This window comes from Mycobacterium simiae (genome assembly GCF_008370645.1).
Taxonomy (GTDB): domain Bacteria; phylum Actinomycetota; class Actinomycetes; order Mycobacteriales; family Mycobacteriaceae; genus Mycobacterium; species Mycobacterium simiae_A.
In genome coordinates, this window is record NZ_VTZN01000031.1 from 1 (window position 1) to 40,600 (window position 40,600).

At 66.0% G+C, this 40,600-nt stretch carries 39 protein-coding genes and 5 pseudogenes; 15 read left to right on the forward strand and 29 right to left on the reverse strand.

Translation table 11 applies throughout. The features are described 5' to 3' along the window. Nucleotides 1-199 (reverse strand): annotated as a pseudogene (locus F0Q45_RS07495) (hypothetical protein); the annotation flags it as partial. Between the two features lie 209 nt (nt 200-408). Between F0Q45_RS07495 and F0Q45_RS07500 the strand changes: the two are divergent. Beyond that, on the forward strand, nt 409-792 hold the full coding sequence (locus tag F0Q45_RS07500; RefSeq protein WP_149653341.1) for a hypothetical protein: 384 nt from the start codon (nt 409-411) through the stop codon (nt 790-792). 260 nt (nt 793-1,052) lie between these two features. On the opposite strand, the gene F0Q45_RS07510 is transcribed toward F0Q45_RS07500, so the two are convergent. Continuing rightward, nucleotides 1,053-1,928, reverse strand: a complete 876-nt coding sequence (locus F0Q45_RS07510) for an alpha/beta fold hydrolase (RefSeq protein WP_188112832.1) — start codon at nt 1,926-1,928, stop codon at nt 1,053-1,055. Between the two features lie 20 nt (nt 1,929-1,948). Continuing rightward, on the reverse strand, nt 1,949-2,212 hold the full coding sequence (locus tag F0Q45_RS07515) for a hypothetical protein (protein WP_149653342.1): 264 nt from the start codon (nt 2,210-2,212) through the stop codon (nt 1,949-1,951). A 90-nt stretch (nt 2,213-2,302) separates the two neighbouring features. Between F0Q45_RS07515 and F0Q45_RS07520 the strand changes: the two genes are divergently transcribed. Continuing rightward, complete coding sequence (locus F0Q45_RS07520; protein ID WP_149653343.1) at nt 2,303-5,431, forward strand: patatin-like protein; 3,129 nt, start codon at nt 2,303-2,305, stop codon at nt 5,429-5,431. A 7-nt stretch (nt 5,432-5,438) separates the two neighbouring features. Here F0Q45_RS07520 and F0Q45_RS07525 read toward each other — a convergent pair whose 3' ends face one another. Next, nucleotides 5,439-6,110 carry a GAP family protein gene (locus F0Q45_RS07525; protein ID WP_262490907.1) on the reverse strand — a complete coding sequence of 224 codons (672 nt, stop codon included), beginning with the start codon at nt 6,108-6,110 and terminating at the stop codon, nt 5,439-5,441. Nucleotides 6,111-6,246: 136 nt separating this feature from the next. Between F0Q45_RS07525 and F0Q45_RS07530 the strand changes: the two genes are divergently transcribed. Beyond that, nucleotides 6,247-7,485, forward strand: a complete 1,239-nt coding sequence (locus F0Q45_RS07530; RefSeq protein ID WP_262490908.1) for a multidrug effflux MFS transporter — start codon at nt 6,247-6,249, stop codon at nt 7,483-7,485. Nucleotides 7,486-7,617: 132 nt separating this feature from the next. After that, a pseudogene (locus F0Q45_RS29120) lies at nt 7,618-7,800 on the forward strand (hypothetical protein); the annotation flags it as partial. Between the two features lie 25 nt (nt 7,801-7,825). Here F0Q45_RS29120 and F0Q45_RS07540 read toward each other — a convergent pair. The 3 genes and pseudogenes from F0Q45_RS07540 to F0Q45_RS07545 all read right to left on the reverse strand — a co-directional run bounded on the left by F0Q45_RS07540 (nt 7,826) and on the right by F0Q45_RS07545 (nt 9,303). Further along, nucleotides 7,826-8,386 carry a DUF2510 domain-containing protein gene (locus tag F0Q45_RS07540; protein WP_262490910.1) on the reverse strand — a complete coding sequence of 187 codons (561 nt, stop codon included), beginning with the start codon at nt 8,384-8,386 and terminating at the stop codon, nt 7,826-7,828. Nucleotides 8,387-8,467: 81 nt separating this feature from the next. Beyond that, a pseudogene (locus F0Q45_RS29125) lies at nt 8,468-8,626 on the reverse strand (DUF2510 domain-containing protein); the annotation flags it as partial. After that, nucleotides 8,623-9,303 carry an LppP/LprE family lipoprotein gene (locus tag F0Q45_RS07545; protein WP_149653345.1) on the reverse strand — a complete coding sequence of 227 codons (681 nt, stop codon included), beginning with the start codon at nt 9,301-9,303 and terminating at the stop codon, nt 8,623-8,625. The pseudogene F0Q45_RS29125 and the gene F0Q45_RS07545, both read right to left, overlap by 4 nt. Before the next feature lie 239 nt (nt 9,304-9,542). On the opposite strand from F0Q45_RS07545, the gene F0Q45_RS07550 reads away from it, so the two are divergent. Further along, the gene (locus F0Q45_RS07550) at nt 9,543-11,090 is read left to right on the forward strand and encodes an LCP family protein (protein WP_149653346.1); all 1,548 of its coding nucleotides are present in this window, start codon (nt 9,543-9,545) and stop codon (nt 11,088-11,090) included. Here the strand turns inward: F0Q45_RS07550 and F0Q45_RS07555 are convergent. Together F0Q45_RS07555 and F0Q45_RS29130 are read right to left on the reverse strand one after the other, a co-directional pair. Then, a pseudogene (locus F0Q45_RS07555) lies at nt 11,087-11,305 on the reverse strand (short-chain dehydrogenase); the annotation flags it as partial. The gene F0Q45_RS07550 and the pseudogene F0Q45_RS07555 overlap by 4 nt on opposite strands. Further along, nucleotides 11,295-11,417, reverse strand: coding sequence for an SDR family NAD(P)-dependent oxidoreductase (locus F0Q45_RS29130; protein ID WP_262490909.1), 123 nt, complete (start codon nt 11,415-11,417; stop codon nt 11,295-11,297). The pseudogene F0Q45_RS07555 and the gene F0Q45_RS29130, both read right to left, overlap by 11 nt. A 63-nt stretch (nt 11,418-11,480) precedes the next feature. Here F0Q45_RS29130 and F0Q45_RS07560 point away from each other — a divergent pair. Continuing rightward, a pseudogene (locus tag F0Q45_RS07560) lies at nt 11,481-12,386 on the forward strand (NAD(P)-dependent oxidoreductase). Here F0Q45_RS07560 and F0Q45_RS07565 read toward each other — a convergent pair. Both F0Q45_RS07565 and F0Q45_RS07570 read right to left on the reverse strand, forming a co-directional pair. Beyond that, nucleotides 12,369-13,202, reverse strand: a complete 834-nt coding sequence (locus tag F0Q45_RS07565) for an SDR family oxidoreductase (RefSeq protein WP_149653347.1) — start codon at nt 13,200-13,202, stop codon at nt 12,369-12,371. The pseudogene F0Q45_RS07560 and the gene F0Q45_RS07565 overlap by 18 nt on opposite strands. An 80-nt stretch (nt 13,203-13,282) precedes the next feature. Then, the gene (locus F0Q45_RS07570) at nt 13,283-14,218 is read right to left on the reverse strand and encodes an enoyl-CoA hydratase (RefSeq protein ID WP_149653348.1); all 936 of its coding nucleotides are present in this window, start codon (nt 14,216-14,218) and stop codon (nt 13,283-13,285) included. Between the two features lie 218 nt (nt 14,219-14,436). Between F0Q45_RS07570 and F0Q45_RS07575 the strand changes: the two genes are divergently transcribed. Together F0Q45_RS07575 and F0Q45_RS07580 are read left to right on the forward strand one after the other, a co-directional pair. Continuing rightward, nucleotides 14,437-14,601 (forward strand): hypothetical protein, encoded by a 165-nt coding sequence (locus F0Q45_RS07575; protein WP_149653349.1) that lies wholly within the window; start codon nt 14,437-14,439, stop codon nt 14,599-14,601. Beyond that, entirely contained in the window at nt 14,601-16,091 is a 1,491-nt protein-coding gene (locus F0Q45_RS07580) for an alpha,alpha-trehalose-phosphate synthase (UDP-forming) (RefSeq protein ID WP_149653350.1), read from the forward strand. Before F0Q45_RS07575 ends, F0Q45_RS07580 begins: the two co-directional genes overlap by 1 nt. On the opposite strand, the gene F0Q45_RS07585 is transcribed toward F0Q45_RS07580, so the two are convergent. Continuing rightward, the gene (locus F0Q45_RS07585) at nt 16,088-16,870 is read right to left on the reverse strand and encodes an ABC transporter permease (protein WP_149653351.1); all 783 of its coding nucleotides are present in this window, start codon (nt 16,868-16,870) and stop codon (nt 16,088-16,090) included. The two genes, F0Q45_RS07580 and F0Q45_RS07585, sit on opposite strands and share 4 nt — an antisense overlap. Next, nucleotides 16,867-17,523 (reverse strand): ABC transporter ATP-binding protein, encoded by a 657-nt coding sequence (locus F0Q45_RS07590; RefSeq protein WP_149653352.1) that lies wholly within the window; start codon nt 17,521-17,523, stop codon nt 16,867-16,869. The genes F0Q45_RS07585 and F0Q45_RS07590 overlap by 4 nt, the downstream gene beginning before the upstream one ends. Nucleotides 17,524-17,617: 94 nt before the next feature. Here F0Q45_RS07590 and F0Q45_RS07595 point away from each other — a divergent pair, with 94 nt between their 5' ends. The 3 genes from F0Q45_RS07595 to F0Q45_RS07605 all read left to right on the forward strand — a co-directional run bounded on the left by F0Q45_RS07595 (nt 17,618) and on the right by F0Q45_RS07605 (nt 20,099). After that, entirely contained in the window at nt 17,618-19,072 is a 1,455-nt protein-coding gene (locus F0Q45_RS07595) for a multicopper oxidase family protein (protein ID WP_149653353.1), read from the forward strand. Between the two features lie 63 nt (nt 19,073-19,135). Next, nucleotides 19,136-19,450, forward strand: coding sequence for a PadR family transcriptional regulator (locus F0Q45_RS07600; RefSeq protein ID WP_149653354.1), 315 nt, complete (start codon nt 19,136-19,138; stop codon nt 19,448-19,450). A 70-nt stretch (nt 19,451-19,520) separates the two neighbouring features. Continuing rightward, on the forward strand, nt 19,521-20,099 hold the full coding sequence (locus F0Q45_RS07605; protein WP_149653355.1) for a hypothetical protein: 579 nt from the start codon (nt 19,521-19,523) through the stop codon (nt 20,097-20,099). Here the strand turns inward: F0Q45_RS07605 and usfY are convergent, their stop codons facing one another. The 16 genes from usfY to F0Q45_RS07685 form a co-directional block, all read right to left on the reverse strand. Then, nucleotides 20,100-20,414, reverse strand: coding sequence for a protein UsfY (gene usfY, locus F0Q45_RS07610; RefSeq protein ID WP_149653356.1), 315 nt, complete (start codon nt 20,412-20,414; stop codon nt 20,100-20,102). It abuts the gene before it with no gap. Nucleotides 20,415-20,471: 57 nt separating this feature from the next. Next, nucleotides 20,472-21,377 carry a haloalkane dehalogenase gene (locus F0Q45_RS07615; RefSeq protein WP_149653357.1) on the reverse strand — a complete coding sequence of 302 codons (906 nt, stop codon included), beginning with the start codon at nt 21,375-21,377 and terminating at the stop codon, nt 20,472-20,474. A gap of 24 nt (nt 21,378-21,401) precedes the next feature. Next, entirely contained in the window at nt 21,402-22,295 is an 894-nt protein-coding gene (locus tag F0Q45_RS07620) for a peroxiredoxin family protein (protein WP_149653358.1), read from the reverse strand. After that, entirely contained in the window at nt 22,292-22,921 is a 630-nt protein-coding gene (locus F0Q45_RS07625; protein WP_149653359.1) for a TetR/AcrR family transcriptional regulator, read from the reverse strand. Before F0Q45_RS07625 ends, F0Q45_RS07620 begins: the two co-directional genes overlap by 4 nt. Nucleotides 22,922-23,003: 82 nt before the next feature. Continuing rightward, on the reverse strand, nt 23,004-23,504 hold the full coding sequence (locus F0Q45_RS07630; RefSeq protein ID WP_149653360.1) for a mammalian cell entry protein: 501 nt from the start codon (nt 23,502-23,504) through the stop codon (nt 23,004-23,006). Continuing rightward, nucleotides 23,504-24,217, reverse strand: coding sequence for a mammalian cell entry protein (locus tag F0Q45_RS07635; RefSeq protein ID WP_149653361.1), 714 nt, complete (start codon nt 24,215-24,217; stop codon nt 23,504-23,506). The genes F0Q45_RS07630 and F0Q45_RS07635 overlap by 1 nt, the downstream gene beginning before the upstream one ends. Beyond that, a complete protein-coding gene (locus F0Q45_RS07640) occupies nt 24,217-25,887 on the reverse strand; it encodes a virulence factor Mce family protein (protein WP_149653362.1) in 1,671 nt (556 codons plus the stop codon). Before F0Q45_RS07640 ends, F0Q45_RS07635 begins: the two co-directional genes overlap by 1 nt. A gap of 10 nt (nt 25,888-25,897) precedes the next feature. Next, on the reverse strand, nt 25,898-27,055 hold the full coding sequence (locus tag F0Q45_RS07645; RefSeq protein WP_149653363.1) for a virulence factor Mce family protein: 1,158 nt from the start codon (nt 27,053-27,055) through the stop codon (nt 25,898-25,900). Further along, nucleotides 27,055-28,434: a virulence factor Mce family protein gene (locus F0Q45_RS07650; RefSeq protein WP_149653364.1), complete on the reverse strand. Its 1,380-nt coding sequence runs from the start codon at nt 28,432-28,434 to the stop codon at nt 27,055-27,057. Before F0Q45_RS07650 ends, F0Q45_RS07645 begins: the two co-directional genes overlap by 1 nt. Continuing rightward, nucleotides 28,431-29,492, reverse strand: coding sequence for a virulence factor Mce family protein (locus F0Q45_RS07655; RefSeq protein WP_149653365.1), 1,062 nt, complete (start codon nt 29,490-29,492; stop codon nt 28,431-28,433). Before F0Q45_RS07655 ends, F0Q45_RS07650 begins: the two co-directional genes overlap by 4 nt. Next, nucleotides 29,482-30,534, reverse strand: coding sequence for a virulence factor Mce family protein (locus tag F0Q45_RS07660; protein ID WP_149653366.1), 1,053 nt, complete (start codon nt 30,532-30,534; stop codon nt 29,482-29,484). The genes F0Q45_RS07655 and F0Q45_RS07660 overlap by 11 nt, the downstream gene beginning before the upstream one ends. Beyond that, a complete protein-coding gene (locus F0Q45_RS07665) occupies nt 30,534-31,733 on the reverse strand; it encodes a virulence factor Mce family protein (protein WP_149653367.1) in 1,200 nt (399 codons plus the stop codon). The genes F0Q45_RS07660 and F0Q45_RS07665 overlap by 1 nt, the downstream gene beginning before the upstream one ends. 14 nt (nt 31,734-31,747) lie before the next feature. Continuing rightward, complete coding sequence (locus tag F0Q45_RS07670) at nt 31,748-32,590, reverse strand: ABC transporter permease (RefSeq protein WP_149653368.1); 843 nt, start codon at nt 32,588-32,590, stop codon at nt 31,748-31,750. Between the two features lie 7 nt (nt 32,591-32,597). Continuing rightward, nucleotides 32,598-33,362 carry an MlaE family ABC transporter permease gene (locus F0Q45_RS07675; protein WP_149653369.1) on the reverse strand — a complete coding sequence of 255 codons (765 nt, stop codon included), beginning with the start codon at nt 33,360-33,362 and terminating at the stop codon, nt 32,598-32,600. A gap of 234 nt (nt 33,363-33,596) precedes the next feature. Then, nucleotides 33,597-34,502 carry a 3-oxoacyl-ACP reductase gene (locus F0Q45_RS07680; RefSeq protein ID WP_149653370.1) on the reverse strand — a complete coding sequence of 302 codons (906 nt, stop codon included), beginning with the start codon at nt 34,500-34,502 and terminating at the stop codon, nt 33,597-33,599. A 79-nt stretch (nt 34,503-34,581) separates the two neighbouring features. Beyond that, nucleotides 34,582-34,773: a ferredoxin gene (locus F0Q45_RS07685; protein WP_149653378.1), complete on the reverse strand. Its 192-nt coding sequence runs from the start codon at nt 34,771-34,773 to the stop codon at nt 34,582-34,584. A gap of 220 nt (nt 34,774-34,993) precedes the next feature. Between F0Q45_RS07685 and F0Q45_RS07690 the strand changes: the two genes are divergently transcribed. The 4 genes from F0Q45_RS07690 to F0Q45_RS07705 form a co-directional block, all read left to right on the forward strand. Next, entirely contained in the window at nt 34,994-36,175 is a 1,182-nt protein-coding gene (locus F0Q45_RS07690; RefSeq protein WP_149653371.1) for an acyl-CoA dehydrogenase, read from the forward strand. A gap of 22 nt (nt 36,176-36,197) precedes the next feature. Beyond that, the gene (locus F0Q45_RS07695) at nt 36,198-37,295 is read left to right on the forward strand and encodes an acyl-CoA dehydrogenase family protein (protein ID WP_149653372.1); all 1,098 of its coding nucleotides are present in this window, start codon (nt 36,198-36,200) and stop codon (nt 37,293-37,295) included. Nucleotides 37,296-37,297: 2 nt separating this feature from the next. Beyond that, nucleotides 37,298-38,800 (forward strand): long-chain-fatty-acid--CoA ligase FadD17, encoded by a 1,503-nt coding sequence (gene fadD17 / locus F0Q45_RS07700; protein WP_149653373.1) that lies wholly within the window; start codon nt 37,298-37,300, stop codon nt 38,798-38,800. 129 nt (nt 38,801-38,929) lie between these two features. Then, nucleotides 38,930-40,600: PE family protein (locus F0Q45_RS07705; RefSeq protein WP_149653374.1), on the forward strand; the 1,671-nt coding region annotated here is incomplete at its 3' end.

The following is a 40,600-nucleotide window of genomic DNA, read 5'->3' on the forward strand; positions in this document are numbered from 1 at the left end:
CCCGCGGCGACACACCAAAGTACTCACCCACCGAGATCAGCTCGGCAAAGTTAGGAAAGTCATCGGCGTCCTTGCGCCGGGAGTACGTGGCCTTGGGCAACTTCAGCGCGGAACCGATTTCACTATCCGGAACATCGCGGTTGAGTAGCCACTCAAGCACGCGGCCAAGGTCTCTACCTGCTCGACTACGTCTTGGCATCTCATCAACGTAGTGCCCGTTCCTGATTGGGTCAACATCGACACACACTTGGGAACACACGATGACCGACGATTCAATTTCGGTAATTTTTAGAGATATTATTCCATTTTTGGAACTAATGCCCTAGAGTAGCCCGCATGAGGCGTCAAGACGGCACAGACGGCCGTTCCAGGAAGCAAGATCCTCTCTTCCAGATCCGGGCTAGTGCGATGACTGACAACGCAGCTACCAGCGACAACCCACGGTCCTCACGCTGGCACAGGACGACGGGCCAGCTGTCTCGACTGGCCTTGGGCATGGCCGCCGCAACGACACTGATTGTCAGCGCCCCCGCTCTTGCCGACACCGCCGAAACCGGCCCGTCCTACCAGTTGGGCTACACCAAGGCGGTCAAGGATGGCCGCTTCACCGTTAGCAGAATGCGGGCCATGGGTTTTCCCGAGGACGCCATCAACCTCTCCGATCGGGTCAACACGGTCTGCGCCAAAGAGCTGTCAGCGATGCAATCCGTCAATGGGGTGAATGGCCCCGATTTCCTGCGGGGTTGCGAGAGCGGCGTGCAAAGCCTGGTGGATGCCGGGCTCGCCTCCTAACGCCGATCAAGCTGCCGAAGCCTTACGATGCCGACGTGGCCACAGCAGAAGACCTTGACAGAGTCCTCGCCAATCTCAGGGCGCGCGTTGCTGCCGTCGAAAATCGCAGGCCGGCTATGACTCTATGGTCGCAGCGATCAAGGCCTTCGGTGCAACACAGCAAATGCGTGCCGATGTGCTCACGGGATTCGGCGGTGAAATGAGGGCCACGGCCGACCACTCCAAGAGCCAGCTCCAATGGCCGCTGCAACGCTGAACAGTCAAGCGGTGGCGACGTGTCGGGCCAGGAAATTCAGGACGGCGCCGGCGAAAATGTCGTTGCGATCGCCGGCCACCATATGTCCCGCGCCGCGGACATCGGCGAATTCGACATCCGGAAAGCGGGAAAGAAATTCGTCAGCTCGTTCCTGGCTGACTAGGTCACTCATCTGCCCCCGAACGAGCAGCATCGGTACACCGCTGCGCAGAATGACGGCCACGGCAGCGCAGAGCCGATCGACATCGGTGACCTCGATCGGAGGAAACGCCGCGGTGCCGCTGATGAATTGCGGGTCCCAGTGCCAATACCAACGATCCCCACGCCGGCGGAGATTGGTGGTGAGACCTTCCAGATCTGCGGGCCGGGGCCGATGCGGGTTGTACTCGGCAATCATGTCAGCGACCTCGTCAAGTGAGCTGAACCCGGATTCCACCCGATTCGCCATGAAGGCGTGGATGCGATCTGCCCCGGACGGGTCCATGTTCGGCACGATGTCCACCAGCACGACCGCGCTGGCGATGCCCGGTGACAGTTCCCCGGCCAGCAGCATCGAAGTGAACCCGCCCAGGGAAGCACCCACCAGGACCGGGCGCGGGGGCAGGCCACGCAACAGCTCCTGAACATCGCTAGCGAAGCTCGCGACGCGATAATCGCCCGCGTGCGACCAGTCGGATTCGCCGTGGCCGCGCAAGTCGACCGCGACGGCTTGCCAACCTCGCTCGGCCACGCCGGCAGCGGCCCGCCCCCAAGATCGGCGGGTCTGCCCGCCCCCGTGCATGAACACCACAGCACGCGCCTGGGGATCGCCGAAGCGGTCAGCAACTATGCGGACACCCCCCGGACCCTGTATCGAGAACGGTTCCGGCGCAATCGTCATCAGGTGATACTAAGGCGAGCTCACCAGTTAGCCGGCCGTGTTGACACCAGCTCCGCGCCAATGTCCGAACACCCGTGGTCAGCCAAGTCCGAGACGAACCGGTCGACTGTTATCGACGATGAGTCAGGGATCCCGCCCAGGCGCCGGTAGCCCAGTTCGGCGATACCTTTGGCGCGACGTGGCCCGAGGGAGCGCGACATGACGGTGTGCGCCGACGCGGAATCACTCATCGACGCGTAGTTCGCCGATAGCATGCTGGCGTCGGCGCGCGTGTTTGCAGCCAAACGGGCTTCCCCAGCTGTGCCGCGATCTGGCGAATCTAGGCCGCGGGGCTCAGCTCGGATAACCAATCGGGCGACAGTGAGGGGTACTTGATGGAATTTGACGAGCCGACACCGGTGAGCCAGCTGACGCTCGAACTCCGACTCGCCACGATGATGACGGGCGGCGTCAGCCTCGCGGTCTGGATGGCCGGCGTCGCGCGCGAACTCAACCTGCTCGCGCAAGCATCACAATGGCGCCGAGCCGGCGGGACCTTCCCAACCAATAGCCGGCTTACCACCGAGTCGGCGGCATCCCTGCGGCTCTACGCCGAACTCATCGATATGCTCGACATGATCGTCGACATCGACATCCTGTCCGGGACCAGCGCAGGCGGCATCAACGCGGCTTTGCTTGCCTCGTCCCGCGTCTCGGGCGCTGACCTGGGCGGGCTACGTGATCTCTGGCTCGATCTCGGCACTTTGACCGACCTGCTGCGCGACCCCCGGGACGAGTTCACGCCGTCCCTGCTGTACGGCGACGAGCAGCTGTACGCCACGTTCGCCACGCAGCTGCCCAAACTCGAGCTTGGACCGTTCCCGCCCACGGAGTTTCCCGGCGGCACCCGTACCCCGTCCACCACGCTCTACGTCACGACAACACTGCTGTCTGGAGAGGCAAGCAGCTTCACCGACTCGTTCGGCACTCGCGTCCAATACGTCAACCGACGCGGTCTGTTTACCTTCTCCGAGACCGACCTGGCGCAGCCGGGCATCGCCTCGGCGCTGGCGCTGGCTGCGCGCAGCTCAGCAGCATTTCCCCTCGCCTTCGAGCCCGCCTTTGTGCCCTTCATGGAAGGAACCCCGGCGCAGGGCGCTGCCCCGGCTCGACCGCCGATGGCGCCGTACGCCAATATCACCCGGCCGCACTGGGTCGCCGACGGCAGCCTGCTCGACAACCGGCCCATCGACGTGTTGCTCAAACGCATCTGTGACCGCCCGGCCCGCCGCCCGGTGCGCCGGGTGCTGCTCTTCGTCGTCCCGTCGTCCGGGCCCGCACCCAGCCTGGTGCCACAGACTTCAGCCGACACTGCCGACGACCGGCTCGGGCTGCTCGCCGGCCTGCTGCGGGATCTGGGTGCAATCACCACCCAGTCGATCGCCACCGACCTGCGCGCGATCCGCGGCCATCAGGACCGTGCGGCGGCGCGGATAGACGCCAAACTGCGTCTCGCGGAACTGGCGGCAACACTGCCGCCAGACACTCGGCTGCTGACACCGCCACTGCTGACCGATTACCAGGTGCGCGAGGCGAGAACACATGCGCGCGAGCTGACCGATGCGCTTCTCCGCCAGCTGGACAGCTGGCCGCTGACCTCGAGCACGTCAGCCGAAGGAGTCCCGAAGAACTGGGAACCCGAACTCGCGGCAGGCGACGCCGAGAAAGTGTGCCGGCAGCACATCACACAGGCGATGCTGAGGTGTTGGTCGCAACCGCCAGACCAGCCGCTGCCCGAGCGGCCGGCCGACCTTGCCCGATATGGCCAGCCCGCGTACAACATTGCGAAAGGCAGTGCGCTGGCCGTCGCTCAGGCGGCCTACCACCTAGTGAGGTCAGACGGCGATATCGCCGAATTGGCGGCGCTCACTGCCGCCATTCATGCCGCCGGTCCGGCGCCCACCGCCGTCGACCTAGGTGAGCTCATTCGGGCGGTGTGCGCGGACAAGGTTCTGCGGGCAGGGTCGCTCAAGGATGCCGCTGCCTTGATCGCCGACGGCTATCTCCAACAGCTAGCAGTGCAAGAGGACGCCTGGGACCGGCTCGGCGAGGCGTTGGTCAACGGTTATGACACGCTGCAGCGGTTGTGCGGCAACGCTGCACCGGCCGCCGAGCCGGGCTCATTGCTCTCGCACGATCGCATAGGCGCCAGTGCGCTCGAGACCTACCTGGACTATCTAGGGGCTGGGGGCGACCGCACGACGATAGCGACGAAACTGTTCGATCTGGCTGCTACCCAGCGGGCCATGCTGCCGGCAGATTCCGGCATCGAGCAGCCCATCGAGCTGGTACAGGTGAGCGCCGATACACGCAGTCTGCTCGCGCCCGATTTCGGGACCGCCCGCCACAAGCTGACCGGCATGCAGTTTCATGACTTCGGCGCCTTTTACAAGCGGTCCTGGCGAGCCAATGACTGGATGTGGGGACGACTCGACGGGGCCGGCTGGCTCGTCCACGTGCTGCTGAACCCTCGGCGGGTGCATTGGATAGCGCAGACCCGGGTGGGTAAACCCGGGCCGGAAAAGCGATCGCAATGGTTTGTCCGCCAACTCAAAAACCTTGGCGCACCTGAGTTTCCAAGCTCCGGCTATCAACTGCCGGCAGTCGGCGGCGGAACCAAGCAACTGTTGACCGAGCGCATGGTCCTCGAGGAGCTGGCATTTCTGGACGACCCGGCACGGACGATACCGACCAGCATGCCGCTGACCGCACTGTGGCTAGCGCAGGCGTGGCAGCGACGAATCCTGGACGAGGAGCTAGACGGATTGGCCAACACAGTGATCGACCCACAGCCGGGAGAGCGACCGGATTGGAGCCCAACGACATCGCGCAGCTGGGCCCGCAAGGTGTTGGACGCCAGCCCAGGAGACGCCAAATACGCCCTGTTGAACGAGAATCCGGTTGCAGAGGAATCGTTTCTCAGCGACAAGCGCTCGCCGCTCATGGCGCAAACCCTCGCGAAGGCAGCCGCAACCGCAGCTGCGGCGGCTGGGTCGATTCGGTGGCTACCCAGTGCTCTCAAGCCATCCGTGCTCACCCTACGGACCCTGGCGCTGGGTGGATACCGGGTTGTGTCTTTGACCAAAGGCATCGCCCGAACCACGATCCTGGTCGGCGTCGTGCTGCTGATCCTCGGTGTTGCCACCGCGATTCAATCGGCAACGGTGCTCGGAGTCACCGGCCTGATCATGGCCGGCACCGGTAGTTACCTAATCGTGCTAGGAACCTGGCAGTTCTCCAGCAGAACGCTTTTCGCGCTACTGTCCGTTACCCTCGCCGGCACGGTGCTTTCGCTGGCAACGCCTGTCGCGCGCAACTGGCTGTTTGGCGACGCGGACCATCCGGGTCTGATCGGCGCCAATATCTACTGGCTCGGCGAACAGTGGTGGCGTCCCTTGATCGCAGTGGGTGCGATCGCGCTAGCCGTCATGGTGATCGCGGCCGCCAAGCCTGGACGCCGCTGACAATTGGCTATAGGGCCCCAATCCCGTTGTAGAGCACCATCAACCCGATTACCACCAACACAACGGCGAGCATGGCCGCGTGATTTTTGGCCATCCAGTCTTTGAGCCGAGTCAGCGGCTCATCGAGGCGGTCACCGGCGCTGAGGTACGCCACTATTGGGGCGGCGACCGTCGATGCAGAGAGAACGACGAAGGCGCCGGCGCACGTCCACTTGCCCGCAATGCCGAGCGCACTGGTGCCGATGGCCAAGCCGGCCGCCAGGCAGATGATGAGTACCTCGGGTCGTGCCACCACCAGCACCGCACCGGTTATCCCGGCGCGCCGCGGGGTAATGGTGGAAAACGAGCGCATCCAACGCGGCGATTCGGTGTGCCCGTGCCGGCGCAGCCACCGATAGCTGCCGAAGACGATGAGTGCCGCCCCAAGAACTACCCGCAGCCACGAGGCCCAGGCCGGCGGCGCTGTGTGTAGACCACCCAGCATGCCGGACCCCGCGACGGACATGCCCGTCACCGCTACCAGCCCCACCAGCCAGCCGCCCAGGAATGCGGCGCTCGCTGGCCGTGGACGCGGTGCGTGCAACACCAGCACCGCTGGAATTACGGTCAGCGGCGAGACGGCGATCACCAGCGCGAGCGCGGTGAGACTGGCCAGCATGGAACCCCAACTTGCACTCACGGGCAGCAATCTTCGCACCGAGCGCCCGCGCTGGGCACCCAGACCCGCTTTCACTAGGTGGTGTTCAGTGGTGTTCAGCGCAATAGTCGACGAATGTGCGCACAAAGCGCGATGACCCCGCCTATCATGTGGCCGTGTGAGGGACGCGTATCCCGAGCCCGGCCCCGCGTCTGTGCCACGGCATCTGGTTGCGCTCCTGATGCTGGTTGTGCCGATGAGCCAGATACCGCTCGACCTCTACACGCCGGCACTGCCCCAGATGGCCGTCGATCTGCACGCATCACCGGCCGCTATGCAGCACACCGTGGCGGCCTACCTGTTCGGGATGAGCCTGGCTTTCGTACCCATCGGAGTCATTGCCGACGCACGAGGCCGCAGGCCAGTGCTGTTGACCTGCCTGGGCATCGTCGTGGCAACCAGCATGCTGTGTGCGGTAGCCACCAGCGTGCCGATACTGCTGGCCGCGCGGGCGGTCGAGGGTGCGGCTGCCTCCGCGTGTGTAGTGGTGCCGTATGCGATTGCCGCCGATTGCTTCCGCGACGGACGGTTGACCGCTATTTCCGGTCTGCTCGGCGTCGCGTGGGGATTGGCACCGGTGCTGGCACCGGCGGTGGGAGGGGTGCTTGTCCAATATGTGTCCTGGCGGCTAGTGTTCGTCTCGATCGCGGCGCTGGCCGCGCTCGTCGCTGTGATCGTCCTGCTGAAGGTACCCGAAACGCTTGCGCGACAAGAACGTTCACCGATCAAGCCGGGCCTGGTCGCCCAGGTGCTAACCGACGCGTTGCGGCATCGGGTGTTCATGAGCTTCGTACTGGTGTTCGGGCTGATGGCCTCGGCGCAGCTAGCCTTCGGGGTGGCCGGACCGTTCTTGTATCAGGAGAATCTGGGTTTTTCCCCCGCAGCCTATGGTTTGATGGCGCTGATCGTCGGGGTGGCAAACCTCTGTGGGGAATTAGCTTGCGGTGTGCTGGCCGTGCGCCTCTCGGCACGCCGACTCGCTACGGGCGCCCTTGCCGTGTTCGGGATGGGCGCCGCGGTGCTCGTCGGATCCGGCCTGCTAGTCGGAAACCACGCGTGGGCACTCACCACTGGCTGCTGCCTGGCGTTGGCGGGTTGCGGGGTGCTATGTCCGCAGATGTACGGCCTGGCCATGGGCTTATTTACCCGCAACCTCGGGTTGATCGGTGGTCTGGTCAGCGCCGGTGGCTATCTAGTGGTCACCGCCGCCATGGCAGTGGTCGGCGCGCTGCATGAACGCACCCAGACGCCGTTGGGTTTGTTGTACTTGGTCTGCGGCACGCTGGCCTTCGTCTTACTGGTCTGGGCCATAGCCAAGTACGGGCGGGTCAAGCAGGCAGGCCCGGTGGCCGGCTAGGTCACCGACTGCCACACCAATCGGGTGCTCAACTTGCCGGCGCAGCGGCTCAGCGCGCGTTGGGTCGGCGCCGTCCCGCGGACTGCATACACTTGCCTGCAGTGATGCTTCCTTGTCGAAACGAGGTCCGCATTGACCAGGGTCCCGGTTGTGGTCTGGATTGTGGTTGTGCTGTTGATCGCCGCACTGGCCATGCCGATCAAGCAACGGTGCGGCGCGCCGGGCTGCACGTGCGCCGCCACACTGGACGCCGGCGGCAACGTAATCGGCTCGAACATCCGTTGGTATTACACCTCTGGCGAAGAAATCGTTCAACAGACACGAGGTCCCAAGGCCTCGCTTAGCTGCGGCAAACTTGCAGCGCGTATCGCACGGTAGTGGTCGACGGCGTGTTGAATTGGGAGGCCACCGTCAGCTCGGGCATCACCATTTGGTTGTCAATCCCCAGTCGCTTCAGTTCAAGACTAATCTGCACGGTGTCGGGCATGATTCTGCGAGCATTGGTGTCACGGTCTGGACGCATGTACGTCTCGCTGTTATTGGGCCCCAACGTACTCACGATGGAGAGGTCGTCGGTGTCTTGTTCCGGGCCCAGTTCGACGAATTTCTTGCCACTGTTGGCAACGCTGTAGGTCAAAACGTAACCGACAAAGCCCGACGCATGGGTACCGATTGGTGATTGCGGCAGCGGCTGCGTGGAGCGAACCACCAGCTCAAGCACCCCACTGCGGGGATGCTTGACGTCGACCGAAGCCACGGTAATGCTCTCCGGAGGCCTCGGCCCCTCGCGCATCTGACAGCTGAGGCGCTTGGGCAGGCTCGCCCAGTCGTCGCGCGGTGATCCCACCCAGAACACAAATCCGACTCCCACCAAGGTCAGCACTACAGCGACCGGAAGCATCAACCGCAGCGCGACGGGCAGGCGGGACCAACCCCGGCGCGCCCGTCCGGCGAAGGCCGCCAACGGCGAGGGTGCGCTCGAGGGGTCCGCCCGACAATGCTTGGTCCAATGTCGACCGTTCCAATATCGCTGTCCCCCTGAACCGTCAGGATTGAAATACCATCCTGCCGGCGGTGAAGTCGGCACCTGCACGCTCCATTCCACGGGTTGGGTAGGGCTCGAAAGGGTGCGCCGGATCACGGCGGTGCATCCAGAGACTCCGGTGGCGAATCGAGCATCTGAACGTGGTCACCTTGCCACTGAAACCCGACGGTGGTCAGCGTGCCGTCCTCGCAGGCGTCGCAGCTTTGCCTGGTCCGATAGGTCAGCACCACCAAGTCGTCGGTCGAAGCCGGCGCCTCCAGCTGAGTGAACGGGTATGCCCCCGGCGTCGCAGTGCCGACAAAGACGCCGCGATGGAACATCAGCGCCTGATCGGGGGAACTGCGGGTGGCGTCCACCACCGTCACCACCACCGCGGACAAGTCCGCGCATGGGTCATAGTCGCTGGATTCCGGATTGGGCTGCCACGGTTTGCCGGTTTTCTTGTCCGGAGGGATCTGGGCGAGCGCCGCTGATATTGCCGCTGCCTGATCCGGCCCGCATGGTCCCGCGGGCGCGGCAGAGATCGTCGCCGACGGGTTTGACGAGGCGGTGGCGGGCGACGGTGAGGACGGCGGCGATGTGGCAGCGCGGCGGTGCTCATCCGAAAACACCACGACCGCCACGACGACGAGGGCTATCAGGGCTCCCAGCACAGCCAACTGCCACATGGCGCGCCCGTACCGGCCGTTCCTGGACGGTGGAGTCGTGTCGACATCGTCGGACGGCTCATATGCCGGCGCGGGCCAGCTGGGATCGATATCGTCAGACGCCATGTTCCTGCCCTCCCCCCCGGTACTTCCGAGCCTGGCGAATTCTAGCCAGAATGCGCAGGTCGCGGTACTAAGGCGGCCCCAACGTGACGGCTGCCAGGCGGGTGAGTCTGCCCACACCAGCACTTCCGAGGTGGGGACAACGCAGCAATCTACCGCATACTAGACGGCATGCAACGAGCAACGTCACCGCAAACCGCCGGCCGGGTGCCGGCTGGGTGGCGCGTGATTCGAGGCTCGTAATGGGTGGTTCGGGCGGGCGTCACCGCCGTCGTGCTGTTCGTAAGCCATCACCGATCCGCAGGCGGTTGTCGCGGAGCTTCATGACCCTGGTGTCAGCGGTGGCATTGGGGATGACCGGAGCGGGCTATTGGGTGGCGCACGGCGCGCTCGGCGGCATCACGATCTCGCAGGCCCTGACCCCGGAAGATCCACGCTCGACCGGCAACAACATGAACATCTTGCTTATCGGGCTGGACTCCCGCAAAGACCAAGAGGGCAACGACCTGCCCTGGTCGATCTTGAAGCACCTACACGCGGGTGATTCCGACCAAGGTGGCTATAACACCAACACCCTGATCCTCGTGCACGTCGGCGCGGACGGCAAAGTCGTCGCCTTTTCGATTCCCCGAGACGACTGGGTGCCCTTTACCGGCGTTCCGGGATACAACCACATCAAGATCAAAGAGGCCTACGGGCTCACCAAGCAGTACGTCGCGCAGCAGTTGGCCAATCAGGGTGTGAGCTCGCAGCGAGAGCTGGAAATGCGGGGACGCGAAGCGGGTCGGGCGGCGACCCTGCGTGCGGTGCGCAGCCTGACCGGCGTGCCGATCGACTACTTCGCTGAGGTCAATCTGGCCGGCTTTTACGACCTCGCCCAGACCCTGGGAGGCGTTGACGTGTGTCTGAACCACGACGTGTACGACTCCTATTCCGGAGCCGACTTCCCCGCCGGCCGCCAGCGGTTAGACGCTTCGCAGGCGCTGGCGTTTGTCCGGCAGCGTCACGGCCTGGAAAACGGGGACCTGGACCGTACCCACCGGCAGCAAGCGTTTTTGTCGTCGGTCATGGGCGAGCTGCAGGATTCGGGCTCCTTCACCAATCTGGACCGGCTCAACAGCCTGATGGCCGTGGCGCGCAAGGATGTCGTGCTGTCAGCCGGGTGGGACGAAAATCTGTTCCGCCGCATGGGTGACCTGGCGGGCGAGAACGTGGAGTTCAGGACGCTGCCCGTGGTGCGCTATGACAACATCGACGGCCAGGATGTCAATATCATCGACCCGGCCGCGATCAAGGCGGAGATCGCGGCGGCGCTCGGCGCCGCCCCTTCGACGATAACCACCCCTACGGCTGCCAAACCCAGCCCGGCCACCGTGGTCGACGTGGTCAATGCCGGCAGCATCAGTGGCATGGCCAGCCAGGTGTCCAATGCGCTGCTCAAGCGCGGCTACGCCGCAGGTATGGTTCGGGACCGCCTATCGAGCGATCCGTCGTCCACCACGATCAAATACGGTCCTGGTGCGGAAACGGACGCGCAAAACCTGGCTACCTTGCTGGGCGTTGACACCGTGACGGCGGATCCCAGCCTTTCACCGCAACACATCCAGTTGACCGTCGACACCGATTTCGCGATGCCGACGCCCGAGGAATCTGAAGACGCCACGACAGGCGCAGCGGTGAGTAGACCCAACACCTATTACAGCGGGGGCAGCGGGGCTACCACCACCACATATCCGACGCCCGACCACGGGAAACCGATCGATGGCGGCGGGGTCCCCTGCGTGAATTAGGCGTGTGTCCCGCCGTCAATGCGGATTTCGGTGCCGGTGATGAACGCGCCGTACATGGCGATGACGCCGGCGAGTACCGACGGACCAGCCCTGCCGACGCCGCTGGATTGTTGAGTGGTGGGCAGGACCGGCAACAGCCGAGCAAACAGCGACCAATTCGCATCGGGCGGAAGGTATCCTGCGGTGGCGTCGGTGATGCCCGACTTAATATTGCCCGCCGGAGCCAACCACCGCGGCACCCTCGTCGAGCAACCGCAGCGCAGTAGCCTGACCGATGCCCGATGCGGCGCCGGTCACCAAGATTCGCTGGCCGTCAAGTCGCTTCACCTAGGACATTTTTCACCGCCCACGACGCGGGCGGACATCGCGCCGGCAGGGCATCGTTGACGGATGCACATCGGATTTATCGGCCTGGGGAATATGGGGGCCGGCATGGCGGCAAACCTGCTGGACGCGGGACATCGCGTCATCGTCTACAACTGATCGCCCGCGAAGGCGAAAGCCCTCGTCCGGCAGGGCGGGACCGCGGTCCGTACTGTCGCGGAGGCCTGCACCGATGAGGTCGTCTGCACCATGCTGGCCGACGACCAGGCCGTCGAGAACGTGGTCTTTGGCGAGGGCGGCCTGCTGGCCGCGCTGGCCCCGGGAGCCACGCACGTCAGCTTGAGCACCATCAGCGTGGCCCTGTCGCAGCGGCTGGCGGCCGCCCATGCCGAAGCCGGCCAGCGGTATGCCGCAGCGCCGGTGTTCGGCCGGCCCGACGCGGCCGCGGCCGCGAAGCTGTTCATCGTTGCCGCCGGCCCACCGGGGGTATTGCAGCCGTTGGGTCCGCTGTTCGACGCGCTCGGCCAGCGCACGTTCGTGGTATCCGAACACCCCCATGTCGCCAATCTGGTGAAGTTGAGCGGCAACTTCCTGATCGCGTCAGCCATCGAGTCCGTCGGCGAGGCCGTCGCGCTGGTCGCCAAGGCCGGTGTGGACCGGCAGCAGTACGTCGACATCCTCACCTCGACGCTGTTCGCCTCACCGACCTACCAGTCCTACGGCGGGCCGATCGCGCGGCAGCAGTTCGAGCCGGCCGCATTTGCGGCGACACTTGGGCTCAAGGATATCCGGCTGCTGCTCGCCGCAGCCGAAGACCTGCAGGTGCCGCTGCCCATCGCCAGTCTGCTGCGCGACCGCTTATTGAGGCTGGTGGCCACCGGTGCCGGGCACCTGGACTGGTCGGCGGTGACCATGCTCGCCGACCGGGACGCCGGCACTGAATCGCCGGCTCGATCAGAGCACTCCCCGTAGCCCGTCGCGGCCGAACACCGGCTCCAGCATGGCCGAGAAGTCCGGGCCCCGTCGCAACATCTGGCCGCCGTCGACGTTGATGACCTGACCGGTGACGAAGCTGGCGGCATCGCTGAGCAGAAACATCGCCAGGTTCGCGACGTCCTCGATTTCGCCGATCCGCGGCAACGGAGTGCAGACTGCGTAGTCGCGGCTCAGCTCGGTTGATTCAGTGACGGGCGCGACGAGTTCGGTGCGGATCAGGCCCGGGCGGATGCTGTTGACCCGCACCCACGACGGGCCCAGCTCGTCGGCCGCCAACTGCATGAGATGGTCGACGGCGGACTTGGTGACTCCGTAGGCACCGAACCAACGATGCGTATTGCTGGCCGCGATGGACGAGATTCCCACGAAGGACCCGCCGCCGCCGCGAACCATTTCCCGCGCGGCGTGCTTGAGCACGTACATGGTGCCGTTGACGTTGAGGTCGACGGTGCGACGCCATGCCGCCGAGTCGATCTGGGTGATCGGCCCGATGGTCTCCGATCCGCCGGCACAATGGACGACCCCGTGCAGCTGGCCGTGCCATGCCGTCACCGCTTCGACCGCCCGCGCGATCTCGTCTTCTTTGGTGACGTCGGCGGGCTCGGAGCAGATAGCGCCGCCGTGGGCTTGCAACGTTTCGAGTGCGGCAACGGCGCTCGCCAGCCGGTCCGGGTTGCGGCCGACGATCATGACCGAGGCTCCGGCCGCCACCAGCCCGGCGGCCACCCCCTTACCGATGCCGCTGCCGCCCCCGGTGACCAGGTAGGTCCGATGCTGAAACGGAAGCTGCATGCGAGCCCCTCACGCCGAAGCAAAACCACGTCTCAGCCATGGAATCATGCGGGCGCAGGTGGCGCCGGGCCAGCAGCGCACTAGGGCGTGTCGCGGCGGGCCACCCGGGTCGGCCCGGCGGTGCGCCAGTCTTCGACGTCGGGCGGCAGGCCCACCGGGTATCTGGTCTCGTTGTGGGCCGCCCAGTGCGCGTGTCCCAACTCGTGGACGTGGAACGCGTGCCGCAGCGCCTCGGTGAAGCCCATGGCGTCGGAGGCGGCGTTGACCGAGTCCTTGACCAACAGGGCCGCCATGGTGGGCCGCTCGGCGATGCGCCGCGCGAACTCCAACGTCTTTTCCTCCAGTTCGGCCGCGGGGAACACCTTCGACACCATCCCAAGCCGATAAGCCTCGTCGGCATCCAAAGAATCACCGGTTAAGAGCAGCTCTTTAGCCTTACGCGGACCGAATTCCCAAGGGTGAGCATAGTATTCGACGCCCGGCATACCCAGCCGCACCGCCACCACGTCGCTGAACTTGGCGTCGTCGGCGGCGACGATCAGATCGCACGCCCAGATCAACATCAGCCCCGCCGAGATCGCGTTCCCCTGCACCTGGGCAATGGTGATCTTGCGCAAATCGCGCCAGCGGCAGGTATTTTGGAAGTAGAAGTGCCACTCCTGCAGGTAAAGCTTCTCCACGACCGCATCGCGGGTGGCGCCATGCGAACGGAAGGTCGGATGCTGGGTAGGTCCGGGCTTGCGCTCCAGCACCGTTTCCTCGGACCCGAGATCGTGCCCGGCGGAAAAGTTTTTGCCGCGCGCGGCCAGGATCACCACCCGAACGGTGTCGTTTGCCTCGGCGCGGCAGAACGCCGCGTCGAGTTGAACCAGCAGGGTCCGATTCTGCGCGTTGTGAGCCGCCGGCCGGTTGAGCCAGATACGCGCTACGCGCCCCTCATCGAGGGTTTCATAGGCCACCAGCTCAGCGGGCTGCGCACTGTCCGCCTGGGCTGCGGGGTGGTCGGAGAGGGTCATTTGCGCCCACCTTGTCTCGGGCTTGCCTCGGGGCTGCCACTGGATCTTCACACGTTACGACGAACACTGTAAGAGGGTGGCCGACGGGTGGCCGTACCACTGTGTCAGCGGTGCGCGCAGTCGGGCGGCTGGCCGCCAAAGAGGTGCTCGCTGCAGATTGAGCCTGGCCCGGGCGCCGTGTCCGCCAAGGGCGTCTGAGCTTGGCTTACAGTTGTGTCATGCCTACGAAAACCGACCATGGTGATATCGGCGACGTCGAACCGGTTGCCGACAGCACCGCGAGCCAGGCCAGACGCGTCGTCGCCGCATACGCGAACGATGCCGATGAGTGCCGCATTTTCTTGTCCATGCTCGGTATTGGACCGGCAAAGCACGAGAGCTAATGGCTCCCCGAGGACGCCGGTCCGCAGAGCCTAAGAATGCGGAGGTTTTCGGCGACTCGGATTTTGTGGTCGTCGCCAACCGACTGCCCGTCGATCAGGAGCGCCTGCCGGACGGCACCACCACCTGGAAGCGCAGCCCCGGCGGGCTGGTGACAGCCCTGGAACCGCTGCTGCGCCGGCGTCGCGGGGCGTGGGTTGGCTGGCCGGGGGTCGCCGAGGCCGACGCCGCCGTAGTGGACAAGCCCATCGTGCAGGACGAACTGGAGCTTCATCCGGTGCGGCTTTCCGGCGACGACGTCGCAGAGTATTACGAAGGTTTTTCCAACGCCACACTGTGGCCGCTCTACCACGACGTCATCGTCAAGCCGCTGTACCACCGCGAATGGTGGGATCGATACGTCCAGGTCAACCGACGCTTCGCCGAGGCCACCGCCCGCGCGGCCGCCCGCGGCGGGACCGTGTGGGTGCAGGACTATCAGCTGCAACTGGTTCCGAAGATGCTGCGGACCATGCGCCCGGATCTGACCATCGGCTTCTTTTTGCACATCCCGTTTCCGCCGGTGGAGCTGTTCATGCAGCTGCCGTGGCGTACCGAGATCACCCAAGGTCTGCTCGGCGCCGACCTGGTGGGATTCCAACTTGCCGGCGGCGCGCAAAATTTCCTGTTTCTGGCCAGGACACTGCTCGACGCCGAAACCTCGCGCGGCACCGTCGGCGTGCGGTCGCGGTTCGGCGAGGTTAACCTCGAGTCCCGCACCGTCCGAGTGGGCGCCTTCCCCATCTCCATCGACTCCAGCGCCCTGGACCAGGCGGCGCGCGACCGCGACGTCAAGCGCCGCGCCCGGGAAATCCGCGCCGAGCTCGGTAACCCCCGCAAGATACTGCTGGGTGTCGACCGGCTGGACTACACCAAGGGCATCAACGTGCGGCTGAAAGCCTTTGCCGAGCTACTGGCCGAGGGCCGAGCCAAGCGCAATGACACGGTCTTGATCCAGCTGGCGACACCCAGCCGAGAACGGGTCGAGAGCTACCAGCTCCTGCGTAACGACATCGAACGTCAGGTCGGCCATATTAACGGCGAATACGCGGAGGTCGGTCACCCGGTGGTGCACTACCTGCACCGCCCCGTGCCCCGCGCTGAGCTGATTGCGTATTTCGTGGCCAGCGATGTCATGCTGGTCACCCCGCTGCGCGACGGGATGAACCTGGTGGCCAAGGAGTACGTCGCCTGCCGCAGCGATCTGGGCGGCGCCCTGGTTCTCAGCGAATTCACCGGCGCCGCCGCCGAGTTACGACAGTCATACCTGGTCAACCCGCATGACCTGGAAGGACTCAAGGACGCCATCGAGGCGGCGCTCAACCAGACGGACGAGGAGGGGCGGCGCCGGATGCGCGCGCTGCGACGCCAGGTGCTGGCCCACAATGTGGACCGGTGGGCCCGGTCATTCCTCGACGCACTCGCCGCGGCGCGTCCCAAGGATCTGCGCTAGCGCTGCGGCCGGGAACGAAGCGGCAGCAACCGATGGTCGCGGGTGAATACCAGATGCACCAGCCCAACGGCCACGACCACGGTGGTGGTCGCGACCGAGCCGAGGACGAGGAACATCACCACCGCCTGCACCAGCACGGCCTGCACCGGGGGCACCCCGGCCAGGATGAGTCCGGTCATGGCCCCCGGAAGGAACACCAGCCCGGTGGCTTTGGTGGTCTCGACCTGCGGGGAGATCGCCGACCGCAACGCGATCCGCAGATAAGGAGCTGCCGCCAGGTGCGAGGGCTGACCCAGGGCCAGCCTGGCTTCCACCTCGTCCCGTTTGTCACGCAGCTCGTCAACCAGGCGCCGAGCCACCAGCACCATCGCGGTCATCGAGTTGCCGATCATCATCCCGGCGATCGGCACCAGCGTGCGAGCCTGCAGCGGGAAGACGCGCAGCCCAAACAACACGCCCAGCGTGATCGCGGCCGCGGCGGCGAATGCGGCGATGGCCAGCGGCGCCAGCCGAGGCACTTCCGGCGCCCGTCGGCGGGCGACGTCGCCGGCATAGGCGATCATGCCGGCCGTCCACGCAAACGACCACCACAGCGACCGGCCCGGCGCGAAGAGCAGCGTCAACGCACCGCCCACCAACAGCAGCTGAACCAACGCGCGGGCCGCCGCCCACAGCACCTGACGCTGCAGACCCAACCGCTGCCACCACGAAATCGCCGCGGCAAATACCACCAAAGCCAGCGATGTCGCCAGCCCGACCCAACTAACCTGCCCGCTCATGTCGCCGTCCGCCCAAGCCCCGTGCAACGGCCGTACTCGAGGTGCAGAATCCGATCAGCGGCCCGCGCGGCCTGCGCCGGATCGTGGGTGACCCATAATGCGGGAATCCCGTCGTCGGCAAGCTCACGCACCGCTCGCTCGATCACCTTGGCCGCTTCGGCGTCAACGGCGGAGGTCGGCTCGTCCAGCAACAACACCTGCGGTTGCGCCATCAGCGTGCGAGCCAGGCACATGCGCTGCGCCTCCCCGCCCGACAGGGCGGTAGCGTCGCGGTCCAGCCAGGATCCAATCAAAGCCACCCGCGCTAGCGTGTCCCGCATCTGGGCTTGCGAAGCAGTCGGCTCGACGACCCGCAGGTTATCGGCCACGGTGCCCGGAAACGGCGTCGGACGCTGGAAACACATGCCCACTCGGCGCCGCAGCCATAACGGGTCGATGTCGGCAATGTCCGTGCCGTAGAACAGGACTCGTCCGCTGGTCGGCACCTCCAGCCGGTTGCACAAGCGCAGCACCGTCGACTTGCCCGATCCCGACGGGCCGAACACGGCCGTCACTCCTTGGCCCGGGACGGCGGCGCTGAACCCGTCCAGCGCCCGCAACCCATCGCGTTCTACGACGACGTCGGCGAAGTCGAACACCGTGTCCGCATCCACTGCTACGCCTCCACTTGCGGTAAGCTGGGCCAAGATTATCGGAATACGATATCGGAGTTCGAGTTGGCGGCGATAGGGTTGGGTTGGGTCACCGATGCCCGTTGACCGCCGCAACTTCCTCAAGTGGTCCGGCCTGGCGACGCTGACCGCCAGCGGTATGGCCGGCGGGTGCGCGCAGCAACCGCACCGCGGCACGGCCGACTACACGCTGCGCATCGCTACGAGCCAAGTGGAAGTGGCGCCGGGCAAGCTGGTGTCGACCACCACCTACAACGGCCAATTTCCCGGACCGCTACTCAGATTCACCGAAGGCAAGCAGATTAGCGTCGACGTCCACAACGACACCGCTACCCCACAGCAGCTGCACTGGCACGGACAGCACCTACCCGCCGACGTTGACGGCTCGGCCGAGGAAGGCACCCCGTTCATCGCCGCCCACGGCATGCGCCGGATCTCGTTTGTGCCCGGCCCCCCGGGCTTCCGCTTTTACCACACCCACCTCAACCCGGGCGCCGACTTGACCGGCGGCCAATATGGCGGCTTGGTCGGGCCGGTCTACATCGAGCCCACGACGGAGCCGGGCGCCTACGACCGCGAAGTGTTCTTGACCCTCAAGGAGTTTGAACCCAGCCTGAGCCAGGGCGGCGATATGCCCGGCGGCTTCCTGGCCGGCGACGAGGTCGCAGAGCTCCAAGACAAGGGCGAGCAAGCGATGAACGTCTCACTGGCCGCCGGAACCCCGCACGGCTACGAAGTCGGCTATGACGTCTTCACGATCAACGGCCGCAGCCTGGGCCACGGCGATCCGGTTCGCGTGAAGACCGGCGAGCGGGTCCTGCTGCATGTCCTCAACGGCAGCGCCACCGAGAACCGCAGCCTCGCCCTACCCGGACACTCCTTCACCGTCGTCGCCCTCGACGGCAACTCGGTGCCCAAACCTGTCGCGGTGCCGGTGTTGTGGCTGGGCGCCGCCGAACGCGTCTGCGCGATCGTGGAAATGAACAATCCGGGCGTGTGGATTATGGGCGACCTGTCCGACGCGGATCGCCAAGCGGGCATGGGCGTGGTCGTCGAATACGCCGGCCGCACCGGGGACCCACAATGGGCGCCGCCGCCCGAGTATCGCTGGGATTACCGCGTATTCGGCCACGGCGGCACCGCGCCAGCGGCCGATCACGTCATCGACCTGCTCATCGAGAAGCGCAACGCCGCCGACAGCGGGTTCAACATCTGGACCATCAACAACACCGCTTTTTCCGCGGAGACCAACCAACCGGTGCTCGACCTCAGCAGTGGACAGCGCTACCGGCTGCGGTTCCGCAACGCCACCGATGACATCCACCCCATGCATTTGCATCGGCACTCCTTCGAAATCACCCATGTCGCCGGCACCCCCACCACCGGTGTGTACAAGGATGTCGCGATGCTGGGCGGCTACCAGATCATGGACGTCGACTTCACCGCCGACCAATCCGGGCTGTCCCTATTGCATTGCCACCAGCAAATACACATGGACTTTGGCTTCATGACGCTGCTGCGCTGCTCCTAGACCAGTGAGTCGTAGAATCGGATCCCGATATCGGCCTCGTCGCGCTGCCCGGAAGGGGGGTCTATGCGGGAATTCCAGCGGGCTGCGGTGCGCCTGCACATCCTGCATCACGCCGCCGACGACCAGGTCCATGGCGCTTGGTTGACCGCGGAACTGAGTCGCCACGGCTACCAGGTCAGCCCCGGCACGTTGTATCCGACTCTGCACCGGCTGGAGGCCGACGGTCTGCTGGTGTCCGAGCACCACGTGGTGGACGGCCGGGTACGCCGGGTCTATCGAGCCACCCCGGCCGGGCGGGCGGCCTTGGCCGACGATCGTCGGGCCCTGCAAGAGCTGGCCCGAGAAGTCCTCGGCGACGAGCTGCTCAACGACCCATAACCCATGGTTTTCACGCCTAAACGCTGTGATACTCAATGCAGCGCTATCAGCGTGAAGGGAGGGGCAGGACGTGAAGATTGGTCCCGGTCTGGTCGCTGGCGCGGCCATTGTTTCGGCCGCCGCACTGGGATTAGCGCTGCAGTCAGGCGACCCGGCGCACGCAGTGGCACCACCGCCGGATGGTAAGTACGCGTTCAACGAGGCGGGCGTGTCCGGGGTTACCTGGACGATTACCGCGCTGTGCGACCAGCCATCGGGAACGCGCAATATGAACGACTATTCCGACCCGGTCACCTGGGCGTTCCAATGTGCCTTGAATGTCGTCAGTACGACGCCCCGGCAAATCACCCGGGCAGACAAGCTACAGAACTTCAGCGGCCGGGCTCGGCTTTCCAGCGTCTTGTGGACCTTCCAGGTGGACCAGGCCGACGGGGTGTTGTGTCCGGACGGCAGTACCGCGCCGTCCACCGAAACCTATGCGTTCAGCGACGAGACCATGAGCGGAATCCACACCACCTTGCATGGTGCGGTCTGCGGCCTGCAGCCCGACCTGAAAAAGGAGCCGTTCTCCCTGCAGCTCACCGGCCCCCCACCCACACCTGTCGAACGTTATCCGTTGCGCTGCAACGAAATTGCTATCTGCTACTGACTAGACCGGGTGGTGTTGTCGGCGCCGGTGGTCTGGATGTTCGGCCAGCCACCGACGTTCGACGCGTTGCACGCGGTGATGTTCGGCCATGATCAACAACCCACCGGCGATCAGCAGACCGGCCGCGCCCGAGCCAAGCATCAGCAATAGCTCGTGGCGGTTGTAGGCCAACGCCGCCACAATTCCAGCCATGCCGATCACGCCGAGTGCGATGAGAAACAGCCCCGGCAGCCACAGCGTGTCGGTAAAGGATTCGCCGGCGTGCTGTTGCGTTGTTCGGGAGTGTTCCACCGGATCGCGATGTGCGCCCTTCATCGGCATCTCCCTTCTCTCAGCGACGCTTTTCAGGCTACGCCTACTTTGTGGTATAGATCACAGATTCTTTTCCCAGTCCAGCAGCCGCTGCGCCAGCTCGGGACCGGCGTCTTCCTGGATGAAGTGGCTGGCATGGATCCGCGCGTGCGGTTGTCCGGCTGCGCCGGGAATGTGGCGGATCAGCGGGGCGTCCGCCTTGCCCAAAATAGGATCGCGCGCGCCGAACACGCACAGCGTAGGTTTGTCCCAGCGGCTCAGCGCATCCCAGGCGGCGCGGTTGGCCGGAATCGCCGGGTCGTCGGTCGAGGTGGGCACCAGCTGTGGGAAGGCGCGTGCACCGGCCTGGTAGCGCTTGTCGGGAAAGGGCGCGTCGTAGCCGGCCCGCACGGCCGCTGAAAGCTTGGTGACCGTCCCGACATCGACCAGCCGCCCCGCGGGCAGCCAGGGCGAGTACTTGGCGAAGGCCCGCCAGATCCGGAACGCCGGGGGCATGGGTCGGTCTGCCGTCGGCAGAAAACCGTTGGCAATGAACAGCTTTGCGAAGCGCTCGCCCTGCTCGGCAGCCACCCGCAGGCCGATCAGCGACCCCCAATCCTGGACCACAACCGTCACGTCGTGCAGGTCGAGCGCGGTCAGCCACGACGTCACCCACTCCACATGACGCAGATAGCTGTAGTCCTGGATACGGGACGGCTTGTCGGATCGGCCGAAGCCAATCAGGTCCGGCGCCAACACCCGATGCCCCGCCGCGGCCAACGGCGGAATCATAGTGCGGTATAGGTAACTCCAGGTCGGCTCACCGTGCAGCAGCACTACCGGCGCAGCGTCACGCGGACCCTCGTCGACGTAGTGCATGCGCAGCGGCCCGGTATCACTGGCACTGACGTCGAGATAGTGCGGCTCGAACGGATAACCGTCCAGGTTGGCGAATCGGGTGTCGGGCGTGCGCAAGTTTTCGGTCATCTCGTTCTCCTCGTGCCGTGGTGGTCAGGTGCGACGCCAACTCGCGGGCGTGTCGAGCGCGGCCAGGAACGTGGCAGGCTCCGGCCGGAGTCGGTAGTCGTCAGTTTGGTCGCTGAAGACGATGCGGCCATGGGCATCGGCCACGATGACAGTCGGGAACACGGTGTCAGGCTGGTAGCCCAGCACGGAGAGACCCGGCGGCACCCCGCCTTCGTGGCGCAGTCCGAGTTGCTGGGCGGCCTGCGCGCCCGGGTCTTGTAGGTACCGGAACGGGACGCCAAACCGGTCGGCCAGGGCCCGGGTTTCATCGAGGGGTTGGGGAGAGATCAGCATGACCTGCACGCCGCGATCCGCCAGTGCGCGGTATTGCCCCGCGAGTTCGCGCACCTGCGCGACGCACAGCGGGCACCAGTTGCCTCGGATGAACACCATCACCACCGGCCGACCGAGGAAGTCGAGCGATCTGACGACGCTGCCGTCCAGGTCGACGACCTCGAACTCGGGCATCGGGTTACCCACCTCGAGGGCGTCCTGGCCGACACGATCCAGCCGGGTATACCACCGCGCGTAGGCCTGGGTGGTCGCCCAGGCCAGCACCGCCGCCAGCGCCGGCCACGGTGTCTTGCCGACCACCCCGCCGAGCACTGCCACCACCACCGCGATAACCGCCGCGGCCGACATCACGGGCAGGTTGCGACCGGTGCGCCCGCGCCGCAGCCGCAGGAATGCTGCCAGCTGCACCGGAAGCGCCAGCCCGGCGACGCCGGCAGCGACCCAGGCCAGGCGGGCCGGCAGGTTTGGCGCGGCGGTGACGATGCCGACCACCGCGGCTGTTACCGCCGCGGCATCGACCGCGAGCAGCGTCACGATGGACCAGCGTTTGATCCGCCGCTGCCACAGCGGCTTTGTCGTGCTCATACCGTCTCCTCCGCCGTCGCCATCGGAAGCAGGGTGCCCAGCGCCCGACGCAGCAGGTTGTGCAGGGAGTCCGGATCTCTGCCCGCGCGCACCGCGACGATGGCGCCTTGCAAAAGGGTAAACAGCCCGTCCGCCACCAGGTCGGCATCGATGTCAGCGGCGCTCTCGCCACGACCGATCGACTCGGTGACCAGGCTGGCGAACGCCGACCGCATGCCCTCCTGGGCGAAAGCGACCACGCGCCGAACCTGCGCGTCATGGGGAGCCAACTCCAGCACGGTGTTGACCACCAGGCAGCCGGGCCGCACCGCGACGGCGTCCTGCTGGTCACCGCCCACGGCGTCATCGAGGCGGCGCAGCATCAGCTGCTCGAGCCGGCACCGGGCAGATCCGCCCGATTCCAGCGCCGGCACCACGTCCAGCACCGTCACCCGGTTGAGGTATCGGGCCAACGCTGCGTCGAACGCCTGCCGCTTGTCGCCGAACGTGCGGTAGAAGCTGCCCCGGTGCATGCCGCTGACCCGCAGCAGATCCCCCAGCGAGGTCGCCTCGTAGCCGGTCGTCCAGAACTGTCGCATGATCCGGTCCAGGGCAAAATCCCGGTCCACGAGCGGCGGACGGCCCATCTGCACTCCTTCCCGGTCCCCGCGATCTTGACATGTTTGAGACCGATCGGTCAACTATCTGGGGGTGACGGCCGCGGCCGGCTCAGATCGGGGTGATGTAGGCGATCAGCCACTTGCCGTCAATGCGCTGGTAGTCCACCCGCAGCCGGCTGCCATCGTAAAGCGGCTGCCGTGACTTGTCGGTCACGGTGCGATTCATGTACACCATCACCGATGCCGAATTCCGTTGGGCAGCCATGACTCCCACGCCGACAACGTTGGCCTGGACCACCACCTCGCGCTTCTTGGCCTCCGGAATGATCTGCGCGTTGGCGCTGCGCTTGAACTCCTGCCGGTACTCCGGCGTCAAGAACGGATAGGCGTCATTAAGGCTGCGCTCGACGGTCTGGTAATCGTAGGCGAAGACCCTGGGTATCTGGTCGGCCGCCAGCTTCGGCAAAAAAACCCGAGCAGCCTGTTCATCCCGGGTCTCCACCCGCTCCCAGTAGAACCAGCCGCCGACCGCGGCCAGTCCTACGATGACGGCGACGACCAGGCTGCCGGCGACAGCGCCCAGCCACCGCTGCCCTCGCTGCACCCGCATCAGTTGCCCCCGTCGGGGTACTTCAGGTCATAGCCGGTCATCTTGCCGGTCTCGTCCTCATGCACGATGACCCGTAGCCGGTAGGGCATCGATGGTTTGTTGACGCCGTCGATGTCAGCAACCGTCACCCGCACCGACACCAGGACCGATGCGTTGTCGCTGACCGTGTCGATGCCTTCCAGGGCAGCACCGTTGATGACGGCCTCCGATGTCGCGTTGGTGGCGCGAAACAGGCCCTTGAGGTTGTCGACGTTGTTGTTGGCGCTCAGCATTCCGCGCAGCGGCCCGCTGGTGCCGTTGACGAACCGGTTGACGGCCTCGTCGATGGTGTTGGGCGTGTAACTGAACATGTTGACCACCGTTTGGGTAGCGGTGTCGACGAACCGCTGTTCGCGGGCTTGCTCGGCCTCGGCAGCCCGGTGCTGACCGACCAAGGCCAACACACCCCAACTCAGCGGTGCGATGACCAGCACCGCGGCCGCCAGCGAGACCCCGGCAACCAGGCCGCGGCGAGCCCGTCGCCGAGCTGGCGGCCGGACCGCTGCCAGCGGCTTGGCAGTTTTCTTGGCCGGCTGCTTCGGCTCGGCTACGGTCTTGACCTCGACGGCGGCTGTGCTCGTTTCCCGGTCGCTCGACGCGCTTTTCGGGGGACCCGCCGCACGCGAGGCCCGCCGACGCGCCCGCTGCCTGGTCGTCGTTTGCTCGTCCGCCACTACATGGGCCTGGGTGCAAGCATGAGGTCTACCCAATTCTCCGCACTGGATGCGCCGTTGATGCCAGGCGCGAAGATACCAGTGCCGCCGGCCGGGTCCCTAAACGCACCAGTGACCTGGTCATATGTGGTGTATGCGGTGCCGCTGGCCTGCGGTTGTGACCCGGTGCCCACCGGCGGTGGCGGCGGCGGCAGCGTCTTGGGATACGGAATCAGCGGCGGCTGCGGCGGGTAATCCGGCGGCATCCACGAGGTGAAGGGCGGCGGCGGCCCATTGTCGTTGGGCGGCGGCGCGGGCTGCGCGGGCTGGTGCGGCGCCGGTCCCGGACCGGGTGCCACACCGGGCGGGGGCGATCCGACGATCGGAATGCCAGGGTCCGGATCCGCGTCCGGCGGAATGTAGGGAAACCTGTTGGGCGGCAGAATGTTCAGCCCGTCGGTTACCGGGGTGTCGTATGGGACCGGCGGACCGCGCCACGGGTTGCGACCAATCGGCACGTAGCCGTTGGGGTCACGACACAGCTGAATCGTCGGCGCCCGCTTGCCGGGGTACTCCTGGCAAGGGTAGTTACGGGCGCCGCGCACGGTGGTGGCGTCGTTGTGGGCGACCTTGCAGTACATGTCCGTTGGGATTTCCCGCAGCCCCTCGTCGGCGGGCGAGCGGACCAACGGCGGGGGCAGGAAGCCGACGTTGCACGGCGGCGGGTCGTTTAGGTCGATCTTGAAGTCCAGCTTGGCGCCCTCGTCCTGGGGCACGCCGCCGGCGGCGGTGGTGAGCGCGGCGAACAGCGCCGGCAACACCACCAGGAGCTGCTCGATCGACTTGTGATAGATCACCCCCACCCGACCCAGGTTGGCCAGGCTGGCCGCCAAAGCCGGGAAGGAGGGTCGGATACCGGAGAACGCGGTGTTGGCTTCGTCGATGGCGTCCGGGGCGGTGGCCAGCGTGTCACGCAGCCGCGGGTCGGCTTGGCGCAGCTCGGAGGTGAACCGGGCTAACCCATCGGCGAGCGACGTGATGTCACCGCCAGCGCGGACCTGAGCCTGCAGGAACGGACCCGCCTGATCGATCAACTGCGCGACCTGCGGGTAGTTAGCGTTGGCTTCGTCCACCAAAAGCCGGGCCGATTCGAACAGCCGGGCCAGCTCGGGACCGGTGCCGTTGGTCGCCACGAAGGCCTCATGCAGAACTTCGCGCAACCGGGTATCGCTGAGGCTGTTGACCAGCTTCTCGGCCTTGCGCAGCAGGTCGGCGACATCCTGGCCGATTCGGGTGTTGTTGCGGTCGATGCGGGATCCGTTGCGCAACATGGCCTTTGACGGATTGGCCGGCGGCACCAGGTCGATGTATTGCTCACCGATGGCCGACACGCTTTTCACCGTGGCGGTGACATTGGAGGGAACGGGAGTGCCACTGTTGAGCCGCATCTGCGCGGTGACGCCGTCGGGATTGAGTTCCACCGACTCCACCCGCCCCACCTGCACACCGCGGTAGGTGACGTTGGCGTTCTTGTACAGGCCGCCGCCGGCGACGAAATCAGCGCTCGCCTCGTAGGTGCCGATGCCGAACGTGGCCGGCAACCGCAGGTAGAAAATCGCCGTCACAATCAGGGTGACGACGGTGATTACCGAGAATATGCACAGCTGGATCTTGGTGAGTCTGTCGATCATGCGCCCGCCCCTACTGCCCTGCCGCGGTGCCGGGCGGAATCTTGAACGGGTCGGCCGCTTGCCCCGAAAGGTTGGCCAGTTCGCCGGTCAAGAAGTCGGGCGGGTTGACGATTTCGGCCATGTGCGCCATGTTCGGGTCAAGGGCATACGACGTGGTGAAAAACGTCTCACCGAGCCGGCGCAGCGTCAAGTCGAAGGTGGTGTACACATTGAGGTAGTCGCCGCGCACCGCCTGTTTGATGCCGAAGTTGGGGAACGGGAACGTCAGCAGCAGCTGTTGCGAGGTGACGAAATTCTTGCGGTTATCGCTGATGGCTTTGACCACCGCATACAAGTCTTTGAGGTCGGCGGCGAAGTCGGTCTTGGTCTTCGACAGCACATGCGCGGTGACCGTGGCCAGCCTACGCAGCGAGGAGAACGCCTCGACGATGTGGTCTCGATTCTTGTTGAGCACCCGAACCGCCGCGGGCAGTGTGTCTAGCGCGCGGCCCAGATTGTCCTTGTCGCGCGCCAGGATTGCCGAGAACCTGTTCAGCCCGTCGATCGCGGCGATGATGTCGTTGACCTGCTTGTTGAGCCCGGCGGTCAACTCCGCGAGCCTGGGGATCAGGTCTTTGAACTGGCCCTGCCGGCCCGCCACGGCCTGATAGGCCTCGTCGGTAATCTCTTCCAGCGCACCAACGTTGCCCTTGTTTACCACCACCCCGAGTGCGGAGAACACCTCCTCGGTGGTGGGATAGCGTCCGGTGGCGGACTCCGGGATGCGTGACCCGTCGACCAGCCGGCCCTTGGCAGGTTGATCGGGCGGTGCGGCGAGCTCAATATGCAGCGAACCCAGCAGCGAGGTCTGCGAGACCTTTGCGATCGCGTTGGCTGGCAGCGTTACGTTCTGGTCCAGGGCCAGCTTGACCGCGGCGTAGAACGATCCGTCGGCCCGCTGCTCAGCGTGGATGCCGGAGACGCTGCCGACGGTGACGTCGTCGACCATGACCGGCGAATTCTGCGGCAGCGTCGCCACGTCAGGCATTTCCACGGTGATCGAGTAGGCGCCGCCGCCGTGGCCGGCGGTGCCGGGCAGCGGAAGCGAGTTCAGCCCGCCGAAGCTGCATCCGGCGAGCAGCGCGCCGCCGGCCGCTACTGCGCTGACGCGCAGACACATTCGTGTCATCAGCCACTCCCCTGCTCCGCAGGCGCCGGGGTGGGCGCCGGGGTGGGCAGCGGTCCCGGCCGCGGGCCGTATCCCGGAATCGAGCCGGGAGCCGGCGGAACAAGCAGGCTCTGCAGATCCGTGGTGTTGCTCGCCGCGGGCTGCGCCGCTCCTTTGGCCGGTATCCAGGTCAACTCCGGCACCGGTGTCTCCGCCTTGGCCTGAGTGGCCGGGGTGTCGTAGATGACCTGCCCCTTGTAGGCGGTGATGGTGTTGAGCGGGTGGAACATGATCGGCGGGTAGTTGGCCGTGAGCCGGCGCAGCACCGGCCCCAGCCGCTCCCGACACAACTCGGCACGCCGGAAGTACTCAGGCGCCGTGTTTCCCGCGGCGGTGTCGAAGGACCCGCCGCAGATGAACTGCACCGGGTTGGCGAAGTTGGGTATCGACAGCAGACCGTTCAGGGTGCCCTGCGCCGGGTCATAGATGTTGTAGAAGTTGGCGATGCCGGGGCCCGCCACGTGCAAGACCTGCTCGAGGTTGTCGCTCTGGTCGCTCAACGTTTGGGTGAGGTCGCCCAGCTGGTTGACCGTTTCGATCAGCGTCGAGTTATTTTGGCGCAGGAATCCCCGGATATCAGAGAGCGCCTGGTTGAGCGTGCTCAGGGTGTGATCGAGGTTGCGTGAGCTATCGGCGAGCACCTGCGACACCGACGCCACGTGCCCGGCGAACTGTACGATTTGCTCATTGCTTTGCGACAGCGCGTCGACTAAGACCTGCAGGCTCTTGATGGTGCTGAAGATGTCGTCGCGTGAATCCCCCAGGCGCCCAGCCACTTGCGACAGCTCCCGTAGTGCGTTGTGGAAGGAGTCACCGTTGCCGTCGAGGGTGTCGGCGGCCTGGTTAATCGCCGTTCCCAGCGGACCCTGCAGTTCTCCGGCCGCCGGACTAAGCGTGACCGACAGCCGGGTCAGCGACTCCTTGACTTCATCCCACTCCACCGGGACCGCGGTGCGGGCCAGGTCGATGCTGGCACCGTCGGCCAGCACCGCTCCCCCGGTGTAGGCCGGGGTGAGCTGAATGAACCGCGCTGCCACCAGATTGGGCGACATAATGACGGCCTGGGCGTCGCGGGGAACCTTGACGTCCGCAGCCACCGTCATGGTGATCTTGACGTCCGATGGCCGCGGCTCGATGGTGTCGATCTCACCCACCGGGACACCGAGGATGCGGACCTGGTCACCGGGGTAAAGCCCGACCGCGGAGGTGAAGTACGCGACGATTTTGCGACCGTTGCCGCCCGCTGAGGTCAGCACATAGACGCCCCCCAACAGCGCCGCGACCAGCGCGACGATGGTGACGGTACGCAGACCCCGGCCGCCGAAAAGTTGCCTGATCATGGTGATTTCGGCCTGATGATCCAGCGTTCCTGGATGAACCCGCGCAGGTAGTCGGCAAAGCTGTCCGGCAGCTTGCCGGGCTGGAAGACCGCGTCGAACACGGTGGCGATCAGCGGCGCCGGGATCGCGCCGTAGACGTTGACGTTGAAGCCAGGCCCGGAGCCAACCACCTCGCCCAGCGTGGTCGCATAGGCAGGCAGCCGTTTGAGGGCCTCGGTGATGTAGTCACGGCGCTCGTTGAGGTTGCTTAGCACCAGATTGAGCTTCTGCAGCGCGGGGCCGAATTCCTTACGATTGTCGGCGACGAATCCGGAGAGCTGCGCCGAGACATCGTCGATCCCGGCGATCAGCGCACCCAGCGCCGCGCGCCGCTCGTCGAGCGCGGCGAACAGCTGGTCGCCGTCGACGATCAGCTTGTTGACCTGGTCGGCCCGCTGCGACAACACCCCGGTCACCGTCTTGGCGTGGGCCAGCAGGCCCTGCAGCGCTTCGTCGCGAGTATTCAGGGTGCGCGATAGCGACGTCACCCCGTCCAGCGCGCCGCGCAGCTGCGGTGTGGCGTCGTGCAGGGTTTCGGTGAGCACCTTCAGGGCCTGCTCGAACTGCGGCTTGTTCAGGTTGTCGGAGTTGCGACCCAAGTCCTGCAGTGCGCCGTTAAGCGTGTACGGGGTGGTGGTCCGGCTCAGCGGGATGGTGGTGGTGTGCCCGCTGCCGGCCGGGGTCACCGCGATGGACCTCTCCCCGAGGATGGTGTCGGTTCGGATAGCGGCCAGCGACTGGTCGCCAACGACGACCGTGCGATCGACGCTGAACGTGATTTTGGCGCTGTCGCCGGCCAGGCTCACGTCGGAGACCTTGCCGACCTTGAAGCCCGAAACATAGACGTTGTTACCGGGAGTGATGCCGGCCGCGTCGGTGAAGTAGGCGTCGTAGGTCTTGCCCTGCGGCCAAAACGGCAGCCCGGCGTAGCCGAATGCGATCAGCACGACGCACACCACCAACACCAAGCCGAAGATGCCGGTGCGCAGCGGGTCGCGCTCACGTTTGCTACTTGGCAAAAGCGCACCTCCCCTTGCTGGGATCCACCTGCCCGCCGATCGGCAGCAGGATATCGCTGCCGGCCGGTCCGTTGATCTTGAACGTCACCGTGCAGAAGTAGATGTTGAAGAAGGCCCCGTAGGAGCCCAGCGCCGCCAACCGCAGATAGTCCTCGCCCAGCTGCTCGACGTCGTTGTTGAGCTCGGCTTTGCGGTCGTCGAGCTCGGTGGCCAGCGGCCGCAAGTTTTCCAGGACGCCCTGCAATGGCCGCCGCGAATTCTGCAGCAGCTCAGTGAGATCCGTCGTCGTCGACGCCAACGGCGGGATGGCGCCGGCAATAGCGTCTTTGTTGCTGGCCAGCCCGGTGATCAGCTGCTGAAGCTGGTCGACACTGGCCGAGAACTGCGCGCTCTTGCTGTCGACGGTCGCCAACACCGCGTTGAGGTTGTTGATCACGTCGCCGATCAGCTGGTCACGTCGGCCCAGCGCCGTCGAAAAGGCGCTGGTGTCGGCCAGCACGTCGGACAACGCTCCACCCTGGCCCTGCAGCAACTCGATGACGGCGCTAGTCAGCGTGTTCACCTTGTCGGCATCGAGACCTTTGAGCACCGGCCGCAGGCCGCCGAGCAGCGCGTCGAGATCCAGCGCAGGCTGGGTGTGCTGGGCGTTGATGGTGCCGCCGGGCGGCAATTTGCGCAGCTCACCTGGCCCCGAGGTGATCTCCATATACCGGTCGCCGACCAGGTTTTCGTAGCGGATCACCGCCCGCGTCGACGAGTACACCGTGTAGCTGCGGTCGATCGCGAACGCCACGTCGATGGTGTTGTCCGGATTGAGCTTGACGGCCTTCACCGAACCGACCGGCACCCCGGCGATGCGCACCTTTTGGCCCGCCTTCAGCCGCGAGACGTTGGTGAAGGTCGCGTGATAGACGTTCGTCGGGCCAAACCGGAAGTCACCGAACACTACGACCAGCGCGGCACCCACCAGCAACATGACCACCGCGAAGATGCTGACCTTGATCACCATCGAGCGGTGCGACGGCACACCCCCCGCGGCCATCAGAAGTCGTCTCGTTCGGCGAAGGTGCCGTGGAACAAGAACTGCAGTGTCGAGGGCGCGTCGACCTGCAACTCGGTGAACGGTTCGTAGGGGATGTAAGCGTTGTCGGTGACCAGGAACGGCGCCCGGTAGAACGAGCCCCCGTTTTGCTTGGTCGGGATGTCGGGCAGGCCGCGACAGTTCGGGCCGCCGGAGGCGTTGACGATCGGCAGGCTCTCCGGGTAGGTATACGCCGGCGCGCCCAACACGAAGCTCGACGAAGTGAACAGGCCCGCCTTGCGGACGCCGATCAGTGGGGCGAATTCTTTGATGCCACGCGCAATCCCGGCGAACAGGCAGCCGAATTCCGGCGAGTAGTCGGAGGCTACTTTCAGTGGGGCCCGCAGCCGGTTGATGGCGTCGATGAAGTTCTGCTCGGCCGGCGCCAGTGTCTCGTAGGCGTTGTTGGCCAGGCCGATCGTGGCCAGCAAGGTGGTGTTCAGATCGCTCTGCCGGTCTACCACGGTCTTGTTGATGGTCGGCAAATTGTCGAACACGGTATTGAGGTCGGGCGCGGCGTCGGCGTAGACGTTGGTCACCAGGCCCAGCTTGCGGAAATCTTCCTGCAGGGCGGGCAGCTTCGGGTTGGCTTGGCGTGCCAGGGTATTTAGTCCCGACAACAGCGCGCCCAGGTCGTCGCCATGCCCGCGCAGGCCTTCGGACAGGGCGGACAGCGTTGCGTTCAATTCGACCGGGTCGATCTTGTGTAATAGGTCGATGAGGGATTGGAACAGCGTGTTGACTTCGAGCTGCACCTGCGCGGCCTCCACCCGAGCATCCGGACGCAGCGAAGTCGGCGACGGCGTCTTAGGTGGAATGAATTCCAGCGACTTGGCGCCGAAGATGGTGTTTCCGGCGATATGCACCGTGGCGTTGGACGGGATGAAGTGCATCTCGGCGCTTCTGATCGCCAGCCGCAGCCGCGCCTGGTCGCCGCTGTAGCTGATCTCCTCCACGGTGCCGACCTGGATGCCGCGATACTTGACCTTGGCGCCCTTCTCCATCACCAGCCCGGCCCGCGGCGAGGAGACAACGACGGTGTCGGTCGGGGTGAACGCCGAGGTGTAGGACAGATACGTCAAGACCGCTGAACCCACCAGCAGGCCGGCCAGCAGCGCCGCCGCCACCCGCACGCTGGTGCGTCGCGATCCGCCTGCCATGGTCCTATCGAGTCCTATCCAGAGAGGTTGAAGTTGCCGGATGCGCCGTAGACGGCGAGTGAGATGAACAGCGTAATGACTACCACCACGATCAGTGACGTGCGTACCGCCTGACCGACGGCCACCCCGACGCCGACCGACCCGCCGCTGGCGTTGTAGCCGTAGTAGGTGTGCACCAGCATCACAGCGATGGACATCACGATGGCCTGGGCGAACGACCACAACAAGTCTGAGGGGATCAGGAAGGTATTGAAGTAGTGGTCATATAGACCCGCGGACTGACCGTTGATGAACACCGTGGTGAAGCGGGCGGCGAAGAAGGCTGCCAACACCGACAGCGAATACAGCGGGACGATGGCCACCAGGCCGGCGATGAGCCGGGTGGACACCAGGTAGGACACCGAGTGCACCGCCATGCATTCGACCGCGTCGATCTCCTCGGACACCCGCATGGCACCGAGCTGAGCGGTGGCTCCCGCGCCGATGGTGGCCGCCAGCGCGATGCCGGCAATCACCGGCGCAACCACACGTACATTCAAGAAAGCCGACAGGAAGCCGGTCAGCGCCTCGATACCGATGTCGCCCAGCGAGGAGTACCCCTGCACCGCGATGACCCCGCCGGACGCCAGGGTCAGGAAAGCCGCGACCCCGACCGTGCCGCCGATCATGACGAGCGCCCCTGCGCCCAAGGTCATCTCGGCGACCAGACGGACCGTTTCTTTGCGGTATCGCGTGATGGCGTTGGGGACGTAACGCATGGTTTCGCCGTAGAACAACGCCTGCTCGCCGAAGTTATCGACCGGCCCCTGCAGCCGGGACATGAGCCGGCGAAAGCGGAGCGTGGCGTCATAGCTCACCGGGTGCTCACTTCGCCGAGATTCGTACGCCGATGGCGGTCATGACCACGTTGATCACGAAGAGGCAAATAAATGCGTAGACGACGGTTTCGTTGACCGCATTCCCGACACCCTTGGGCCCGCCCTTGACGGTCAGCCCGCGATAGCAGCCGACCAGCCCGGCCATCACCCCGAACAGCAGCGCCTTGACTTCGGCCAGCACCAACTCGCGCAACCCGGTGAGCACGGTCAGCCCGTTGATGAACGCACCGGGGTTGACGCCCTGTAGGAAAACGGAAAACACGTAGCCACCGGACAGGCCGATGGCGCACACCAAACCGTTGAGTAGCAACGCCACCAGCGTGGACGCCAATACCCTGGGCACGACCAGGCGCTGGATCGGGTCGATGCCCAGCACCCGCATCGCGTCGATCTCCTCGCGGATGGTGCGGGCACCCAAATCGGCGCAGATTGCCGTGGCGCCAGCACCGGCCACCACCAGCACCGTCACCACCGGACCCAGCTGGGTGATGGTGCCGAATGCCGTTCCGGCGCCAGACAGGTCGGCGGCGCCGATCTCACGCAGCAGGATGTTAAGGGTGAACGCCACCAACACCGTGAACGGAATGGAGACCAGCAGCGTCGGGACCAGCGAAACGCGAGCAACCATCCAGGTTTGATCCAAGAACTCGCGAAACTGAAACGGCCGCCGGAACATAGCGCGCGCGGTATCCATCGACATCTCGAAGAAGCCACCAACGGCCCGGGCCGGAACCGCAAGCTGTTGGATCAACTTGGTTCCCCCGTCTGCTAGGCGGCGAAGCCGGTGTGTCCCCCGGGCCCGCCCCGGGTCCGCACCCGACTGCTTGTGAGCCGGCTCATACTAACTCAGAACAACTTAGCCGTGTCAATCAACGACATTTCTGTGGCGAACACGTTAATTTGGCTGGTTAGGCCCTGTATCGCGCAGCCGTTCTGACACAGGTTCTACCCGCTGACGGCGCTCGTTGGCGCCGCCCAGATACTCCTATGAGCTCATCAAGCCGGTGGCCGAAAAGTTGTGATCTGGGTCCCGGCCAGCAAAGTAGTCCCGCAAGGTGGCACTCAATTGAGCGGGCTCCCACACCAAGCCGTGAGCGCTGAAGCGATGCTCCACGGTCGGCGCCGCCACCAGAGTCACCTGCGGGCCGTACACGATGAACAGCTGACCGTTGACGTCCGCGGCTGCCGGTGACGCCAAAAACTGCACCAGGGCGACCACGTGCTCCGGCGACAACGGGTCGATTCCACCGTCTTCTGGATCGGGCGCGGCACCGAAAACGTCGGCGGTCATCGCGGTCCGAGCACGCGGACAGATGGCGTTGGCGCACACGCCGTAACGTCCCAGTGCTCGCGACGCGGACAAGGTGAGCGCGGTGATGCCCGCCTTGGCGGCGCCGTAGTTGGCCTGCCCCACCGGGCCCACCAGCCCCGCCTCCGACGAGGTATTGATGAGCCGGCCGTATACCGAGCCATCCATGGCTTCTTTGGCCTTGGCGCGCCAGTACGTCGCCGCGTTGCGGGTGAGCAGGAAGTGCCCGCGCAGATGCACTGCGATGACCTGATCCCAGTCGTCGTCGGTCATGTTGAACAGCATCCGGTCGCGGGTGATGCCGGCGTTGTTGACGACGACGTCTAGCCCGCCCAGCCGGTCGGCGGTTGCGACGACCTCGTCGGCGGTTGCGCGCTGGCTGATATCGCCGGCCACCGCGACCGCCTTCACGCCCATCGCGCTGATTTCGTCGAGGACGTCAGAGTTATCCAAAGCGGTGCCGATGTCGTTGACAACGACGGTGGCGCCGAGCCTGGCCAGGCCTATCGCCTCAGCACGCCCCAACCCCGCGGCTGCCCCGGTTACCGCCGCGACCTTGCCGGACAGATCGGTCGCATCCATGCTGTCACCCGCTAGCGGGCCATCAAGCCTAGTCAATTATGAATACCTCTAGTTCCGCTTGCTCAGCTACGCGGTTGCCTTAGTCCTCACGCATGAGGGCGGCTCGTGGGCATTCGGCGATGGCCTGCTCGGCCAGCTCCTCTTGACCGGCCGGTATGGGGTCAAGCTTCACCACGGCATATTCCTCGTCGTCCAGGTCGAAGATATCGGGGGCAATTCCGACGCACACCGCGTTACCTTCACACCGGTCACGGTCCACCTTCACTCGCACGGCACCCTCCTCGAACATGTCCAGTACCCGGTCCAGCAGTCGACCACTGCCTGGCACCACCATAAGGCGGTAACGCGACTGACGAAACGGTCGCTGGATTCCCAGACTAGAACGTGTTACAACCGGGAGAACGAATTGGGTAGCCGTTCGCGTCTGTTACCGGGGCTGACGGATGGCACGTCGCGGCTAGCGACTCGAATATGGACCGAAGGCGGCAGAGATGCGCATTAGTTACACCCCAGAGCAGGAAGAGCTGCGCCGTGAGCTGCGGTCATACTTCACCACTTTGATGACGCCGGAGCGGCGTGAGGCGCTCAGCGCGGTCCAGGGCGAATACGGCGTCGGGGACGCCTATCGGGAGACGGTCGCCCAGATGGGCAAGGACGGCTGGCTGACCCTGAGCTGGCCTAAAGAGTACGGCGGCCAGGACCGCTCGCCGATGGACTCGCTGATCTTCACCGACGAAGCCGCCATCGCGGGTGCCCCGGTGCCGTTTCTGACCATCAACAGCGTGGCGCCCACCATCATGACCTACGGCACCGATGAGCAAAAGCAATTTTTTCTGCCCAAAATCGCGGCCGGCGACCTGCACTTCTCGATCGGCTACTCCGAACCTGGCGCCGGCACCGACTTGGCCAACCTGCGCACCACCGCCGTCCGCGACGGCGACGACTACGTCATCAACGGCCAGAAGATGTGGACCAGCCTGATCCAGTACGCGGACTATGTCTGGCTGGCGGTGCGCACCAATAGCGAGGCCAAGAAGCACCGCGGGATCTCAGTGCTGATCGTGCCGACGACCGCCGACGGCTTTTCCTGGACACCGGTGCACACCATGGCCGGCCCCGACACCAGCGCGACCTACTACACCGACGTGCGGGTGCCGGTGACCAACCGGGTCGGCGCGGAGAACGGCGGCTGGAAGCTGGTGACCAACCAGCTCAACCACGAGCGGGTCGCACTGGTGTCGTCGGCGCCGATCTTCGTGGCCCTGCGCGAGGTTCGGGAGTGGGCGCAAAACACCAAGGACGCCGCCGGCGCCCGGCTCATCGACGCCGAGTGGGTGCAGCTCAACCTGGCCCGGGTGCACGCCAAAGCCGAGGTGCTCAAGCTGATCAACTGGGAGCTCGCCTCATCGCACGACGACGCCCCCTCGCCGGCAGATGCGTCGGCCGCCAAGGTTTTTGGGACCGAGCTGGCCACCGAGGCCTACCGGCTGCTGATGGAAGTACTGGGTACCGCGGCGACGCTGCGTCAGGACTCACCTGGCGCTTTGCTGCGCGGCCGGGTGGAGCGGATGCACCGGGCCTGCCTGATCCTGACGTTCGGCGGCGGGACCAACGAAGTCCAACGCGACATCATCGGCATGGTCGCGCTGGGTCTGCCCCGAGCCAACCGCTGACCTAACTGACGAAGGGCTACTGATGGATTTCTCGACAACCGAGGCGGCCACCGACCTGGGCGGTCTGGTGGACACCATCGTTGACGCGGTATGCACGCCGGAGCACCAGCGCGAGCTGGACAAGCTGGATCAACGTTTCGACCGGGCGCTATGGGGCAAGCTCGTCGAGGCCGACATCTTGACCAGCGCCGCTGCGTCATCGGTGGGCGGCGACGGGTTCGGGGTGCTCGAACAGGTGGCCATCCTGGTGGCGCTGGGTCGCCAGCTGGCCGCCGTGCCGTATCTGGAGTCGGTGGTGCTAGGGGCCGGCGCGCTGGCCCGGTTTGGTCCCGAGGAACTGCAGCAAGGCTGGGGTGTGCCGGCAGTGAGCGGCCAGAAAATCCTGACCGTCGCGCTTGACGGTGAGATGGGCGAGGGTCCGGTGCGGGCCACCCCGGCCGACGACGGCGTCCACCTCACCGGTACCCGCACCCAGGTGAGCTATGGGCCAGTCGCTGACGCTTTCCTGGTTCCCGCCGAAACCGATTCCGGCGCAGCCGTTTTCCTGGTCGCCGCCGATGACCCCGGGGTTAGCATGACAGCTCTGCATACCACGAGCCTGGGCAGTGTCGGCCATCTAACCCTGGACGGTGTTGCGGTGGCTGCCTCGCGCCGAGTTGGCAGCGGCGGGGCCATCGCCTGGCTGCGCACGACATACACCCTGGGCCGCAGCGCATTTCAACTCGGAGTGCTCGAGCGCGGATTGCAGATGACGGCCGAATACGCCCGCACCCGCGAGCAATTCGACCGACCGATCGGCAGCTTTCAAGCTGTCGGCCAGCGGCTGGCTGATAGCTACATCGACGTCAAGGGGCTACGGCTGACGCTCACCCAGGCAGCTTGGCGGGTCGCCGAAGATCTTCCCGCCGAGATCGACGTCGCGTCCGCGGCATTCTGGGCCGCCGACGCCGGACATCGGGTGGCCCACACGATCGTGCACATCCATGGCGGCGTGGGCGTGGACACCGACCATCCGGTGCACCGGTATTTCTTGGCGGCCAAAGCAACCGAGTTCGCTCTGGGCGGCGCCACCGGGCAATTACGCCAGATCGGCCGCGAGCTCGCGGAGACCCCCGCCTAGCCGTGGTTGATCCCACCGTCACCCAGCTGCTGGTTCCGCTGGCTGACATCGCTGACCGGGGGGTCTATTTCGAGGACTCCTTCACCAGTTGGAGCGACCACATCCAGCAGGGTGCCTCGGTCGCTGCCGCGTTACGCGCGCGTCTGGACCCGGCCCGTCCACCGCACGTGGGTGTGCTGCTGCAGAACACGCCCGCCTTTTCAGCGATTCTGGTCGCGGCTGGGATGTCGGGCATTGTTCCGGTAGGCCTTAACCCGGTGCGGCGCGGTGCCGCACTGGCCCGCGACATCGGGCACGCCGATTGTCAGGTTGTGTTGGCTGACTCGGCATCGGCTGCGGTGCTCGATGGTATTGAGCACGTGAACATCGAATCCGCCGCATGGTCTGAAGAGGTTGCCGCACAACATAACGCGGAACTGAGATTTCAATCAGCCTTGCCGACAGACCTTTTCATGTTGATTTACACCTCGGGTACCAGCGGTGAGCCCAAAGCGGTGATGTGCAGCCACAGCAAGGTCGCGGTCGCCGGGATGGCGATGAGTCAGCGCTTCGGTCTGGGACGCGACGACGTCTGCTATGTGTCGATGCCGTTGGTCCATTCCAACGCGGTCTTGGTCGGATGGGCGGTGGCAGCGGCCTGCCAGGGTTCAATGGCGTTGCGGCGCAAGTTTTCTGCCTCTCAGTTCTTGGCCGACATTCGCCGATACGGCGCGACTTACGCCAACTATGTCGGCAAGCCCTTGTCGTATGTGCTTGCTACACCAGAGCAACCCGACGACGCGGATAACCCGCTGCGGGCCGTGTACGGTAACGAGGGGGTCCCCGGTGATGTGGTGCGTTTCGGCGGGCGGTTCGGGTGTGTCGTGGTGGACGGGTTCGGCTCGACCGAAGGTGGGGTGGCGATCAGCCGTACACGCGACACCCCGGCGGAGGCGCTGGGCCCGTTGCCGGAGGGTATCGCCATCGTCGACCCCGAGACCGGTGCGCAGTGTCCGCCCGGCGTGGTCGGCGAGCTGGTCAACTCCGCCGGGCCCGGGCGCTTCGAGGGCTATTACAACGACGACGCCGCCGCAGCCGAGCGGATGGCAGGCGGCGTTTACCACAGCGGCGACCTGGCCTATCGCGACGAGGCAGGCTATGCCTATTTTGCTGGCCGGTTGGGCGATTGGATGCGGGTAGACGGTGAGAATCTCGGCACGGCACCTATCGAACGGGTGCTGCTGCGCTATCCCGGCGCCGCCGAGGTCGCGGTCTACCCAATACCCGATCCGGTGGTGGGCGATCAGGTGATGGCCGCGGTCGTGATGACACCGGGCACCGACTTCGATCCCGCCACGTTCCGGGCATTTCTGGCCGAGCAACCCGACCTTGGCCCCAAGCAGTGGCCGTCGTACATCCGGGTGAGCGCGGCGCTGCCCCGCACCATGACCTATAAGGTGCTCAAGCGAGAGCTTTCCGCCCAAGCGTTGGACTGCGGCGATCCCGTGTGGTCGATTCGGCGGTAACGGCTTGGAGAACTGGTCTCCGGGTTGCGCGGGTACTTCGCCGGAATCATCAGCTGAAGTGCCGCAATCGAGCTACGATCCGCGTCTAGCAGTTAACCAGGTCGCCTTCTAGCCAGTGCGAGGTGCCGGATGTTGTATCTCCTTGCTGCCCCAGAGTCGATGACCGCGCTCGCTGCGGACCTGGCTAGTATCGGCTCGTCGATCACGGCGGCCAACGCGGCAGCGGCGGGCGCGACGACAGCGGTGGCAACCGCCGGCTCCGACGAGGTGTCGACGGCCGTCGCCGCATTGTTCTCCCGGCACGCCGTGGCCTACCAGACCCTGGCCCGCCGGGTCTCGGCCTTTCATAGCCAGTTCGCGCAAACTCTTAACGAGGGCGCCTGGTCGTATGCCGCCGCCGAGGCGGTCAACGCATCCCCGCTGCAATTGGCCATCAACGCGGTGAGCGCGCCGGCCCAAACTGTGCTGTCCCGCCCGCTCATCGGCAACGGCGCCAATGCGACCACACCCGGCGGCAACGGCGCCGACGGCGGGTGGCTCTTCGGCAACGGCGGCAACGGCGCCCCAGGCGCCGCGGGACAGGCCGGTGGCAACGGCGGGTCGGCCGGACTGTGGGGTAGCGGGGGCGCCGGGGGCGCCGGCGGTGCGGGCGGCGCCAAAGGCGGCAACGGCGGCAACGGCGGGCTGCTGTTGGGCGGCGGCGGCACGGGCGGCATCGGCGGCGTGGGCGCCGCCGGCGGTGGAACGGGCGGCACCGGCGGCAACGGCGGCAACGGTGCCTGGCTGATCGGCGGCGGGGGCGGCGGCGGGCCTGGTGGCATGGGCGGTTCCAGCGGCGGCACCGGCGGGCACGGCGGCGACGGCGGGAACAGCGCGTGGCTGATCGGCGCCGGCGGAGCCGGCGGCAAGGGTGGAGTCGGGGCCGCCGGTACGGGTGGCGGGGGCGCCGCCGGAGCAGGCGGAACCGGCGGTAACGGTGGTTCCGGCGGATTGTTCATGAACGGCGGCGACGGCGGCGCAGGTGGCCAAGGCGGCGACGGTGCCCCCGGGGCGGCCGCGGCCGGCCCCGGCGACGCCGGCGGCAGTGGCGGTCTAGGCGGCAGCGGCGGCGCCGGGGGCCGTGGAGGCGGTGGGCCGGTGCTGTTCGGCCACGGCGGGGCGGGCGGCCTCGGAGGCCAGGGCGGAACCGGTGGCAGCGGAGGTGCCGGTGGCAACGGCACCACCATGATCGCCGCAGGTACCGGTGGCACCGGTGGAACTGGCGGCGCCGCCGGTGCCGGCGGGGCGGCTGGCGCTCCCGGGCTTCTCACCACTGCCGGCCTGGCCGGCGGCTTCGGCGCCGGGGGCACCGGCGGCACCGGAGGCACCGGCGGCAACGGCGCTGCCGGCGGCAACGGCGCGAATCCCGGTGACAACGGTATTGCCGGCTTTGCGGGCGGCCAAGGCGGCCAAGGCGGAACCGGAGGAGCCGCCATCGCGGGCGGCGTTGCCGGTAAAGGCGGCCAAGGTGGACCTGGCGGCACCGGCGGCACCGGCGGCAACGGCGCCATCGGCGTCGCCGGCGGCGGAGCTGGTGGCGAGGGCGGCAACGGCGGCAACGGCGGCGCGCCTGGCAGCGGCGGCGCCGCAGGTTTCGGCAATGGCGGCCAGGCGGGTAGCACCGGCATCGGCGGCACCGGCGGCACCGGCGGCAACGGCGGCAACGGCACCGCCGGAGGCAACGGCGCCGACGGCGGCACCGCCACCAACGGTGACCCCGGCGTCGCGGGTGGCGCCGGCGGAAAAGGCGGGGCCGGCGGC

Coding starts and splice junctions, on each gene's coding strand:
- F0Q45_RS07565 (WP_149653347.1), bottom strand. CDS start 13,202: ATGCAGCTTCCGTTTCAGCATCGGACCTACCTGGTCACCGGGGGCGGC.
- F0Q45_RS07575 (WP_149653349.1), top strand. CDS start 14,437: ATGCCTACGAAAACCGACCATGGTGATATCGGCGACGTCGAACCGGTT.
- F0Q45_RS07650 (WP_149653364.1), bottom strand. CDS start 28,434: ATGATCAGGCAACTTTTCGGCGGCCGGGGTCTGCGTACCGTCACCATC.
- F0Q45_RS07540 (WP_262490910.1), bottom strand. CDS start 8,386: ATGCTTCCGGTCGCTGTAGTGCTGACCTTGGTGGGAGTCGGATTTGTG.
- F0Q45_RS07570 (WP_149653348.1), bottom strand. CDS start 14,218: ATGACCCTCTCCGACCACCCCGCAGCCCAGGCGGACAGTGCGCAGCCC.
- F0Q45_RS07550 (WP_149653346.1), top strand. CDS start 9,543: ATGGGTGGTTCGGGCGGGCGTCACCGCCGTCGTGCTGTTCGTAAGCCA.
- F0Q45_RS07585 (WP_149653351.1), bottom strand. CDS start 16,870: ATGAGCGGGCAGGTTAGTTGGGTCGGGCTGGCGACATCGCTGGCTTTG.
- F0Q45_RS07640 (WP_149653362.1), bottom strand. CDS start 25,887: ATGATCGACAGACTCACCAAGATCCAGCTGTGCATATTCTCGGTAATC.
- F0Q45_RS07660 (WP_149653366.1), bottom strand. CDS start 30,534: ATGGCCGCGGGGGGTGTGCCGTCGCACCGCTCGATGGTGATCAAGGTC.
- F0Q45_RS07665 (WP_149653367.1), bottom strand. CDS start 31,733: ATGGCAGGCGGATCGCGACGCACCAGCGTGCGGGTGGCGGCGGCGCTG.
- F0Q45_RS07580 (WP_149653350.1), top strand. CDS start 14,601: ATGGCTCCCCGAGGACGCCGGTCCGCAGAGCCTAAGAATGCGGAGGTT.
- F0Q45_RS07595 (WP_149653353.1), top strand. CDS start 17,618: ATGCCCGTTGACCGCCGCAACTTCCTCAAGTGGTCCGGCCTGGCGACG.
- F0Q45_RS07630 (WP_149653360.1), bottom strand. CDS start 23,504: ATGCGGGTGCAGCGAGGGCAGCGGTGGCTGGGCGCTGTCGCCGGCAGC.
- usfY (WP_149653356.1), bottom strand. CDS start 20,414: ATGAAGGGCGCACATCGCGATCCGGTGGAACACTCCCGAACAACGCAA.
- F0Q45_RS07500 (WP_149653341.1), top strand. CDS start 409: ATGACTGACAACGCAGCTACCAGCGACAACCCACGGTCCTCACGCTGG.
- F0Q45_RS07620 (WP_149653358.1), bottom strand. CDS start 22,295: ATGAGCACGACAAAGCCGCTGTGGCAGCGGCGGATCAAACGCTGGTCC.
- F0Q45_RS07615 (WP_149653357.1), bottom strand. CDS start 21,377: ATGACCGAAAACTTGCGCACGCCCGACACCCGATTCGCCAACCTGGAC.
- F0Q45_RS07645 (WP_149653363.1), bottom strand. CDS start 27,055: ATGACACGAATGTGTCTGCGCGTCAGCGCAGTAGCGGCCGGCGGCGCG.
- F0Q45_RS07520 (WP_149653343.1), top strand. CDS start 2,303: ATGGAATTTGACGAGCCGACACCGGTGAGCCAGCTGACGCTCGAACTC.
- F0Q45_RS07510 (WP_188112832.1), bottom strand. CDS start 1,928: ATGACGATTGCGCCGGAACCGTTCTCGATACAGGGTCCGGGGGGTGTC.
- F0Q45_RS07545 (WP_149653345.1), bottom strand. CDS start 9,303: ATGGCGTCTGACGATATCGATCCCAGCTGGCCCGCGCCGGCATATGAG.
- F0Q45_RS07680 (WP_149653370.1), bottom strand. CDS start 34,502: ATGGATGCGACCGATCTGTCCGGCAAGGTCGCGGCGGTAACCGGGGCA.
- F0Q45_RS07625 (WP_149653359.1), bottom strand. CDS start 22,921: ATGGGCCGTCCGCCGCTCGTGGACCGGGATTTTGCCCTGGACCGGATC.
- F0Q45_RS07695 (WP_149653372.1), top strand. CDS start 36,198: ATGGATTTCTCGACAACCGAGGCGGCCACCGACCTGGGCGGTCTGGTG.
- F0Q45_RS07690 (WP_149653371.1), top strand. CDS start 34,994: ATGCGCATTAGTTACACCCCAGAGCAGGAAGAGCTGCGCCGTGAGCTG.
- F0Q45_RS07600 (WP_149653354.1), top strand. CDS start 19,136: ATGCGGGAATTCCAGCGGGCTGCGGTGCGCCTGCACATCCTGCATCAC.